We start from the raw sequence: 42,185 nt of genomic DNA, 5'->3' as shown, positions 1-42,185 counted from the left end.
CGCAACGCGTCCGAGACGTCGTCGGCGAAGTCGTGCAGGTTCTTGGACAGGTGCCGCACCCGGTCCGGGTCCCCCGGCGTCGGATCCTTGTCCAGGTCCAGGACATGCCAATCCGTCGGCCGGTTCCCCGCCATGCCGCAACCCCCGTGACAGCAACATCAATGGCAACGCCGACAGGAACAGTCGTACGCACGAGCGAAGTTACTGGATGGGCGCGAGGTGAGAAAGGGAGGCCACGGCCACTTCGTGACGGAGGGGGCTACTGGTCCGCGAAGCGGAACGTCGAGGTGACGGCGTCGAAGATGTCGAAGAAGGAGTCGGCGAGGTCGAGGACCTGGCTGCTGCCGGCGACCAGGGCGACCTTGCCCTCCTGGCCGGGCACGGGGATGAACGTCTGCATGAGTACCGCGCGGATCGTGCGCTGGAGGCTGTCGTCGGGTACGGCGATGTCCTCGATGCCGTACGTCCGCGCGGCGGGACCGACCCCGGGTATCTCGACGGTCGTCACCTTGCGCCAGGCGTCGCCCTCCTTCTTCGCCTCCCGCACGGCGAGTTGGCCCGCGATGGTCTGCGGGTCGGTGGAGAGGGGCTCGCCGGTCCGCGAACGGCCGCCGACGATCGAGACGGTGACCGAGCCGGTGATCGGGATGTCTCCGCCGAAGGACTCCGCCATGCAACCGCAGTACAGGGCACCGGACTTCCAGGCGTCGGCGGCGGCCTTGCGCAGGAAGGCGGTGTAGGTGTCGCGGTACTGGGCCAACTCCGGGTGCTGCTCGATCCGTTCGCTCACCATCCGCCGGATCGAGTCGTCCCGCGACTCCGGCCGCACGTCGAACTCCCACCACGACTCGGGCACCTTGATGCGAAATCCGCCGCGCTCGACGGTGAGCGTTTCGATGTAGCGGGCCATGGCGTTGTCCCCCGGGGGTCATCGTTCATCGTTCGTCATTCTGCTCGGCCGAGTCCGGTCCGCTCTGCCTGGTCGGCCTGTTCGGCTCGGGTCAGCCTACGAGGTGGGGGTGCGCCCGGGGGCGCGAGGAGCGAGGAGCGGGTGCGCCGGGGGCGTGAGGAGGGGCGCACGGGGAGCCGCGGGAACGGCTGTGACGTAGCTGGCGCGAAGGCGCACAGTCGGAGTCCGTACGGGGGGTTGCCCGCGGCCAGGGGCTGCCGCACGGCGAACAGAGGCGAGAGAGAAGCCGGTTGATGTGAGTGGCGGCACGCTCTGAGCAGTGAAGAGGCTGTCTTGATCTACTTTCCTCCCAGAACATCCACATTCTCGCGGAAGTCCCTCCTGGCGAAACCAAGAGCCCCACGGATACCGTCATTGCCCTTGACTGACTTCGCTCAACCGATGTCTCACGGGGAGTCCACTGTGAAGCGCCGATCTTTGCCCGTTGCTGCCGCGTTCGCCGCGACAACAGCCCTACTGCTCACGGCTTGCGGCGGCGGAGGTGACAGTTCGAAGGGGAACGACAAGATCGCGGGGGCGGACACCGGCGACAAGACGTCGGCTTCGCCCAGTGCGAGCGCGTCGGACAGCGTCACGCGTCCGGACATCACGCTTCCGGGTGACGCCATCGACGACTTCCAGAGCTGGAAGACGGGGGACGCCGCCAAGGACGCCGTCCTCGCCGACGCCGGTCGCGCTCAGACCGCCACCAACTACGCGATCATCAAGGGGAATCCGGACGAGCCCGCCCTTGCCTACTACCGGCAGGGTGATGCCCTGGTCAGCGGAGCTCGGTGGGTCAAGTCGTACGTGGACGCCGGAATCACCTACACCGGCACTGTGCGGTACTTCGATCCCAAGGTGACGCTCTACGGCAGCACCTCGGCCGGCGTCACGTTCTGCACCGACGAGACCAAAGCGTTCAACAAGAACCGCAAGACGAAGAAGGTCGACAGAACGCCCGCGGACAACGACGCGTACGTCTACTACAACACGCACTTGAAGAAGACCAAGGCCGGCGTCTGGCAGACCACAGAGCTCGTTTCCGACAGGGGGAACTCCAAGTGCACGCCGTGAGGCTCTTCGGGAGGACTCTGATCACCGGCACCCTTGTCACTGCCTGCGTGCTCGTCTCCGATCCGGCCTTCGCGACACGTGGTCCAGGAGGTTCCGACGGCGACGTGAAGGCGTCCGCGAAGCAGTCCGGACACACCCTCGAATCGCGGATCACCTACTCCGGTGACATCCATGGGCACGGCGGTACGTCGTCCGGGAACGTCACACCGGTGGGAAATTGGACACCCCCGGCCTGCTGGTACGAGCCCGTCTCAGCGGCGGAGTTCCAGAAGAAAGTCGAAGGCGAATACGACGAAGTCGTCAACGACCCCCAACAGCCCAACTACGCCAAATCGGCGACGGGCCAGTTCCGGGACATCTACAAGGACGGCAAGTACAAGGACTACAACCTCGACAAGGCGGACGAGGGCAACTGGTGGGTATCCGTCCAGAATCCGAACCGGCTGGACGATCCCGATGCCTTCACCTGCAGCGAACTGCCCTTCTGGGTCGAGAACGGCGAAACTCCCGCGGTGAGGAACGCAGTCACCCCACTGGTCCTGGCGGAACTCGCCTATAACAGGATCACGCTCCCCGACACCAAAGTCACCCTCGCCCCCAAGGACATCACCAAGGTCAACCTCCCGACCTGGGCCTGGCTCGACAAAGCGACGTTCAAGAAGGTGTCCGTCACCGCGGCGCTCAACGTCGCCGGGCTCAACATCTCGGCGACGACCACCGCGAAGCCGGTCTCCCTCAAGCTGGAGCCGGGTACGAGCGACGCCGAGACGTATCCGGCCTCGGGAGAATGCCAGTTGAACGACGACGACTCGATCGGTGCGCCGTACGCCAAGGGCAAGGCCGGCCAGACACCACCGTGCGGGATCAAGTACCTGCGCTCGTCGGGCGACGGAACGTACCAACTCCGGGCGACCATCACCTGGAACGTCAACTGGACCGGCACCGGCGGAACCGGCGGCGACCTCCCCGACGGCACCTTCGGAACGACCCAGGACATCACGGTCCAGGAGATCCAGGCCGTCAACCGATGACAGCATCCGTCTGAGGCGGGCCGGGCGCGCCTCAGACCGACCGCACTTCGCGATCCAGAATCGTGAAGCGACCACAGCATCACTAAGTCTTGGCGACCGCAGCCGGAGGCCCCGCCCTGACCACACCGCACCTCCCCTGTTTCCCACAGCGGCCGGAAAGTAGGATCGCGCCGATGATCGTCACAACCGAGGATGCCGGACCTTCTCGAACTCTCTGCCTCGAGATCCGCGCGGACCTCCTTCGGCGATCCCTTCACGCACGCAACGGGGGCGACAAATCGTGAGTGATCTACGACTCGACGGCACGATCTTCGAGGACCTGAGGAAGACCTTCTCCACCGTTACGGACCGCATGGACGCCGCGCGCCGCACCCTGCGCGGTACCGACGGATCGGCAGTAGGGGACAAGGGCCTCGTGGACGATGTACACGACTTCGCCGACGACTGGGGCTACGGGATCAAGCAGCTCGGCAAGCACACGCAGGGAGCGGTCAAGATGATCGACGAGATCGGGAAGTCCTTCGAGAAGCTCGATCTGGACCTGGCGGAGTCTCTCAAGGCCCCGAAGAAGAAGGGGCATTGAGAGACCCCATGGGACGCCGTTCGTTTCCCCACATAGGCTGGGACCCCACCCCCGGTGATGTCGAGCAGACCCGGGAGCTCGCCAAGAAACTCGGTGGGCTGGCAAGTGAGTTGGGGACGGCCCTACGGGAGCTGCAACAGATCGAGTGCGGCGCCTGGAAGGGCAGGACCGCGATCGCGTTCAGCGACCATATCTCCACCGACGTAACTCCCTTGATCAAGAAGAGCCACGACTCCTTCGACAAGGCGGCCCGCGCTCTGCACCGCTGGGCCGGAGAACTCTCCGACTTCCAGGACGAGGCCGACCGGCTGGAGAAGGACGCCGGGGAGAAGCTCGCAGCCAAGGACGAGGCCGAACAGAAGGCCGATGGCAAGGGCAGCGACGAACTCGGCAAGGCATCCGGCGCGGTCGACCAGGTCATCAGCAAGGTCCACGACCTAGAAGACCGCTACCACAACGCCGCAGGCCTGATCAGCAAAGACCTCGACAAGGCCGCCGACATCGCGCCGGACGAACCGGGGTTCTGGGACCGGCTGGGGGACGGAATCGCGGATGCCTGGCACGGAACCGCCGACTGGGTGACTGAGCACGCGGACCTGATCAAGGAGATCGGCGACGTCCTCAGCGACATCACCGCGGTCCTGGGGGTCCTCGCCATCATCACCCTGCCCTTCGAACCCCTCGGAGCCATCTTCGGCGCCGCCGCGCTCCTGACCAGTGGGCTGGCCCTGCTGGCGCACGGGGTGGCCATGGCGGGTGGCGCCGACGTCAGCTGGCTCACGATGGGGACCGACGCGATCGGCCTTCTGCCTGGGATCGGGATGTTCGGAAAGGGAGCGAAGGTGGCCAGCGAGACTGTGGCCGCGGAACGCGTCGCGGAATTCGGTAAGGGCTTCGCGGCGTCGCCCATCGCCTCCTCGTTCAATTTCCTGGCCACGGGAAAAATGGCAGGTGCTGTAGAGGGAGGCCTCGGCCTGTTGGGCAGGAAGATCGTCCTTGGAGGCACCGCCAAGGACATCGCCCTCCTCAGCAGTGAAAGCGGGACAATGAACCGCCTGGCAGGTCTCGCGGAGGCGGGCTACCACCAGGGCCAGTGGCTCGGCACCAAGGGAGCGGCGCTTCTCGGGGAGAAGTTCACCGTCGATCCTTTGAGCAAGCTCGGCAGGGGAATCGATGTCGCCGGGAAGGTACTTCCCAAGGGGATCAGCATCGGACTGCACAGTGGGGACTCCGCCAATCCGGGCGACCGCCTCCACCAATCCGCCACCGCACACTGAGGCTCGACACTGATGACTATCTGGCAACCCGACCCGAACGAGACACTGATCGCACGGTCCGCAGTGAGCTTCGCCACGGGCGCTGCGACTCCCGTGGAAGGCATGCGCTGGTTCCGGGACACTGCGCGGAACGACATCCAGGACGAGTTGCCAGGCTGGCCCGAAGGCCCCCGCTTCACCGTCCGCAGCAAGAGCGAACGCCGGCTGCGCAACGGGGCGAAGTTCGGAGCGGGCGCGCTGCTCGTGGCGACGCTGGGCGTCCTCGAATCCCTGGCCGGCTCGGGCAGCACGGGCAACGTCGCGACACTCGGGACCCCGGAGGAGCCGGAGAACGAGGTCGAGGACTTCCCGGTCATGTGGGCTGAACCCGGTGCCCTCGCCCGCACGCTCCCCTGGCAACTCGACCCGGAGCGTCGTCCCGAGACGGACCGTACACATCTGGTCGTCACGGACCGGCGGGTCCTCGTTCTGGGGCTGCTGAACGACAAGGACGATCCCTTCGACGAGGTCCTCTGGGAGACCGAACGGTCGGACGTCGCAGCCGCCGCCCGCAAGGAGTTCAGCCGATACGACACGGACTTCACCATCACCTTCACCGACGGATCCTGGTGCCGGCTGGCGGGATGGGGCAGGAACGGCCGTGACGACGTCACCCGTGCCCTGGAGAATCCGCTTCCCTTGATGAACCCGGACGACCTCACACCGGGCCAGCAACTAGCCGTACGGAAGCTCCTCGAAGGCAAGGAGTCCGGAGGAACCCTGCTGATCCACCGGCGCGCGAGCGGCAACGTCTACGTCACCTACCGTCTCAACGGCAGCGTCGATCCCACATACGGAATCGGCAGCGCTGCCTTCAAGTTGATGGACACAGACGGGGAGAACGCCCGATTTCAAAAAGGCGATATCTGACCGAAATGGAAACCGAACCCTCGTGACAAACTCTGCCATATCGGTCCTGTCGGTACTAGACGACGTACCCCCGCTGTCGTTCACCGCCCCCGAAGGCTTCTTCACCCTCCCCCTGGCAGCCACACCGGACGAACGCGCCGCTCTGTCCGAGACGTTCGTACGAGAGCTCTACTCGCGCGGCGACGAAACACTGTGGACCCCGGCCGCCCCCTACTACGAGGCACTCGCGGAACAGTTGGTGCGCACCGGGATTTCTTACTCGGCAATGGGCCTCTTCTCCACAGATGACGGGGGTGTCGCCCAGTGCGCCCTCACCGTGGCTGCCGTGGAGACGGAACAGACCGACCCTGAGATCGCTGCTCACGGCATCCTCACCGTCCTCAGCGGTGATCCGCGCCAGGACGCTCGATGGCTGGACCTGCCGTGCGGTCCTGCGGTGTCGTGCGTGACTCTCCGCGAAGTGACCCTCTCGCCGGAGATCACCGCCAGTGGAGCCGAGGAACAGCTCCTCACAGGGCAGATCCAGGTGCAGATCCCGTTCCCGACCGGCCCGTACAGCGCGGTCTTCACCCTGCACACGGCATCAACCGAGTACTGGGGCGAGTTCTGCGACATGACCATGGCCATGCTGCGCACGCTCTCCTTCGCCGATCCGGACGCCGATTCATAGCCCCAGAGAGTCGCCGCGCAGCGGCCGCGCCCACCGCCCCCGCCCCACGGCCACGGCACTCACCGGAGCCAGGATCAGAACGGCGGTCGCACCGAGGGCGGCGAGTCCGCCCGGCGCTCCCCCGATCTCGGCCTTCGTGCCAAGGAAGGGCTGGTAGCGCCCCATCGGATCGACCACGGCCGTGTCCTTCAAGCCGACCCGGTCGGCGCAGTTCTCCCTGTTGCCGAGTACCCGGCGGACGGAACCGTCCCGCAGCCGGACCCGGCAGTACGTCTCGCGGGTCCCGTGGGTCCACTGATGGAGCGGTTCGACGATCATCACCGGTTGCCCCACCCCGCGGAGCCTCAAGTACCACTGCTGGGTGCCGAAGGAGCCGGCGATCACCAGGACGATGTACGCCGCCACCGTGATACACCGCAGGACGAGCCCTCCGCGCGACTCACGGGTCCTGAAGGCCGCGAACAGGACGCCCAGTCCGCAGACCGCTCCCACCAGCAGCGCCGTCTCGTGCAGCGCGAGGGTGGAGAGCTCGGTCAGAACCACCCCGGCGAGGGCCGCCACGAACAGCAGTGCCCACGGCCGTACGGCGGCCCGCTCCGCCGGACCCTCGTCGTCGCCGGGACGCCGTGCCTGCGGCTCCGTGGTGAACTCGGAGAGGACGCCGCGCACTTGTCGCATGCCGCCTTCACGGGCGGCCATACGACGCAGTTCCGGCAGGCCCATGCCGATCTGTTCCAGGGTCCGCCGCCCATCCTCGGGCAGCCGCGCGAACAGGTCGTCGACGGTCTTCTCTTCCTCGTTCACCACTTCCTCCTCAGTTCCATGGAGCGGCCTGCATTGTCCCTGTCCCGGGAGTCGGAGGTTCGTTCCTGTGGCTTTCGGCTCCCCCCCTCGTCGGCCGGTGCCAGGTTGGACTCAGAGGTCCACGGTCAGGGTTTTCACGATGATGTCCGCCGCCTCCTCCATCGCGTCGGCAATGCCCGGCATGGTCCAGGACATGAGAAGAACCACCGCGCTCTCGGTGCCGGTCGGCATGATTCCGTACGTGAGGGTCTCCAACAGGACACCCGGTCCTCCGGGCGGAGCCCCGTCCACGGCGAAGTTCTGCCGGATGTGTACGGCGGGACCGGCAGGCACCTCGGTACGCGTGACCTGCGGCGGCCCGAAGTCATCGGTGCTGAAGGTCTCGGTCAGCCAGTCCAGGGTGATGCGGGGGACGGAATCGTCCGGGTGAATGAGATCGACTTCCAGGAGCCCCAGCGCCGCGTCGAAGCCGTCGGGATAGAACGCGAAGGCGTAGAAGGGGTCGCGGCTGCGGCTGTCCTCGGCTCGGGCATACAGGTCGGCCCGGACGGCCTCCGGGTGGATGTCGTACCCCGCCACCCCGCTTCGTTCGACGATGCTCTTGGCGGCCTGCTTTGCCCAGCTGCCCTTGAGGTCTTCATGCGGTGCGACGGGAAGGGGAATCCAGTCCCGGGGGCAGGAGATCCCGTAGGTAAGGGTGGGAATGGGGTTCACCTCACTCGTCCTTCCATCTGAGTGATCCGGCGACGGCGTCGAAGAGTTCGACCATGGCGTCGGCGATCTGGACCAGGGGCGTGGAGAACGTCAGGAGCAGGTTCATGTCGCTTCGGGGCACGCCCACTTGGTAGTCCACTGTCACCGATGGCAGGGCGTCGATGTCCTCATCGCCTGACGCGGTGAAGCCCGGTTGCTGAACAGCTGCGGCGTCCTGGTCGACGCGGACCTTCATCGCCGTACCCGCGGCAAGCTCGGTCATCGAGACTGTGCGCCCTTCGCGCCCTTCGGCTTCGAGGTCGTCGGCGAGTTCCCGCAGCGGCGGCAGCCGTTTCCCGGGACTCATAGGAGGGATCAGGGTGATCAGCAAGGAAGCAGGAATCGTGAGGGAGCCCGCCTGCTGGAGACTGATGTAGAGCTCGATGCCTCCCTGGTCGAACGCGTTACTGGCCCGCTCGACCAGTTCCTGTCGCAGGAGACGACGCAGGCGCGGTTCGTTGTCGACGCCGTTGAACTGCCGGTTCACCAAGGCCTCGACGGACTGCCGGCGCCCCTCAGGTTCGAGGGCGATCCGGAACCACCCTTCGGGCAGCAACAGTTGGTAGTCGGACGGTGGTGGTTGCGGTCGGTCCTTGCTGACTGCGGTGATCACAGTGACTCCGGTACGACGGGGCGGTCGAGCCAGAGCCTGCTGGTCAGTTGATGAGCGAGTACCTGTGCGAGTTCGATCACGACGATCAGCACTGCCAAGACACCCGCCACTCGTGCGGGCCACTGGCCCGAGCCGAGTTGAGGCAGCAGGAGCAGACCGGAGAGGGAAACGATCAGCGGCTCGGCGCCTCGACCGGCCGAGGCGTTCCACCTCGTTCGCGAGCGCGCCTCCTTCGGGTCCATCGGCGCCATCGTTCTGGCGTCTACAGCCAGTTCATGGTTCTGCCACCATGCATCAGGGTGCTTGGCTGCCCGCACCTTCTCGTCGGAGACAGGCACTGCGAGTGCGCTGACGAGCTGCGACCAGTTCTCCCGCCCCCGCGGGCCGGCGAACCACCATCGCCAGACGAGGAGAGCCCGCACCGCGTTCGTACCGTCCCTGAACTCGACACCGAGGGCGGAACCGGACTTCGGGTCCGTCAGACGCACGAGGCTGCTCACTCCAGCTGCACCGCCTCTCGCGATCCAGCGTTCTCCTCCGAGCGTGTCGGTCAGGACGACGTCCTGGGGCAGGACCCGTACGGCTGCCGTGTCACGGAAGCGGCGGGTGGCTCCCGAGACCTCCTCCGGAGCAGGTACGACGACGGTGGCGGCAGCGAGCGATGTGTCCTGACGGTCGCGTGATCGCTGCAGAAGACGTACGACCAGGTCCGAGCCCGGCATGAGGAACAGTCCGGCGGCTGCCACCAAGGCCGTCCACGCGTTCGCACCGCCCGTCGCGGCGATGACGAGGAAGAAGACGAACCAGACGAGCATGCCGATTCCTCTCGCCCAGTTGTGCCAGGCGGGAAGCTCACGGTGAACCGCACGGTTCGGCAGCGCTCCGGATGTCTTGCCCGCCAGGCGCTCGCGCGACTCCGAGCTCTCCTTCAAGGAAATCCCCAGGTCGCCCACGAGTCGGCGCAGTCCGGTCCGGTCGAGGCATTGCGTCGGCCCGATGTCGAGTACACCGACCAGGCCTGCCTCCGGAAGCCACTCTGCCAACGGGATCCGAAGGATCGTCCTCTCGTCGGCGCCCTCGAAGTCGACCACACCCCATCGGTCGGCCGAGGGGACCTTCGCCGTCGTCCCGGAGTCGGACGGCGGAACGAAGACGGCACGGGTGATTCCGCCCTCTCCGATCGCGTACCGGAGCTCTCGCAGCCGACGGTCCCGGAGGATCAGCTCGTTTCCACGCCGGTAGACACGTGCGTGGCGCACCACGTCCAGGGTGTGGGGACTCGCTCCCCTGGGGCGAAGGTGGGGGTCCGGAAGTACCGTTCCTGAATCGGGTCGATCAGCCATTGCTCGTTGTCCAAGCGTCCTTGATTCCCGTTGCCGACCACAGCCCGTCCTTCAGTGCGTCGGTGCCGAGGGCGTGTCCGATCGGGGTGGTCAGTTTTCCCTTGTCGGCAGCGTCGATGAGCGTTGCCACAGCAGTCGTACCCTGCCAGATGTGCGTCTGGGTTTTGAAGACGTTCATCGCGGCCTTGACCTCGTCGACATTGCGGATTTCCGGGGCGATGTCGTCGATCTCCCGGGTGAGGTCGCCGAGTCCGCTGTCACCGACCTTGAAAGCCGCACCCTCCCAGGTACTCCCCTGGCCCAGCAGCCTCAGGTTGCGGGGGCGAAGGTCCTTGACCCCCTTGAAGCCTTCCGCCATCTCCTTGGCGATGGCCTTGGGGCTGAAGGCTTCACCAACGCGGCCCGCTCCGGGAAACCAGCCCTTGGGAGCTCCGGCCACTGCTTCCGCACCCTTCTTTCCGCGCAGAGCGCCGCCGCTCAAACGGTTGGCCTGCTTCCAGGCCGCCTGCTCGGCCCGTTTGAAAGCAGCGCTTCCGCGCTTCGCCACGATGTTCTCCATGGCCCGTCGGAAGGCGGCCGAGCGGCCCATTCCCTTGGCACCCTGCATGGCGCCCTTGGCGCCGGCGATGGCGCCACGGCCGATACCCATCGTGGCGATTCCCACGACGTCCAGCGCGACATCGAACCAACTGCCCTCACCCGCGAGCGCCAACAAGATGTGCCCGGCCAGGGAGACGATCGTCACGAACAGAGCGATGGATCCAAGGACTCCGGCGAGCGCCTGCCCGATGACCGGGATCCACCCCACCATCAGGGAAAGGGTCCCGCAGATGGTGGCGATCCATCCGGCCCGTTCCAGTGCCTCGTTGATCCACCCAGCGTGGTCGTGCACCCAACCCTTGAATCTGTCCCAGGTGCCGTCCTTCAGTCCGTCGTGGTCGATGGCACCACGAATGGCGTTCCTCGCACGTCTGGCCGCGAGATCCCGGACGTCCTTGGCCCCTTCAAGGTTCTTTTTCGCCCGCTCCATAGCCGAAGCCGCCGCCGTCCGGCGCTTCTCCAACTTCTCGCGGTCAGGATCATCGTCAGCCGTGTCCTTGGGCAGCTTGTCGATCGCGCCGCTGCTCGACTCGTGCTCTTCGTGCGCGTCCCGGGCATCCCGTAGGGCCTTGTCGGCCATGGTCTGCGCGCGACGCAGCTCCGAGGCGTATTGCTTCGAGGGGCCACCCTCGGTGACTCTCTCTCCCAAAGCGTCCGCAGCCGCGTCATACCGTCTGAACGCCTTCCGGAGTTTCCCCTCGGCCTCCTCGGCCTCTTTCCGGAACTCCTCGGCGGCCTTGCTCTTCCAGGATTCGACGGACGAGAGCGCCTTGATCTCTTTCGCCTGCTTCTGGATGGTTTCCGCAGTCCTGCGGAGATCACGGCCGAGTCTGGCGACCTCTTCCGGGTCTCCGGGAATCGGGTCGGACGACTCACCGATCACGTGCCACTCGTCGGCGCGGGGGCGCGTCACTTCTTGGCCCCCTGAGCGCCTGTGCCCTTCTTGTCCGTGGCGCGAAGCGCCTCGGCGAGCTGATGGTCCATGTCCTCGTAGGCTTTGGCCGCCGTGGAGAGAATCTCCGAAAGCTTCTTCAGTTCGTCCGTCAGACGCCCTCGATGAATCTTCCAGTTGTCGCCGAAGTCGTCGAACACGTCGACCAGGCTCTGCTCGCCCAGCGTGCCGACCCCGAGACCTTCGGCCGGGTTCGCGTTCCGGCTGAACTCGCGGTGAATTCTGGAGAATGAACGGGCGCTCTCTTTGATGCGAGTGATGTCGGCGGTCTGGTCCGACATGAGTCTCCTCCGGCGGCTTTCAACGGAAGCAAAAGGGGCGCGAAGGCCACTTGGACCGTCACGCCTGGAGCAACGCCGTCCGCGGCGGAACAGACACGGGTGCGACCGGGCACACTGCACCCCGTCGCACCCGCCGCACTCCCCGATGCAGGGCTGTCAGCCCTTGACACCCTTGGCCAGCTGATCATCAAGGTCCTCGTACGCCTTAGCGGCGTCCTCGAGGAACTTGGCCATTCCCTTGAGGCCCTCAAGGGTGTCCTTCATGCCCTTGGTGAACTCCTTGAAGGAGTCGTCGAAGGCCTGGGAGCCCTTGGACGTCGTGTAGCCGTCGGCGACGAGGCCGTCGATGTAGGTGTCGAGGCCGTGGAGCTTGTCCTCCATCTTCTCCTTCTCGTGGCCGAGTCGCTTAGCAGCGTGCCGCATCTTCTCGTAAGTGATGTCCGCGTCTTTGCCGCCGGCCATGTGGCGTCCTCCATGCTTCAACTCGCCGCAGGGCCAACCCCCGTGGCTCCTGATGCGGATGGTGCGACCGTCCGCATTGAGCAAGCAGCTTACTTACGACGCTTGCAGGAGCACACCCCGGTTCTGTCACGAGCCCGCACCAAGGACGGTGTACGGCCCGGGCCTTCGTGGTTCCCTCACACGGGCCGTCGCCTGCGGGAAGCGGTGAGCGGCTATCGTCGAGAGCACTGTGGCCGGCGTTCCGGAAGCGGCCTCGGGTTGTCTGGGGGAGGACGAGCGTGCGGTTGACTCTGACCGTCGTCGACCCGCTCGGCGGGGCCACCGCCGACGTGGTTCTCGACGCGGATCCCGAGTCCTCGGTGGGGGACATCGCCAAGGAGCTGGCGGAGCACGTCGGTTACGGCGGTGGCGGCGCGCAGATCATTCCCCTCGGGCACCATCAGGGGGCCGCGGGCGGCGGTGCGCCCGTGGCGTACGTCGACGGGTATCCCGTCGATCCGGCCGCGACCATCGGCACCTCGCCGCTGCGCGAAGGCGCCGTCGTCAGCCTGCACGACCCCGCCGGATGCCTGGCCGGCGAGCCGACCGGGCTGGTCGAACTGCGGGTGGCCGGCGGTCCGGCGGCCGGTTCCGTGCACCGGCTCGGGATCGGCCGGTACGACATCGGCGCCGGGGCGGCGTCGTACGTCCGCGTCGACGATCCCGAACTTCCGCAAAGGGCGCTGACGTTGTCAGTTGCAACGGACGGAACATGCCGGGTCTCCGTGCAGGAGAAGAAGGATGGGGAGAAGGGCGAGAAAAAGTACCGCGTCACGCTCGACGGCGAGCCCTTCCAGGAGCGCGAGGACGACGAGTGGCCGCTCGGCAGTCAGGTCGCCGTCGGCAACACCCTTTTCCAGCTTGACCGTTACACCCCGCCCGACGCCGCGCTCAAGTGGTCGGACGACGGCGCCGGGCTCGACTACAACCGGCCGCCGCGACTGCATCCGCCGGAGCGCGAGACGAAGTTCCGGCTGCCGAATCCCGTACGGGACTACGAAGCCCGGCCGCTGCCCTGGCTGATGGCGCTGACGCCGCTGGTCAGTGCCGTCGTGATGGCGCTGGTCTTCGGCCGCTGGTACTACATGATCATGGCTCTGCTGAGCCCGCTCATCATGTTCGGCAACTTCTTCATGGACAAGAAGCAGGGACGCAAGTCCCATGCCAAGCAGGTGAAGGAGTACAACGAGCACAAGGCGCGGATCGAGAAGGACGCCCAGGAGGCGCTGCTCGCCGAGCGGCTCGACCGGCGCCGGGCGATCCTCGATCCGGCGACCGTGCTGTCGCTGGGCACCGGGCCGCGCACCCGGCTGTGGGAGCGGCGGCGCACCGACGCGGACCATCTGCTGCTGCGGGTCGGCACGGGGCGACTGCCCTCCGAGGTCGTGCTCGACGACCCGGAGCAGGACGACCACAAGCGCCAGGTCACCTGGACCATCGAGGACGCGCCGGTCGCCCTCCCGCTGGGCGAGCGCGGTGTCATCGGCATCGCGGGGCCCGGTGACTCGGCCCAGGCCCTTGGCCGTTGGGCCGTGGCACAGACCGCGGTGCTGCACAGCCCGCTGGACGTCCAGTTCTACGTCCTGACGGAGAACAGCGGGCAGGACAGCTGGGACTGGGTGCGCTGGCTCCCGCACAGCAGGCCCGCCGGCGCCCAGGACGCCAACGTTCTCATCGGCACGGACGCCGAGACCGTCGGCGCCCGCATCGGCGAGCTGACCCAACTCCTCGACGCCCGCCAGAAAGCCGCCAAGCAGAACGGCAACAAGGCCTCGTTCGGCGACCCGGACATCATCGTCGTCTGGGACGGTTCCCGGCGGCTGCGGTCCATGCCTGGGGTGGTGCGGCTGCTGCGCGAGGGCCCGGCCATGTCCATGTACGCGATCTGCCTGGACGCCGAGGAGCGGTTCCTGCCCGGCGAGTGCCAGGCCATCGTGATCGCGGAGCCGAAGCCAGAGGAACACCCGACCGAGCAGCGGACCGCCAGGACCGCGCCGGCCGCCCCGGGCGGCTTCCCCTCCTTCCACGCCTGGCACGCCACCGAGGCCGACGACTCCGCCACCGGTACGCGGAAGGCGCTCGAACTGCGGCTGCGCGTCCAGCAGACGGGCATCGCGCGGGTACGGGACGTACGGCCGGACTTCGTGTCGGCGGCCTGGTGCGCCCGGCTCGCCCGCGCCCTGTCCGCGCTGCGCGACATCAGCGGCGAGACCGAGGACTCGGCCCTCCCGGGCGCCAGCCGGCTGCTCGACGTACTGCAACTGGAGCCGCCGACCGGCGACGCGATCAGCGCGCGCTGGCGGATGGGCGGGCAGTCCACGACGGCGGTCATCGGTGAGTCGTACGACGGTCCGTTCGGCATCGACATGCGGCGCGACGGCCCGCACGGTCTGATCGCCGGTACGACGGGTTCCGGCAAGTCGGAGCTGCTCCAGACCATCGTGGCGTCGCTGGCCGTGGCCAACACCCCCGAGAACATGACGTTCGTCCTCGTCGACTACAAGGGCGGCTCGGCGTTCAAGGACTGCGTCGAACTCCCGCACACCGTCGGCATGGTGACCGACCTCGACGCCCATCTCGTCGAGCGCGCCCTGGAGTCGCTGGGCGCGGAGCTCAAGCGGCGCGAGCACATCCTCGCCGCCGCCGACGCCAAGGACATCGAGGACTACCAGGACCTCGTACGCCGTGATCCCTCGCACGCTCCCGTGCCCCGACTCCTCATCGTCATCGACGAGTTCGCCTCCATGGTGCGCGACCTGCCCGACTTCGTGACAGGTCTGGTCAACATCGCCCAGCGGGGCCGTTCGCTCGGCATCCACCTGCTGCTCGCCACCCAGCGCCCGAGCGGTGTCGTCTCGCCCGAGATCCGGGCCAACACCAACCTGCGCATAGCGCTGCGGGTGACCGACGGCGGCGAGTCGAGCGATGTCATCGACTCCCCCGAGGCCGGACACATCTCCAAGAACACACCGGGCCGCGCGTACGTCCGTCTCGGGCACGCCTCGCTCGTACCGTTCCAGTCGGGCCGCGTCGGCGGCCGGCGGCCCGGTGCCGCCGATCCGGCGGCGCTCGCGCCCTGGGCGGGACCGCTCGGCTGGACGGACCTCGGGCGGGCCGCGCTGGTCAAGCCGAAGGCCGAGCAGCGCGAGGAGGAGGAGATCACCGACCTCAAGGTGCTGGTCGACGCGGTGCGCGAGGCCAACCATTCCCTCGGCATCCCGGCCCAGCACAGCCCCTGGCTGCCCGCGCTCTCCGAGACGCTGCTGCTCGACGAGGTCCAGGTGCCCGCGTTCGCGGGCGGCCCGGGCAAGCTGCCGCCCGCCCCGTACGGCGTCGAGGACCTGCCCGCCGACCAGGCCCGCAAGCCTGTCGTGGTGGACTTCGCGTCCTTCGGCCATCTGCTCATCGGCGGCGCTCCGCGCAGCGGCCGCTCGCAGGTCCTGCGGACGATCGCGGGTTCGCTGGCCCGTACCCACTCGGCGGCCGACGTCCATCTGTACGGCATCGACTGCGGCAACGGCGCGCTCAACGCGCTGACCCGGCTGCCGCACTGCGGCGCCGTCGTCGGCCGCAACCAGACCGAGCGCGTGGTCCGCCTCATCGGCCGCCTCAAGGGTGAACTGAGCAGGCGCCAGGACCTGTTGGCAGACAAGGGCTTCGCGGACATCGGCGAGCAGCGGGCCGCGGAGCCGGAGGACGAACGGCTCCCGCACATCGTGGTGCTGCTCGACCGGTGGGAGGGCTGGCTGCCGACGCTCGGCGAGTACGACCACGGTGATCTGACCGACCAGCTCACCGCGATGATGCGGGAGGGCGCGAGCGTCGGCCTGCACCTGGTGATGACGGGTGACCGGCAGATCCTCTCCACCCGGATCGGCTCGCTCACCGAGGACAAGTACGCCCTGCGGCTCGCCGACCGCTCCGACTTCTCACTGATCGGCGTCAACGCCCGCAAGATCCCCGAGGAGATCCCGCCCGGCCGCGGCTACCGCAACGAACACGGCACCGAGACCCAGTTCGCCCTGCTCACCGAGGACTCCACCGGCCAGGGCCAGGCCGCCGCGCTGGCCGCGATCGGCGAGGCAGCCGCGCTCCGCGACGCCGGACTCCCGCGCGCCCGGCGCCCGTTCCGGGTCGACGTGCTGCCCACCCGGATCGGCTTCAGCGACGCCTGGGAGATGCGCGACCCGGACGCCTCCCGCTCCCGGCTGTGGAGCCTGGTGGGCATCGGCGGCGACGACATCATGGGCTTCGGCCCGGACCTCTCGAAGGGCGTGCCGACGTTCGTCGTCGCGGGCCCGGCCAAGTCCGGCCGCAGTACGACGCTGATGAACATGGCCCGTTCGTACCTGGCCCAGGGTGTACGCCTGGTCGTCGCCGCGCCGCGTCCGTCGCCGCTGCGTGAACTGGACGGCCAGGAAGGCGTGTTGAAGGTCTTCGACGAGGACGACATCGAGAGCGACGACCTGCGCGAGGCCATCGGCTCGGCGACGCCCGAGGAGCCGATCGTGGTGCTGGTCGACGACGGTGAGGTCCTGGAGGACTGCGACGCCGAGACGGTCTTCAAACGGATCGTGCAGCGCGGCGCCGAACGCGGTCTCGGACTGGTCATCGCCGGTGACGAGGAGGACGTGTGCAGCGGGTTCTCCGGCTGGCAGGTCGAGATGAAGAAGGGCCGCCGCGGCATCCTGCTCTCCCCGCAGGACTCCTCCGCGGGCGAGCTGATCGGCATCCGCACGAACCGGAGCATGGTCGGCGGACCGGTCGCCCCCGGCAAGGGCCTGCTGCACCTCGGCGACGGGGAGCCACTGACGGTGACGACACCGGTGTAGCCGGACGGACCGCAGAGAGACGGGTCAGGGAGAGACGGGTCAGGGAGAGACGGGTCAGGGAGAGACGGCTCGCAGAGAAAGGGGCGGGGGGCGGTGAGCGGATCGGCGAAGCCGAAGCGGCGGAGGGCCGCGGGGGCGGCGCTGCGCTACGAGCATGTGCGGCGGCGGCCGTCCGCGTGGGAGCGGGCGAAGGAGAAGACCTCCTGGCGGGACGCGGGCTCGGGCTGCCTGGTCATCCTGGCCGCCCTGGTGGCGGTCGCCGCGTTCGGCATGACCACCGCCGCCTGGGGACCCGGACTCTGGGGTCAGGTGGCTCCCGCCTGGCCCGGCGGCGGATACGGCTTCGCGGTCGTCGTGGGTGCCGTCCTGCCACTCGGACTCGGCGCTGTGATCGGGACGCTTTCACGGATGAAGTGGAAGGCGAGGCCGCTCCGTTCGCTCGGCTGGGTGGTCGCCTCGCTGCCCGGAGCCGCCGCCTGTCTCCTGTGGATGCTGGTCGTGTTCACGACCTGGCGCCCCCGGCACCACCGCGACTGGGACTCCGGGTGCCACCGACGGGGCAACCCCTGCTGGGTCCACGTCGAGTACCCCTGGGTCTGGGCCGTCGGCCTGCTCTCGACCGTGCTCGTCGCCGCCGCTCTGATCACCGTGCTCATCAGGATCGCGAACGCCCGCGAGAACGCGGCGACCGGCTGAACCCACGAGGACACCCCGGCCGGCCGATCCCACGGGAACGCGGCGGCCGGCCGGCCCCGCGCCCCGCCGGTCAGCCGACCTTCGCCATCCGGGCCACCGGATCCCCCGCCTCCGCGTTGTCCGTGTCGTAGGTGAGGTCGCCGCCGACGGGAGTCAGCCGGACCTCGTGCCGGCCCTTCGTGCAGACGTCGCGGTTGGACTCCGCGGCCACGCTCGTGGCGACCAGCTGCTTCTTCGTGACCTTCTTGAGGATGAGGACGTCGTCGCAGATGCCGCCGATCTGGTCGGTCTGCCGGAAGGTCCCCAACTCCTGCCCAACGGCGGCCTGGTGGACGGTGACGCGGAAGGTGCCCATGGGGAGGGTGCCGTTGAGGCCGAGTCCGTCGCCCTCCCAGGTGCCGAGATAGGAGGCCGGGATCGTGGACGGCTGCCCGCCCGGACCGGGGGTGCTCTCGGTCGGGCCCGGTTCGGGGGCGCTCGCCGTGGAACCCGGTCCCGGGGCGCTCGCGCTCTCCGACGGCCCCGTGGCGGGAGCGCTCTGGCTCCCTCTGGCCGACGGACGCCCGCCCGCCGCGCCGCTCTCGTCGTCCGAGCCGCCGCCCGGCAGCAGGTCGAAGAGGAACGCCGAGCCCACGGTCGCCACCGCCAGCGCTCCGGCGACCGCCAGCGCGACCGTGCAACTCATCCTGCGGCCACGCCCGTCGGCCCCGGGCGCGGAGGTCGCCGCCACGCTGACGGAGACCTTGCCGGGACGGTCGTACAGCGGCTGTCGCGGCGCCCCTTCGCGGTGTACGGCGTCCTGAGGCTCGGCGGCGGCCCTGCTCTCGCGCTGCCCGGGTACGTACGTGGGCATCGGGGGCGGCGGCCCGAAACCCGGCGGGGGCGGCCCGAAGCCCCCGCCCGACCCCGAAGTCCCAGCGACCCCGCCGGACGCCACCCCGCCCGACCCCGAAGTCCCGGCCACCCCACCGGACTCCACCCCGCCGGACGCCACCCCGCCCGAGGCCACTCCACCGGACGCCCCCTCGCCGGACCACATCCCGCCGGACCCGGCGCCGCTCCCGGCGGCCCGACCGGCCTCCACCGAGGGGCTGCTGAACCCCACCGGCCCGGAGGGCGTGGCCTCCGCGGCCCCCGTCGCCTCAAGGTTCAGCAGCTGTACGGCACTTCGGCTCACCCGTTCGACCAGGGAACCCGGCAGCCAGCCCGCCGACACCAGCCGGGCGGCGCCCTGCGGTGCGAGCCGGCCGGCCACCTCGCCCGGAGTGGGCCGCGCCGCGGGCGCCTTGGCCAGGCAGGCCGCCACCAGCTCGCGCAACTCGCCTTCCAGGGAGTCGAGTTGTGGCTCCTCGTGCACCACCTTGTAGAGAAGGGAGGCGGAGGAGTCGCCGGGGAAGGGAGGTTCGCCGGTGGCGGCGTACGCGAGGACCGCGCCGAGCGAGAAGACGTCCGCGGCTCCCGTGACGCCCTTGCCGAGGATCTGCTCGGGGGACATGTACCCGGGGGAGCCGACCGAGACCCCCGTCGAGGTCAGGGAGGCGGTGCCGTCCGTGGCCCGCGCGATCCCGAAGTCGATCAGGAGCGGGCCGTCGAGGGTGAGCAGCACGTTGGAGGGCTTGACGTCACGGTGGACGAGGCCCAGCGCGTGGACCGCCGTGAGCGCCTCGGCCAGACCGGCGCCGAGGACGCGCGCGGAGTGGACCGGAAGCGGGCCGCCGTCCGCGATGGCGGCCGTCAGCGAGGGACCGGCCGCGTAGCCGGTGGCGACCCAGGGGACCGGCGCCTCCGGGTCCGCGTCGAGGACGGGGGCCGTCCAGGCGCCGCCCACCCGCCGCGCGGCGTCGACCTCGCGGCGGAAGCGGGCGCGGAACTCCTCGTCGAGCGCGAAGTGCGGATGCACGATCTTGACCGCGACCGTACGCCCGCCCGCGCTGCGTCCCAGGTACACGCGCCCCATGCCGCCGGACCCCAGACGGCCGAGCAGCCGGTAGGGCCCCACGACCGTGGGTTCGTCGACTCCGAGCGGCTGCATGGCACTCACGGCTCACCCCTCCCCCGTACACACTGCCCAGCAGCGTAGTGCCGTGCGCGCCCGGAGCCGCGTGACTGTCGTCGCGTATCCGCCGGCTCGTACCGTCAGGTCTGCCGGTTGCTACCCGCCGGCCGGCCGGCTCGCACCCGCCGGCCGGTTTCACGCCGATCGGCGCCTCACGGCTGGAGGAGCCGTACGTTCACGTCCGCCGGGAACCCGGTGGTCGAGCCGACCCGGCGCGCGAACTCGCGTACGGCCTCCAGTTGCGGCCCGCCGAAGCGGAAGTCGAGCGTCGTGAAGTACCGCTCCAGGACGGACTCGTCGAAGGCCTCCCACCGGGCCGCCTGCTCGGCGACCTTGGAGACCTCGTCGAGGGAGAGGTCGCGGGAGGCGAGGAAGGCCTGGTGCACCTTGCGGGTGACGAGCGGCTCGCGCTCCAGGTAGTCACGCCGGGCCGCCCACACCGCGAAGACGAACGGGAGGCCCGTCCACTCCTTCCACAGCGCGCCGAGGTCGTGCACCTCGAGGCCGAACTTCGGTCCGTCGAGCAGGTTGGCGCGCAGCGCCGCGTCGCCGATGAGGACGGCGGCGTCGGCCTCCTGCATCATCAGGCTCAGATCGGGCGGGCACGTGTAGTACGAGGGCTGGACCCCGACCTTCTCGGCCAGCAGCAGCTGCGCGAGCCGCACCGAGGTGCGCGAGGTCGAGCCGAGGGCGACGCGGGCGCCGTCCAGCTGGTCGAGGGGGACCTGCGAGACGATCACGCAGGACATCACGGGTCCGTCGCAGCCGACCGCGATGTCCGGGAAGGCGACGAGGTCGTCGGCGTGCTTGAGGAACTCGACGAGCGTGATGGGCCCGATGTCGAGATCCCCCCGCACCAGCTGCTCGCTGAGCTTCTCCGGGGTGTCCTTGGTGAGCTCGAAGTCGAGGAGCGTACCCGTTCTCGCGAGCCCCCAGTACAGGGGCAGGCAGTTCAGGAACTGAATGTGGCCGACGCGCGGCCGGGTGCGAGAATTGTCCACATCGCGAGGCTAGACCCCAGGCGTCGCGGTGCCCGCTCCAGGGTCGGCGTGTACTGGTGGAAACCATCCCGACCCCTCGTGTCAACAGGTGTGACACCTCGGAGTCAACGCACGTCAGACCCCTCGCCCACGCGGGCCACCCTTCCGGATGACGTGATCTTCGCCTCTATTGCTTTCGGCCGCCTGCGTGCTAGGCTCGCCGCAAGTTGCAGTTTGGTTTCCCTTGCAGTACAGAGCCTGCGGAGCATGTGACCGCGGGCTCTCGTCGTTTTCAGACGTATGCAGTTGTTTACACAATCGCAGGTTCTGGAGCAGGGCAACCCTTTGGGCCCAAGGAGGGCTTATGGCTACCGGAACCGTGAAGTGGTTCAACGCCGAAAAGGGCTTTGGTTTCATTGCCCAGGAAGGCGGCGGCCCGGACGTCTTCGTCCACTACTCCGCGATCAACGCGAACGGTTTCCGTTCGCTCGAAGAGAACCAGTCGGTTTCCTTCGACGTCACGCAGGGTCCGAAGGGCCCGCAGGCGGAGAACGTCACTCCGCTCTAAGCCTTCGGCTCCATGAGCCCAAAGCTTTGATCCGGAACGGATAGCAGTACCCAAGGAGCCCCGCACCAGCCGGTCGCGGGGCTCCTGCCTTTTCTCCGCGCCCCGCCCGGCTTCGCGCCACCGTCGCCGCCCGCTTCGCCTACGTCGCGTACAGGGCCTCTATCTCCCTGCTGAAGTCCTTCTCGATCGCCGCGCGCCTCAGCTTCATGGAGGGCGTGAGATGGCCCGCCTCCTCGGTGAAGTCGACGGGCAGGACGGTGAAGCGGCGGATGGACTCGGGGCGCGAGACGAAGCTGTTGGCCTCGTCGACGGCGCGCTGCAGGATGGCCAGCAACTCGGGGTCTTCCATGACGAGTTCGGCGGGGACCGGGTGCTTGCCGTTCATCCGGCGCCAGTGGGTGACGCCCTCCAGGTCGAGGGTGAAGAGGGCGGAGACGAACGGGCGGCCGTCGCCCAGGACCATGCACTGGGCGATCAGCGGATGGGAGCGGAGCCAGTCCTGAAGGGGCGCCGGGGCGACGTTCTTGCCGCCCGCGGTGATCAGGATCTCCTTCTTGCGGCCGGTGATGGCGAGGTAGCCGCCGGAGTCCAGCTCGCCGATGTCGCCGGTCGCGAACCAGCCGTCCGGCGCGGCGTCGACGACACCGCCCGCGTGCGGGTCCCAGTAGCCGCGGAAGACCTGACCGCCGCACAGCAGCACCTCCCCGTCGGCGGCGATCCGCACCCGGGTGCCGGGCAGCGGCCGGCCCACCGTGCCGAGGCGCGGCTTCTGCGGGGGCGTGACGGTCGCGGCGGCCGTGGTCTCCGTCAGCCCGTACCCCTCGAAGATGTCGATTCCGGCTCCCGCGTAGAAGGCGGCGAGCCGGCGGCCGAGCGGGGAGCCGCCGCAGATGGCGTGCCGGACCCTGCCGCCGAGGGCGTTGCGGATACGGCGGTAGACCAGGGGGTCGTAAAGGGCGCGGGCCGCGCGCAGGCTCCTGCTCGGACCGGGACCGGTGCCGTGCTGCTTGGCCTCGACCGCCTCGCCGTACTTCTGGGCGATCCGGGCCGCCCGGTCGAAGGACGAGCCGCGGCCCATCCGTTCGGCGGTGGCGCGGCCGGTGTTGAAGACCTTCTCCAGGACGTACGGGATGGCGAGCAGGAAGGTCGGCTTGAACGAGGCCAGGTCCGCGAGGAGGTCCTCGGTCTGGAGGCTCGGGGCGTGGCCGAGTCTGACCCGCGCGCGCAGACAGGCCACGGCCACCATGCGGCCGAAGACGTGCGAGAGGGGGAGGAAGAGAAGGGTGGAGGCGGGCTCCTTGGTGCGGGCCTTGAAGATCGGGTAGAGCAGTTCCACGGCGTTGTCGACCTCGGTGAAGAAGTTGCCGTGGGTCAGGACGCAGCCCTTGGGGCGGCCGGTGGTGCCGGAGGTGTAGATGAGGGTGGCGAGCGTGTCCGGGCCCAGCACCCCGCGCCGTACGGCCACCTCCTGGTCCGGGACATCACGGCCGAGTTCCGCGAGGCGCTCCACATGGCCCTTCTCGAAGACCCACATGTGCCGCAGATCGGGGATGTGCCCGCGCTCGGGGCCGAGCGTCGCGGCCTGCGCGACGGATTCCACGGCGAGCGCGACGGCTCCCGAGTCCTGGAGGATCCAGCGGGTCTGGAAGACGGAGGAGGTCGGGTAGACGGGCACGGTGACCAGGCCCGCGGCCCAGGCGGCGAAGTCGAGGAGCGTCCACTCGTACGTCGTCCGGGCCATGATGGCGATCCGGTCGCCCGGCACGAGCCCCTCCGCGATCAGCCCCTTGGCCACCGCCAGGACCTGGTCGGCGAACTCGGCGGCGGTCACGTCCGTCCAGCCGTCACCGTCCGGCGTCCTGCGGCTGAGGACCGGCTCCAGCGGGGCGGCGGCCGCGTTGTCGAACGGGATGTCCGCGAGGGAGCCGTGCGTCACCCGGCCGGCGATCGGCGGCACCGAGACCTCGCGCACGACACCGTCCAGCCGCCTGATCTCGGGCTCCGGGAGCGGAGGGGCGGAGTCGGGGGAGTACGGGCTGGACACGGGGCGGCTCCTTGTCGGCCGGAGGCCGGGGCGGGTGCAAGGCGTGTACGGGCTCGGAGGAGCGCGGGGCGCGAATCCTCATACGGCCCTGGGGAGTAGGCGGTTCAGGGTTCTCGGTAACCCGGTGAGACGGGGATCCTACGGCGCCGAAGTGTGGGGTTTGTGGCGCTTTGCGGCAGGCCCGGTGCGGGTTACCCGGGGTAGCTGCGACTTCTCCCGCCCCGGCCGACCCGGCGCCGACGACCCCGGCGACTCCTGTTCGGCCCCGACGATTCCGGCGCCGAACACCCGACACCGTGACGTCCTCGCCCACGCGACCTCGCACCCCGTCACCCACTCTCACCCCCTCACGCCCCGTCACCCCTCGCCGCCTCGCCCCTCACTCCTCGCCCCCTCACCGCGACCTATCGCCGGGCCCCGCCTTCGGGAGATTGGCGTGACCCATCTCGACCCGCCCCTCACCCTGACGTACCCTTACCCCGGGTAACTTACTCCGGAGTAAATTCACGTCCGGGCTGCGGGCCGGACAGTCCTTCGCCGCGCGCCGCACCGTCCCCGCCCGCCGAGAGCCGCACCTCCCCACCCGCTGGAGACCTCGATGCGCACTCAGCCTCCCGTCCGCCCCGAGCCCCGGGCACGCACCCTCGCCGCTCCCCCCTCGCTCGTTCCGCTGCTGGCCCGCGGCGCCCTCCTCTCCCCCCTCAAGCGGCCCCACCCGGACGCGCCCGTCCCCGCCACCCGGCTCGTCCTCTCCGGCGTGCGGGTCGACCTCGGCCATCTCGCCGCCTACGAGCGGGTCTGCGGGTTCGCGACCGGCGCGGACGCCCTGCCGGTCACGTATCCGCACGTGCTCGCCTTTCCGCTGGCGATGCGGATCATGGCGGGGCGGGCGTTCCCACTGCCGCTGCTCGGGCTGGTGCACACGTCGATCGAGATCACCCAGCACCAGGAGTCCGCCGCGACCACGGAGTACGAACTCGCGGTGCTGGTGGAGAAGTTGGCGCCGCACCGACGGGGCACGGAGGCGACCGTGCTGACCGAGGCACGGGTCCACGGCAGGCTCGTATGGGAGTCGAGAAGCACCTACCTCGCCCGGCACCGACCCCGCGACCGGAACCCCCGCCGGGACCAGGGCCAGGACCGACCCCGCGACCGGAACCAGGACCGGGACCGGGACCGGACCCCACAGCACGCCCCGCCGACCGCCGCCCCGGCGACCACGCCACCAATCGCCCCGCCGGCCCCTTCACCCGAGGGACCGGAGCCGCTGCCCGTCGTCGCCGAATGGTGCCTCGCTCAGGACGTCGGCCGCCGCTACGGTGCCGTCTCCGGGGATCGCAACCCCATCCATCTGCACCCCCTCACAGCCCGGCTCTTCGGCTTCCCGCGTGCCATCGCGCACGGCATGTGGACCGTCGCCCGCTGCCTCGCCGAGTACGGGCCGCAGCAAGCGGTGGCGGTGCGGGCCGAGTTCAGGGCGCCGGTACTGCTGCCCGGGACGGTGACGTACGCCGCGAAGGGCCCGGCGTTCGAGCTCCGCACCGGCGACCGGGTCCATCTGGCAGGCGACGTACGGCCACTTCGCGCGGGAAGCGAGTGAACTTCGGGCGAACACCGCATGGCGGGAGACCCCGCCGCGGACACCTGCCGTCATCAACTCCCTGGTGAAAACGCCACGTTGAGAAAGCTCTCACCGTGCGCGCCCGGTGACCCAAGGTGCTTTCGAGTTCGCCGCGGCCGACGTGGTCGTCCTGGCCACCGCGGGCGGTACGACACTCGCGCTCACCCACAGCCTGGGGATCGCGTGGGAGGGGCGGGAGCGGCGCCCGGTCACGGTCACGGGGTGTCGGGGTGTCGGGGTCGTGTACGAGAAGACGGCCGAGCCGGTCCCGGCCAACCTGCGGCTGGTCTACGGCGACATGGGCGAAGTCCTGGACCACACAGACCTGTTGGTGACCGTCAGCTCGACGGACGCCCTGGAGTCGATGCACCACGGCGTCCCGACCGCGATCCTCACCGACTTCGGGGTCCGCGGTTGGGGTCTCCCCCGCTCGAACGGAGCCGAGAGGTCGGGGAAGCACGGCAACCACTACTTCGTGCACTCCGGCTGCCTCGCTACTGCGCCGCTGGGGCCAGAACCGACCCGGCACGGAGAGAATCCCGCGCATCTCGCAGATCCGGCGGATCCCGCACATCCCGTACCGGCCGGGTGGGTCAGACCTCCGCGGCGGACGGGGACGGGATCCCCGTGGCCGGCGGGGACCACGGGCGGCCCTGCATCATGGTGCCGAGTCCCGCCCAGGCGAAGTTCATCAGGGTGGCGGCGGCCTGCCGGGCCGAGACACCGGGGGTGACGTTGGCCCACGCGGCCAGCGACTCGGCGGCGCCGACCAGCGCCTCCGCGAGCCCGGCGACCTCCCGCGCGGGCAGCGACGGGTCACGGTGCGCCTCCCGCGCGGCGACGACGATCAACTGCGTGACGAACTGGACCAGTTCCTCGCGCATCGCGAAGACCTCGGCAGCGAAGGGCTCACCGTGTGTACGGGCCTGGAGGTGCAGCACCGCCCAGCCGTCCGGGTTCTCGGCGGTGTGGGTGAAGAACGCCCGCAGCCCTTCCCACAGTTGGCGGTCGGCGGGCAGCCCGTGGCGGACACCGGCGCGGACGGCCGCGGTGAGCGCCTTGGCCTCACGCCGGATGCACGCGGTGAACAGGTCTTCCTTCGAGTTCAAGTACAGGTACACCAACGGCTTGGACACGCCCGCCAGTTCGGCGATCTCGTCCATCGACGCGGCCCGGTACCCGCGCTGCCCGAAGGTCCGTACGGCCGCGTCCAGCATCTGCTGTTCGCGTACCGCGCGCGGCATCCGCTTGTTCTTCACAGCACCCATGCGCCAAGCCTACGAGGGGCCGAAGCCCGGCCGGGCGCACAGCGGTGTCAGGAAGCCTGGTTCGGGGCGCCTTGGGCGGTCTCGTCCAGGACGTCGTCCTCCTGGCTGCGGTTGCGCTCCAGGTTGGCCCTGGCACGGTCCACGCGGGCGACGACCTGGGCCGAGGCGCGGTCGCGCTCCCCGCGCAGGACGACGAAGCTGATCGGCGCGGAGATCACCAGGGCCAGCAGGACGACCCACATGTAGTTGGAGTCGCCGAGGCCGCGCGGGGCGATGCCCGAGTAGACGAGGCCCCAGACGACCACGAGGCAGCCCACGAGGATACCGAGGCGCATCAGTGTGTAGCGGAACATCTCAATCCACTCTTCCGTTCCGAATGTTCCCAAAGAACTCCGTCCAGTGAAGCACGCCGGGACGGCGATCTTGCAGGGGGTCCTCAGTCGCGGAGTGCGAGGGGCAGCAGCATCGTGATGTCGTCCCGTTCGTCGCCGGGCGCGACGCGGATCGCGCCGGGCACCCGGCCGACCTCCTTGTAGCCGCAGGAGGCGTAGAAGCGCTCAAGACCCTCGCCGCCCCGGCAGGTCAGCCGGATCGCCTCGATGCCGCCGAGCGAGCCCGCGGCCTCCTCGGCCGCCGCGAGCAGGTCCCGGCCGTATCCCCTGCCCTGGTGCCGGGGGTGCACCATCACGGTGTACAGCCAGACCCAGTGCCTCATCAGCCGGTGGGTGTTGTACGTGAGGAAGGCGGTCGCGGCGACGCCGCCCTCCTCGTCCCGGCCGACCAGCAGCCGGGTGCGGCCCTCCGCCATGGCGACGAAGTGCTTCACGAGTTCGGGGCGCACGTCCCCGGCGGCCACCGGCGGCACGAAGCCGACGGAGCCGCCCGCGTTCGAGACGTCCACCCAGAGGGCGACCACCCCGTCCCGCAGGGCAGGGGTGACCGCCGGGTCCAGTTCGAAGTGCAGCGGCACGTCAGACCCGCATCGGCTGCGGCGACTCGCGTCGCGCCGGGTCCGGTCCGTCGTACTCGCGGATGATCTCGTACCGCGTGTTGCGCTCGACGGGGCGGAAACCGGCGTCCCGGATCAGGTCGAGGAGGTCGTCGCGGGTCAGCTTGTTCGGGGTGCCGTAGTTGTCGGCGTCGTGCGTGATCTTGTACTCGACGACCGAGCCGTCCATGTCGTCGGCGCCGTGCTGGAGCGCGAGCTGGGCGGTCTGGACGCCGTGCATGACCCAGAAGACCTTGACGTGCGGGACGTTGTCGAAGAGCAGCCGGGAGACCGCGAAGGTCTTCAGGGCCTCGGCGCCGGTCGCCATCTGGGTACGCGCCTGGAGGCGGTTCCTGACCTTGCCGTCCTTCATGTCCACGAAGTCGTGCTGGTAGCGCAGCGGGATGAAGACCTGGAAGCCGCCGGTCTCGTCCTGGAGCTCACGCAGCCGCAGCACGTGGTCGACGCGGTGGCGGGGCTCCTCGATGTGTCCGTACAGCATCGTGCACGGGGTCTTGAGACCCTTCTCGTGCGCGAGGCGGTGGATGCGCGACCAGTCCTCCCAGTGGGTGCGGTGGTCGACGATGTGCTGCCGGACCTCCCAGTCGAAGATCTCCGCGCCGCCGCCGGTCAGCGACTCCAGGCCGGCCTCGATCAGCTCGTCGAGGATCTCCGAGGCCGACAGCCCCGAGATGGTCTCGAAGTGATGGATCTCGGTGGCCGTGAACGCCTTGAGCGAGACCTCCGGGAGGGCCTTCTTCAGCTCGCTGAGGGAGCGCGGGTAGTAGCGCCACGGCAGGTTCGGGTGCAGGCCGTTGACGATGTGCAGCTCGGTGAGGTTCTCGCCCTCCATCGTCTTGGCGAGGCGGACGGCCTCCTCGATGCGCATCGTGTACGCGTCCTTCTCGCCCGGCTTGCGCTGGAACGAGCAGTACGCGCAGGACGCGGTGCACACGTTCGTCATGTTGAGGTGACGGTTGACGTTGAAGTGGACGACGTCGCCGTTCTTCCGCGTGCGCACCTCGTGCGCGAGCCCGCCGAGCCACGCCAGGTCGTCCGACTCGTACAGCGCGATGCCGTCCTCGCGGCTGAGCCGCTCACCGGCCCGGACCTTGTCCTCCAGCTCGCGCTTGAGCCCGACATCCATGCGATTACCTCTCCCTGTGACGAATCCAGCCAACCGTACTCCCCCGCCTTCCGGCAGAAGGCCCCCAGCAGGGCCTTCGCGCCGGGGGCGATCCCTACTCCTCCTCGGGCAGCTCTCCGACCCGGTTCTCCCACTTCGTGGAGAGCACGATCGTCGTACGGGTACGGGAGAGGCCCTTGGTCCCGGACAGCCGCCGGATGGTCCTCTCCAGTCCGTCGACGTCGCTCGACCGCACCTTGAGCATGAACGAGTCGTCGCCCGCGATGAACCAGCAGTCCTCGATCTCGCTGAGGTCGCGCAGCCGCCTGGCCACGTCCTCGTGGTCGGCCGCGTCGGAGAGCGAGATGCCGATCAGGGCGGTGACACCGAGACCGAGCGAGGCCGAGTCGACCGTCGCGCGGTACCCGGTGATGACACCGGCCGCCTCCAGCCGGTTGATGCGGTCGGTGACACTGGGTCCCGACAGACCGACGAGGCGCCCCAGCTCCGCGTAGGAGGCCCGGCCGTTCTCCCTCAGGGCCTGGATGAGCTGCCTGTCCACCGCGTCCATGCGATCGAAGCCTTCCACTGAAAAGGTCTGAGAGGTCTTGAGGTGCTGAGATGAGAGGCCTTGAGGTGCTGAGAGGCCCCTCAGGTGGTGTCGGCCCGGGAACCGCTCCCGAGTTCGCCCTTCCACCGGCGGTACAGGTCGTGTTCGACACCCGCCGCGTCGAGGACCCGACCGGCGACGAAGTCCACCAGGTCCTGGATGTGCGTGGCTCCCGCGTAGAACGCCGGCGAGGCGGGCAGTACGGTCGCGCCCGCGTCGTCCAGGGAGACCAGGTGGCGCAGCGTCTGCCCGTTCAGCGGGGTCTCCCGTACGGCGACGACCAGCCTCCGCCCCTCCTTGAGGGTGACGCTCGCGGCCCGCTGCAACAGATCCTTGGAGAGGCCGAGGGCGACTCCGGCGACGCAGGCGGTGGACGCGGGCACGATGAGCATGCCCTTGGCCGGATACGAGCCCGACGACGGCCCCGCCGCCAGGTCGCCCGCGCTCCAGTGCCGTACACCGTCGAGATGCTCCTCGAAGGCGTCGAAGGTGCCGGGCTTGCCGTCGGCGCCCCGCGCCAGCCATTCGCGCAGGTCGCCCTGCCAGTGGGCGTCGCGGAACGGGAGGCCGGTCTCGTCGAGCAGCGTGAGCCGTGAGGCCCTGCTGACGACCAGGTCGACGCTCTCCCCCGCTTCCAGCAACGAACGCAGCACCGCGGCCGCGTACGGCGTACCGGACGCGCCGGACACCCCCACGATCCAAGGCCGGCGCTGCGTCTGTCCTGGCTTCATGATGTCGAGCCTATCCGGCCACCGCCCATGGTCAGACCGTGAGCCCGCGCACCAGCAGATCGAGCAGGGCGCACACGAACAGCGCGATGCCGATGAAGCCGTTGACTTGGAAGAACGCCCGGTTCAGGCGGGTCAGGTCGTGCGGCTTCACGATGGAGTGCTCGTACAGGAACGCGCCCGTGACGATCACCAGGCCGAACCAGAAGAAGACACCCGCGCCGGTGGCCACCCCGTACCAGACGAAGAGCGCCGTCGTCACGGCGTGGCAGGCCCGCGCGCCCCAGATCGCGGCCGGGATGCCGAACCGGGCCGGCACCGACATCACGCCGATCTCCCGGTCGGTCTCGACGTCCTGGCAGGCGTAGATCAGGTCGAAGCCGCCGATCCAGACGCCGACCGCGAGGCCGAGGACGACGGCGTCCCAGGACCAGGTGCCGGTGACGGCGATCCAGGCGCCGATCGGGCCCATCGCCTGGGCGAGACCCAGGATGGCCTGCGGGAAGTTCGTGAACCGCTTGCCGTACGGGTAGACGACCATCGGGATGACGGCGATGGGCGCCAGCGCCAGGCACAGCGGGTTGAGCAGGGCGGCGGCGGCGAGGAAGACGACCAGGGCGACCAGCGCGCCCGTCCAGGCGTGCTTCACGCTCATCGCGCCGGTGACCAGTTCACGATGGGCCGTACGGGGGTTGCGGGCGTCGATCTCGCGGTCGATGATCCGGTTCGCCGCCATGGCGAAGGTGCGCAGGCCCACCATCGCGACGGTGACCAGGAGCAGCTTTCCCCAGTGGATGTTCTTGTCCAGCGCGAACATCGCGGTGAGTGCCGCGATGTAGGCGAAGGGCAGCGCGAACACCGAGTGCTCGATCATGACGAGGCGCAGGAACGCCTTGGTGCGGCCCGGCTGCGGAAGCGCCGCGGAAGCTGAACTCACAGCCCGTACTCCTTCCAACGGCGGTCGACCTTCGCCGCCGTCTCCGGGTCGGACAGCACCATCTCGGGCCAGCCGCCGTCCCGGGTGTAGCCCTCCTCGGGCCACTTCCTCGTCGCGTCGATGCCCGCCTTGCCGCCCCAGAACTGCTGGTAGGAGGCGTGGTCGAGGTGATCGACCGGGCCTTCGACGACGGTGAGGTCACGTCCGTAGTCCGTGTTGCCGAGCGCGCGCCAGGCCACCTCGTGCAGATCGTGGACGTCGCAGTCCGCGTCGACGACGATGATGAGCTTCGTGAGGGACATCATGTGCGCGCCCCAGACGGCGTGCATCACCTTCTGGGCGTGCTTCGGGTACTTCTTGTCGATCGCGACGATCGCACAGTTGTGGAAACCGCCCGCTTCGGGCAGGTGGTAGTCCACGATGTCCGGCACGATGATCTTCAGCAGGGGCAGGAAGAACCGCTCGGTCGCCCGGCCGAGGGGCCCGTCCTCCGTCGGAGGCCGCCCCACCACGATGGACTGGAGCAGCGGCCGCTTGCGCATCGTCACACAGTCGATGGTCAGCGCCGGGAACGGCTCCTGCGGCGTGTAGAACCCGGTGTGGTCGCCGAACGGCCCCTCGGGCAGCGTCTCGCCCGGCTCCAGCCAGCCCTCGATGACGACCTCGGCGTTCGCGGGCACCTGGAGCGGCACGGTCTTGCAGTCGACCATCTCGATCCGCTTGCCCTGGAGGAACCCGGCGAAGAGGTACTCGTCGATGTCACCGGGCAGCGGGGCGGTGGAGGCGTACGTCACGGCGGGCGGACACCCGAAGGCGATCGCGACGGGCAGCCGCTCGCCCCTGCGGGCCGCGACCTGGTAGTGGTTCCGGCTGTCCTTGTGGATCTGCCAGTGCATGCCGATGGTGCGCTTGTCGTGGCGCTGGAGCCGGTAGAGGCCGAGATTGCGGATGCCGGACTCGGGGTCCTTGGTGTGGGTGAGCCCGAGGTTGAAGAAGGAGCCGCCGTCCTCGGGCCAGGTGAACAGGGCGGGCAGGGCGTCGAGGTCGACGTCGTCGCCCCGCAGCACCACCTCCTGCACCGGTGCGTCCTTCACCTTCTTCGGCGGCACGTGCGCCATCGCGCCGAGCTTCCCGAAGGCCTCGCGCACCCCGACGAAGCCGTGCGGCAGCTCCGGCCGGAGCAGTCCGCCGATCTTCTCGGAGATCTCGGCGTACGACTTCAGGCCGAGCGCCTTCAGCAGTCGCCGGTCGGTGCCGAAGACGTTCATCGCGAGCGGCATCGCCGACCCGCGCACGTTCTCGAAGAGCAGCGCGGGCCCGCCCGCCTTCTGCACCCGGTCGACGATCTCTCCGACCTCCAGGTACGGATCCACCTCGGCCTTGATGCGCTTGAGGTCACCCTCGCGCTCCAGCGCCCGCAGCAGGGAGCGAAGATCGTCGTAAGCCATGGGTCCAAGTATCGGCCACCCGCTACCCTGTGCCCGTCACCGGGGGGCCCGTGCCGCCTGCCACCGTTCACTGGGGGAACGTTCAGCCATGCTCAGGTATCTGCCGGTTCTGCTGGTCCTGGCGCTGATGATCTACGCCTTCATCGACTGCCTGAACACGCCGGAGGAGGAGGTCCGAGGCCTGCCCAAGGTGGTCTGGATCATCATCATCCTGCTCTTCGGCGAGATACTGGTCGGTCCCGTCGTCTGGCTCGTCGCGGGCCGGAACCGCCGGGGTCCGGCGGGCGGCGCCACCCCCTCCGAGTGGCACCGCAGCCACCGGACGGCGTTCGTCGCTCCTGACGACAACCCCGAGTTCCTCGCCTCCCTCAAGGCCGAGAACCGCAAGGACGAGGCCGTTCTGAAAGACTGGGAGGCCGACCTGCGGCGCCGCGAGGACGAGCTGAAGCGGCGCGAGGAGCAGAGCAGGTCCGACGAGGAGTCCTGAGAGCCGCGTCATGGAACTGCGCCTGCTGGTCACCTTCGAGAAGGTCGCGACCGTCCTGAGCTTCACCCGGGCCGCGACCGAGCTGGCGTACGCGCAGTCCAGCGTCACCAGTCAGATCCGCGCCCTGGAGACCTCGCTCGGCACGGAACTCTTCGACCGCCTGGGCAGCAGGATCCGGCTGACCGAGGCGGGCGAACGGCTGCTGCCCTACGCCCGGCAGATCATCGAACTGACCGACGAGGCGCGGGCCGCCGTCGTCGGCGCCGAGGAGCCCTCCGGCACGCTCACCGTCGGCACGATGGAGTCCCTCACCTCGTACCGGCTGCTGCCGCTCCTGGAGTTCTTCCACCACCGTCATCCCCGGGTGCGGCTGTCGCTGCGCACTACCATCGGCGACGAGACCCGCCGGGCGCTGCTCCAGGGCACGTACGACGTCGGCTTCCTGATGGAGGAGGGGACCGAGCACGCGGGTCTTGAGGTCGCGGTGCTGGCGGTGGAGCCGCTGGCGCTGGTCGCCGCGCCCGGCGATCCGCTCGCCGGCACGGCACCGGACACCGCCGACCTCATGGGCCGCTCCTTGCTCGCCACCGAACCCGGCTGCGCCTACCGGGACTTGTTCGAGCGAGAGCTCAACTCCCTCGTACCCGAAGGCCCCTCCGTCGACTTCACGGAGTTCGGCACGATCGAGGCGACCAAACGGGCCGCGGCGGCCGGACTCGGCATCGCGCTGCTGCCGGAGGTGGCGGTCGCCGCGGAACTGACGCGGGGCGAGCTCGTACGACTGCGCTGGGAAACGCCGTTCACGCTTCGGACGCAACTGGCGTGGCGGGCCGGGAAGCGGCTTCCGGCTCATGCGCGGCTGTTCGTGGAGCGGGCACGGCAACTGGTGTCCGAGGAGTCCGGCCGGTCCGAGTGATCCGGGCGGCCCGGGGAAGCGTGACCTTCAGGCTGGCCGTCACGATCAGCGGGACGCCGAGGGCCTGCACGAGACCGATGTGGTGGCCGTACACCGCCCAGTCCATGAGCATCGCGACGGCCGGGTAGGTGAAGGCGAGCACGGCGATCTTCGCGGTCGGGAGCTTGGCGTACGCGGCGTACATCAGGACGTACATCAGCCCTGTGTGGACGACTCCGAGGCCGATCAGCCAGCCCCAGTCCGCGCCGGTCCCGCGCATCGCGCCGAAGTCGGCGAAGGGGAGCAGCAGCGGGATGCCGACGAGGACCTGGACGAGCGCGATGAGGTGCGGCCGTACGCCGGTGATGCGCTTGGTGACCAGGGTGGACAGCCCGTAGAGGAGCGCGGCGAGGAGGGCCTGTCCGACGCCGGTGAGATACGGGCCGCCGTGCGCGAAGTCGGCCGGGGAGACGCCCGAGACGAGGACCAGACCGGCGAAGGCCAGCGCGATCCAGCCGGCCTTGGCGGCGGTGAGCCGCTCGCGGAAGAACAGGGCGCCCAGCAACACCACGTAGAACGGCTGGGTGTGGTAGACGACGGTCGCCACGGAGATCGAGGTGTTCTGGTACGCCTGGAAGAGCAGGACCCAGTTGAAGACGATGAACACCCCGCCGAGCGCGGCGAGTCCGAGCGTGCGCGGGGTGAAACCGTGGCCCCGGAAGTATCCCCGAGCCAGCGCGTAGCCGCCGAGGGCGAGCGCGCCGAACAGGACGCGGAAGAAGACGACGTTGAACGGCGAGGCGCCGGACTCGACGACGAAGACGCCGAGGGTGCCGGAGAGCATCATCGCGGCGGTCAGCTGGACGGCGCCCTTGTTCTCGACTGCGGTGGTTGAGGTCATGCCCCGAAGGTAGGAGCGGGGACCGGGGGCGGGCCACGGGCCAGTGGGGCGTCCTGCCGATGCCCCCATCGGCACCGCCGATGTGTGTACCGGCCGACGGGCGGGGCGGACCCTAGCGGGGCGGCTCCTCGCGCAGGACGAGGGCCAGGAGGCCCGGGAAGCGGGCGTCGAACTCCGGTCGGCGCAGCCGGTTGACCCGCTTGGGGCCCTCGTCGCGCTGTTCGACGAGACCGGCGCCGCGGAGCACGGCGAAGTGATGGCTGAGAGCCGCCTTGCCGACGGGCACGTCGAAACTGCCGCAGCTGCGACTCCACTCCGCGGACCCCGCCAGCTCCCTGACGAGCTGGATCCGCACGGGATCGGCGAGGGCGGCGAGGGCCGCCGGTACGGGGACCTCGTCGGGGTGGGTGTGCTCGGGCGCGGCCCGATGACTGGTGCGCTCCGCCACGCCGGCCTCCCTGGTGTTTTCCCGACCCACTTGCCGAGTGTTCGATGAAAACCATACACTCCTGAGTGTTCGCTTTTCATTGAACAGTCTGCGCGGCGCCCCGTCCGCGCGGGCCGTCGGCTGTCCAGCCGAGTACCAGTCGAGTACCAGTCAGGAGTGAGCCATGCGTTCGGTCGAATTCCAGGAGTACGGCGGTCCCGAGGTCCTGCGCGTCGTGGAGGCGAAGGTCCCCGACCCGGGCCCCGGACAGGTGAGCATCGACGTGGCCTACGCGGGCGTGAACTTCGCCGATCTGCTGGCGAGGTCGAAGGGCTACCGCGTACCGCGCCTCCCCTTCGTGCCGGGGCTTGAGGTCTCGGGCCGGATCCGGGCCGTCGGTCCGGAGGTCACGGGACTGCGGGCCGGCCAGGAGGTCGCGGCACTGACGGAGGGCGGGGCGTACGCGGAGGTCACCGTGGCCGACGCCGTGACGGTCTTCCCGCTGCCCGACGGGGTCGGCCTGCGCACCGGCGCCACCCTCCCCACCGTCCTGCCCACGGCGTACGGGCTCCTGCACACGGTGGGGAGGGTCCAGCCCGGCGAGACGGTGCTCGTCCAGAGCGCGGCCGGCGGCGTGGGCACGGTCCTCGGCCAGTTGGCGAAGGCGGCCGGGGCCGGCGCGGTGTACGGCGTCGTGTCCAGCGAGGCGAAGGCCGCGTACGCCCTCGGCAACGGCTACGACGAGGTGTTCGTGGGGTCCTTCCAGGACGAGGTCCGCGCGGCGACCGGCGGCCGCGGAGTGGACCTGGCGCTGGACCCGGTGGGCGGCGAGACCTTCCGGGGGAGCCTCGCCTCCCTCGCCCTCTTCGGCCGTCTGGTCGCCTTCGGCAACGCGAGCTCGGCGGAGCCCTGGACGGTGGGTCAGCCCGAGCTCAACCCCATCGGCCTGTCGGTCGGCGGGTTCTCGATCCTCGGCCTGGCCAGGACGGCCCCGACCGCCCTCCGTACCATCGCCGCCCGCGCGTTCGAGGCCGTGGCCGACGGCACCGTGACCCTGCCGGTGACGGCGGAGTTCGGCCTGGAGGCGGCCGGGGAGGCGCACGCGCTGATGGGGTCGCGGACGAGCACGGGGAAGCTGCTGCTGAGGGTGGCGGATTCGGATCGGTCACGGCCGTGAGTGTCAGACCCCCGGCCTACCCTTCCCCGCCATGACCACTCGCCTCCACGCCACCCGCGCCTCCTACGACACCGTCGCCGCGAGCTACGCCGAGCTGCTCAAGGACCAGTTGGGCGGATCGCTGGACCTCGCGATGCTGGCGGCGTTCGCCGAGCGGGTGCGGGCCGGCGGGGGCGGGGCCGTGGCGGATCTGGGATGCGGGCCGGGGCGGGTGACGATCCATCTGGAGCAGCTCGGGCTGGACGCGTTCGGGATCGATCTGTCGCCGGAGATGGTGGCCGTGGCCCGCAGGGCCCATCCTCATCTGCGGTTCGAGGTGGGCACGATGACCGGCCTCGACCTCAAGGACGGCACGCTCGCCGGAGCCCTCGTCTGGTACTCCACCGTGCACACCCCGATCGACGAACTCCCCGTGATGTTCGCCGAGTTCCGCCGGGTCCTCGCCCCCGGCGGCCATCTGCTCATCGCCTTCAAGGTCGGCGACGAACGCGTCCGCCTGGAGCACGCGTACGGCCATGACGTGGACCTCGACGTCCACCGCTTCCCGCCCGATCGGGTCGCCGAACTCCTGCGGAACGCGGGCCTGTCGGAGGTCGCCCGCCTCGTCCGCGAAGCCGACGAACAGGAGAAGACCCCGCAGGCGTTCCTGCTGGCCCGCAGGCCGGAGAACGACTGACCCACGCCGCCCCGGGGCGAACCCCGCGCGGCAGGAGGGTGCTTCCCCGCGTTGCCCTCGTGTTCCCGCCGCACCAGACTGGAGTCCCGCGGGAGAGTGGGACCCATGGAGCGCATCGATCAAGCACAGGCCCGCGCGTGGCTCGCCACCGCACTGGCGGAGGCCCGCGCGGGGCTCACCGAGGGCGGTATCCCCGTCGGGGCGGCGCTGTACGGCGCGGACGGCACCCTTCTCGGCCGCGGCCACAACCGCCGCGTCCAGGACGGCGATCCCTCGGCGCACGGCGAGACGGCCGCCTTCCGCGCCGCGGGACGGCAGCGGACGTATCGCGGTACGACCATGGTGACCACCCTGTCGCCGTGCTGGTACTGCAGCGGGCTGGTCCGGCAGTTCGGCATCTCCCGGGTGGTCATCGGCGAGGCGGCCACCTTCCACGGCGGCCACGACTGGCTCGCCGAGCACGGCGTACAGATCGTGCTGCTCGACGATCCCGAGTGCACGGAACTGATGCGCGAGTTCATCAAGAACGACCCGGCTCTGTGGAACGAGGACATCGGTGGATGACCCGAGGGCGGGGGCGGTTCCCGAGGAACCAGCCGGTCGCACGAAACCAGTCGGTCCCGAGGATCCGGCCGGTCCCGAGGCATCGACCGTCCCTGCGGATTCGGCGAATCCGGTGGATTCGGCCCTTCCCCGGGAATCCGCCGGGGCCCGCGTCGGCCCGGCGCCCGGTCCCGGCGCCCCGGCGCCGACCCGCATCCCCACCGTCGACCTCCGCCCCTGGCTCTCCGGGGACCCCGGCGCCCGCGCCGCCGTCGCCCGTAGCGTCGACGACGCCCTGCGGACGGCCGGTTTCCTGCTCGTCACCGGCCACGGCGTGGACCCGGAGCTGCGCCGCCGGCTGAGGGACGCCGCCCGCGCCTTCTTCGTACTGCCCGCCGGGACGAAACGGCCGTACGCCGCCCGGGTCGGCGGGCGCGGCTGGCTCGGGCCGGGCGCCGAGGCCAACGGCTACGCGGAGGGCACCGAGACCCCGCCGGACCTCAAGGAGTCACTGACGTTCGCGACGAGCGAGCCGTTCGAGGACCCGGAGACCGACGCGGAGTGGTACGCGCCGAACGTCTGGCCCGCCGAGGCCCCGGAGCTGCGCGAGCTCTGCGAGGAGTACTTGGCGGACATGGCCGAGCTGGAGAACCGGCTGCTGGAGCTGCTCGGCGAGGCTCTCGGCCTCGAACCGGACTTCTTCACACGGCACATGGACCACCCGACGTACGGCTTCAACATCAACTGGTATCCGGGTACGGAGGTCGTCGGCGGGCCGCTGCCGGGCCAGTTCCGCATCGGCCCGCACACCGACTTCGGCACGGTCACCATCCTCGACCGGCAGGCAGGCAAGGGCGGGCTCCAGGTGTTCACGGACGAGGACGGCTGGCAGGACGCGCCCTTCGACCCGGCCGCTTTCACGATCAACATCGGTGATCTCATGGCCCGTTGGACCGGCGACCGGTGGCGTTCGGGACGCCACCGGGTGCTGCCGCCGCCGGCCGACGCGCCCGCCGAGGAGCTGATCTCGCTCGTCTACTTCGGCGAGTGCACACCGGGAACACGGGTCGAGTCGGTGCCCGCCCCCGTGGGCCGCGTCGCGTACGAGCCCGTCGACTCCCATGTCTATCTGCGCCAGAAGCTCGATTCGATCACTGTCGACTGAACGGCGGAACATTTTCGTAAGCGGACCGATGTCGAGCAGACACCGAGCGGCCTATCCCGAACCAACTGCCCCTTCCGCATCTGTTGTTGATACACCTCACAGCAGCACTTCGGACCGGACCGCGGACCAGGGGGAGATGCGGTGCACACAGAACTGCACAGCCGGGAGGCGTTGTTCGACGACGATCCGCCCGGACTCGCGTCACGACTGGTCGGCCTGCGTCCGTACCAGCTCGGCGCCACACCGTACGAACACCCCGCGGAACCACCCTTCGTGGTCTTCGCGGGCGGCCGGGGGCAGGGCAAGACCACCGTGCTCCGCGCCCTGCGCGACGCCTATCGCGGGCACACTCCCATCGCCCTGATCGACGGCGAGGAACGGCAGTTCGCCGCGCCTCCCCCCGAACGTCCGGCGGAGTCCTGGTCGCCGGTCGGGCAGGCGCTCACCACGGCCGCGGAACAGCTCGCCGAACCGGTGAAGGGCGCCGGACGGATCGGCTTCCCACGGCTGTCCGCCGGGCTGCTGGCGGTGGCGGCGGGCGGCTGGAGCGACCGCGAGGTGCCGCGCCTCCGGCGGGAGGCGGAGCGGATCCTGCTGCTCAACGAGACCGACTCCTGGCTGTCGGGGTTCGCGGGGCGCTGGATGAGCAAGGTGATCTCCAGGCTCGTCGCGTCGATGAGCGGTACGGGTCCGGTGGTGGAGCCGGTCATCGAGGCGACCCTGGAGGCGTTCACGGAGGGCGTCTCACCCGCCCACCGACGGCTGCGCAGGGCCGCCACCTGGTACCGGGACTACCCGGGCGCGGGAGGCAGCCCCAAACTGGCGCTGATCCTGCTCTCCCGGCACTTCCGGGCGGGCGGCGACTCCCGCAGGCACGCGGAACGCCATCTCGTGCGGGCGCTGCTGGCCGACCTCGACGACGCCTACGCGGGGGTCGTACAGCGCTCGCACCGGCGCGGACGCCCGGTCCTGCTGATCGACAACGTCCAGGAGCCCGCGGGCCTCGGACTTCTGGAGCCGGTCCTGCGCGACCGCGCCGACGGCATCAGGGACCAGGCCGTGTTCTTCGCCGCGCTCCGGGGATACGCGCATCCGGCGCTGCGCCACGCGGGCCGGCTCGCCCTGCCCGAGGCGGCCCGGGAGACCGGCTGGCGGCCCGGCATCTCGCCGTCCTCGCGGGCGCTGCTCCTCTCGCTGCCGCCGCTGCCCCCCGGCGGCACCCCGCGCGTCGACGAAGGCCGGCCCCGGTGACAAAGGTCACCGGGGCCGGCCTCGGCACTTCCGGGCGGGTCAGACTCCCGCGTAGGAGTGCTTGCCGCCGACGAAGATGTTGACGCCGTAGTAGTTGAACAGCCAGCAGCTGAAGGCGATCAGGGCGATGTAGGCGGCCTTGCGGCCCTTCCAGCCGGCCGTGGCGCGCGCGTGCAGGTGGCAGGCGTAGGCGACCCAGGTGATGAACGCCCAGGTCTCCTTGGGGTCCCAGCCCCAGTAGCGGCCCCAGGCGTCGCCCGCCCAGATCGCGCCCGCGATGATCGTGAACGTCCACAGCGGGAAGACGGCGGCGTTCACGCGGTAGGAGAACTTGTCGAGCGAGGCCGAGGCGGGCAGTCGCTCCATGACGGAGGTGGCGAACCGGCCGGGCTGCCCGCCGTTCACCAGCTTGTTCTCGTACGAGTCCTTGAAGAGGTACATCACCGTGCCGACGGCGCCCACGTAGAAGACGGCGCCGCACAGGATCGCGGTCGAGACGTGGATGTACAGCCAGTACGAGTGCAGCGCGGGAACGAGCTGGTCGCTCGCGGTGTACAGGACCGTGACGGCGAGACCGAGATCGAGGAGGACCGTGGTGATCAGCGGGAGGCCGAGCCAGCGGACGTTCTTCTTCAGCGCGAGCATGACCAGGAACACCGCGACGGCGACCGTGGAGAAGGTGATGTTGAACTCGTACATGTTGCCCCACGGGGCACGCCCCACCGACATGGCGCGGGCGAGCACACCGGCCGCCTCGACGGCCCATGCCAGCACGGTGAGCGACACGGCGATACGTCCGTAGAGGTCACCCTGCTCGTCCCCGCCGTGCGCGCCGGGCCCGTCGGGCACGTCCCGCGCGCCCGCCGCGGACCGGGTGACGACCTTCGGCCGCTCCAGCACGGCGGTGCCGCCGGCCTTCTGCACGGTGACCTCGGGGGCCGCCGTGGCCGCCTTCCCGCCGTTCGCGGTGAGCGCGTTGGCGGTGCGGGCGACCTTGCTGCGGCTGCCGAAGAGCCACTCGGCGATGTAGGCGAAGAAGGCCAGGGTGTAGACGGCCATCGCGGAGTAGATCAGCGTGTTGCTGATGTTGGCGAGGTGTTCGTTGGTCGCGGTGGCCAGATCGGTCACGGCGCCCAGGTCGTGTGCGGTGGCGAGCGTCACTGCTTCTTGGACCCTTCAGCGGCGGGTACGGGGGGTTCGGCGTCGGCGTCGGTGGGTGCCGCGTCTTCGTCGGGCTTGGTGGGTGCCTGTTCGTGCACGAGCGCGGCCAGGTCGCCGAGCTCCTCGGGAAGCTTCGCGGACTCGCTGCGGCCGAGCCCGGCCATCTCGACGACGGTGACGCCGTCAGGGCCGGTGGTCGCCCGCACCCAGACACGGCGGCGCTGGATGAACAGCGAGCCGGCGAGTCCGAAGATCGCGGTGAACGCCCCGGCCAGCGCCCAGTCACTGCCGGGCTGCTGGGTGACCTGGAAGTTCGCCCACTCCTTGATGTCCTTGTCGAAGGTGATCGAACCGGCGCCGCCGGGCAGCGTCATCGTCTCGCCGGGCCGCAGCCGCGCCTTGACGATCTTGCCCTTCGCGTCCTTGAACTGCTTCATGTGGGCGGGGTCGAGCTGGTACACGTTCTGCGGGAGGCCCGCGTCGACCCCGAGACTGCCGTGGAAGCCGCTCAGCGCGAGGACGGGGTAGTCGAGCGCGGGGAACTGGGAGAACATGTCGCCCTTGCCGGCCCCGGCGAAGGTCGGCACGAAGAAGGCGGAGAAGCCGAGCTGTTCGCTCTTCCCCCGCGCGTCCCTGTAGCCGTCCATGACCTTGACGGCGCCCTGCGAGGTGACGTTGGAGTCGAGCGGCAGCAGCGGCACGGCGTCGTGGAAGACGACCTTGCCCTTGCCGTCCCGGACCGTCACGGTGGGCGCGTAGCCGTGGGCGGTGAGATAGACCTTCGTGTCGCCGATCACCAGTGGCTCGTTGACCTTGATGAGCGTCTTCTTGTCCTTGCCGTAGGCGCCCACGCTGTAGGTGACGGCCGCCTGGTACGTGCGGGGCGTGCCCTTGTTGGGGCCGGTCCGCTCGTAGGTGCCGGTGAAGTTCTTCAGGTCGAAGCTGAACGGCGTCAGGTCGTCGGTGCTGAAGAGGTTGCCGGACTTGAAGTCGTCGTAGGACAGCAGCGTGTTGGAGAAGCCGTCGCCCTCGACGATCAGCTTGTCGCCCTCGGACTTGAAGAGCTGGCCCCAGGCGAAGGCGACGAGCATCACGATCAGCGCGATGTGGAAGAGCAGGTTGCCGGTCTCGCGCAGATAGCCCTTCTCCGCGGCGACGGCGTCCTTCTCGACGTGCGCCCGGAACCGCTTCCGCTTGAGCACGTCGAGCGCGATCTCGCGGACCTGCTCGGGCTCGGCCGCGGTGCGCCAGGTCGTG

The 42,185-nt window shown here is 69.6% G+C and carries 40 protein-coding genes and 1 pseudogene (1 of these 41 only partly in view); 18 read left to right on the top strand and 23 right to left on the bottom strand.

The features are described from left to right. Positions 1-259 precede the first annotated feature (259 nt). On the bottom strand, positions 260-910 hold the full coding sequence (locus tag ACZ6KY_RS32405; RefSeq protein ID WP_469313823.1) for a hypothetical protein: 651 nt from the start codon (positions 908-910) through the stop codon (positions 260-262). Between the two features lie 462 nt (positions 911-1,372). On the opposite strand from ACZ6KY_RS32405, the gene ACZ6KY_RS32400 reads away from it, so the two are divergent. The 6 genes from ACZ6KY_RS32400 (at position 1,373) to ACZ6KY_RS32375 (ending at position 6,496) form a co-directional block, all read left to right on the top strand. Then, complete coding sequence (locus ACZ6KY_RS32400; protein WP_469313822.1) at positions 1,373-2,026, top strand: hypothetical protein; 654 nt, start codon at positions 1,373-1,375, stop codon at positions 2,024-2,026. Beyond that, the gene (locus ACZ6KY_RS32395; protein ID WP_469313832.1) at positions 2,023-3,057 is read left to right on the top strand and encodes a hypothetical protein; all 1,035 of its coding nucleotides are present in this window, start codon (positions 2,023-2,025) and stop codon (positions 3,055-3,057) included. Before ACZ6KY_RS32400 ends, ACZ6KY_RS32395 begins: the two co-directional genes overlap by 4 nt. Before the next feature lie 280 nt (positions 3,058-3,337). After that, positions 3,338-3,640, top strand: a complete 303-nt coding sequence (locus ACZ6KY_RS32390) for a hypothetical protein (RefSeq protein ID WP_469313821.1) — start codon at positions 3,338-3,340, stop codon at positions 3,638-3,640. Positions 3,641-3,648: 8 nt separating this feature from the next. After that, on the top strand, positions 3,649-4,917 hold the full coding sequence (locus ACZ6KY_RS32385) for an enoyl-CoA hydratase/isomerase family protein (RefSeq protein ID WP_469313820.1): 1,269 nt from the start codon (positions 3,649-3,651) through the stop codon (positions 4,915-4,917). Between the two features lie 12 nt (positions 4,918-4,929). Continuing rightward, positions 4,930-5,826: a hypothetical protein gene (locus tag ACZ6KY_RS32380; RefSeq protein WP_469313819.1), complete on the top strand. Its 897-nt coding sequence runs from the start codon at positions 4,930-4,932 to the stop codon at positions 5,824-5,826. 22 nt (positions 5,827-5,848) lie between these two features. Continuing rightward, the gene (locus tag ACZ6KY_RS32375; RefSeq protein WP_469313818.1) at positions 5,849-6,496 is read left to right on the top strand and encodes a hypothetical protein; all 648 of its coding nucleotides are present in this window, start codon (positions 5,849-5,851) and stop codon (positions 6,494-6,496) included. On the opposite strand, the gene ACZ6KY_RS32370 is transcribed toward ACZ6KY_RS32375, so the two are convergent. The 7 genes from ACZ6KY_RS32370 to ACZ6KY_RS32340 form a co-directional block, all read right to left on the bottom strand. Beyond that, positions 6,491-7,300 carry a hypothetical protein gene (locus tag ACZ6KY_RS32370; RefSeq protein ID WP_469313817.1) on the bottom strand — a complete coding sequence of 270 codons (810 nt, stop codon included), beginning with the start codon at positions 7,298-7,300 and terminating at the stop codon, positions 6,491-6,493. The genes ACZ6KY_RS32375 and ACZ6KY_RS32370 overlap by 6 nt on opposite strands. A 111-nt stretch (positions 7,301-7,411) precedes the next feature. After that, a complete protein-coding gene (locus ACZ6KY_RS32365) occupies positions 7,412-8,014 on the bottom strand; it encodes a hypothetical protein (protein WP_469313816.1) in 603 nt (200 codons plus the stop codon). Between the two features lies 1 nt (position 8,015). Beyond that, entirely contained in the window at positions 8,016-8,666 is a 651-nt protein-coding gene (locus ACZ6KY_RS32360) for a hypothetical protein (RefSeq protein ID WP_469313815.1), read from the bottom strand. Continuing rightward, the gene (locus ACZ6KY_RS32355) at positions 8,663-9,925 is read right to left on the bottom strand and encodes a hypothetical protein (protein ID WP_469313814.1); all 1,263 of its coding nucleotides are present in this window, start codon (positions 9,923-9,925) and stop codon (positions 8,663-8,665) included. The genes ACZ6KY_RS32360 and ACZ6KY_RS32355 overlap by 4 nt, the downstream gene beginning before the upstream one ends. A 76-nt stretch (positions 9,926-10,001) precedes the next feature. Beyond that, the gene (locus tag ACZ6KY_RS32350; protein ID WP_469313813.1) at positions 10,002-11,522 is read right to left on the bottom strand and encodes a putative T7SS-secreted protein; all 1,521 of its coding nucleotides are present in this window, start codon (positions 11,520-11,522) and stop codon (positions 10,002-10,004) included. Beyond that, entirely contained in the window at positions 11,519-11,842 is a 324-nt protein-coding gene (locus ACZ6KY_RS32345; protein WP_469313812.1) for a hypothetical protein, read from the bottom strand. Before ACZ6KY_RS32345 ends, ACZ6KY_RS32350 begins: the two co-directional genes overlap by 4 nt. 156 nt (positions 11,843-11,998) lie before the next feature. Next, positions 11,999-12,304: a WXG100 family type VII secretion target gene (locus ACZ6KY_RS32340; protein ID WP_328554102.1), complete on the bottom strand. Its 306-nt coding sequence runs from the start codon at positions 12,302-12,304 to the stop codon at positions 11,999-12,001. 278 nt (positions 12,305-12,582) lie between these two features. Between ACZ6KY_RS32340 and ACZ6KY_RS32335 the strand changes: the two genes are divergently transcribed. Both ACZ6KY_RS32335 and ACZ6KY_RS32330 read left to right on the top strand, forming a co-directional pair. Then, on the top strand, positions 12,583-17,175 hold the full coding sequence (locus ACZ6KY_RS32335; protein WP_469313811.1) for an FtsK/SpoIIIE domain-containing protein: 4,593 nt from the start codon (positions 12,583-12,585) through the stop codon (positions 17,173-17,175). 93 nt (positions 17,176-17,268) lie between these two features. Next, positions 17,269-17,871, top strand: a complete 603-nt coding sequence (locus ACZ6KY_RS32330) for a hypothetical protein (RefSeq protein WP_469313810.1) — start codon at positions 17,269-17,271, stop codon at positions 17,869-17,871. Between the two features lie 70 nt (positions 17,872-17,941). Here ACZ6KY_RS32330 and ACZ6KY_RS32325 read toward each other — a convergent pair whose 3' ends face one another. After that, the gene (locus tag ACZ6KY_RS32325; protein ID WP_469313831.1) at positions 17,942-19,903 is read right to left on the bottom strand and encodes a protein kinase domain-containing protein; all 1,962 of its coding nucleotides are present in this window, start codon (positions 19,901-19,903) and stop codon (positions 17,942-17,944) included. Positions 19,904-20,079: 176 nt separating this feature from the next. Beyond that, positions 20,080-20,928 carry a menaquinone biosynthetic enzyme MqnA/MqnD family protein gene (locus ACZ6KY_RS32320; RefSeq protein WP_469313809.1) on the bottom strand — a complete coding sequence of 283 codons (849 nt, stop codon included), beginning with the start codon at positions 20,926-20,928 and terminating at the stop codon, positions 20,080-20,082. A 343-nt stretch (positions 20,929-21,271) separates the two neighbouring features. Here ACZ6KY_RS32320 and ACZ6KY_RS32315 point away from each other — a divergent pair, with 343 nt between their 5' ends. Then, the gene (locus tag ACZ6KY_RS32315; RefSeq protein WP_037627265.1) at positions 21,272-21,475 is read left to right on the top strand and encodes a cold-shock protein; all 204 of its coding nucleotides are present in this window, start codon (positions 21,272-21,274) and stop codon (positions 21,473-21,475) included. Between the two features lie 139 nt (positions 21,476-21,614). On the opposite strand, the gene ACZ6KY_RS32310 is transcribed toward ACZ6KY_RS32315, so the two are convergent. Then, positions 21,615-23,519 carry an AMP-dependent synthetase/ligase gene (locus ACZ6KY_RS32310; protein WP_469313808.1) on the bottom strand — a complete coding sequence of 635 codons (1,905 nt, stop codon included), beginning with the start codon at positions 23,517-23,519 and terminating at the stop codon, positions 21,615-21,617. 598 nt (positions 23,520-24,117) lie between these two features. Here ACZ6KY_RS32310 and ACZ6KY_RS32305 point away from each other — a divergent pair. After that, positions 24,118-25,119 carry a MaoC family dehydratase gene (locus ACZ6KY_RS32305; RefSeq protein ID WP_469313807.1) on the top strand — a complete coding sequence of 334 codons (1,002 nt, stop codon included), beginning with the start codon at positions 24,118-24,120 and terminating at the stop codon, positions 25,117-25,119. A 268-nt stretch (positions 25,120-25,387) separates the two neighbouring features. Further along, a pseudogene (locus ACZ6KY_RS32300) lies at positions 25,388-25,639 on the top strand (DUF6716 putative glycosyltransferase); the annotation flags it as partial. Between the two features lie 94 nt (positions 25,640-25,733). On the opposite strand, the gene ACZ6KY_RS32295 reads toward ACZ6KY_RS32300, so the two are convergent. The 8 genes from ACZ6KY_RS32295 to ACZ6KY_RS32260 form a co-directional block, all read right to left on the bottom strand. Further along, positions 25,734-26,408: a TetR/AcrR family transcriptional regulator gene (locus tag ACZ6KY_RS32295; RefSeq protein WP_469313806.1), complete on the bottom strand. Its 675-nt coding sequence runs from the start codon at positions 26,406-26,408 to the stop codon at positions 25,734-25,736. Between the two features lie 47 nt (positions 26,409-26,455). Further along, entirely contained in the window at positions 26,456-26,761 is a 306-nt protein-coding gene (locus tag ACZ6KY_RS32290) for a DUF4229 domain-containing protein (protein ID WP_469313805.1), read from the bottom strand. A gap of 83 nt (positions 26,762-26,844) precedes the next feature. After that, a complete protein-coding gene (locus tag ACZ6KY_RS32285; RefSeq protein ID WP_469313804.1) occupies positions 26,845-27,378 on the bottom strand; it encodes a GNAT family N-acetyltransferase in 534 nt (177 codons plus the stop codon). 1 nt (position 27,379) lies between these two features. After that, positions 27,380-28,543, bottom strand: a complete 1,164-nt coding sequence (mqnE, locus tag ACZ6KY_RS32280) for an aminofutalosine synthase MqnE (protein WP_261704864.1) — start codon at positions 28,541-28,543, stop codon at positions 27,380-27,382. A gap of 94 nt (positions 28,544-28,637) precedes the next feature. Beyond that, positions 28,638-29,093: an Lrp/AsnC family transcriptional regulator gene (locus ACZ6KY_RS32275; RefSeq protein ID WP_469313830.1), complete on the bottom strand. Its 456-nt coding sequence runs from the start codon at positions 29,091-29,093 to the stop codon at positions 28,638-28,640. Between the two features lie 80 nt (positions 29,094-29,173). Continuing rightward, entirely contained in the window at positions 29,174-29,863 is a 690-nt protein-coding gene (locus ACZ6KY_RS32270; protein ID WP_469313803.1) for a UbiX family flavin prenyltransferase, read from the bottom strand. Positions 29,864-29,894: 31 nt separating this feature from the next. Then, positions 29,895-30,797, bottom strand: a complete 903-nt coding sequence (mqnP, locus tag ACZ6KY_RS32265; protein ID WP_469313802.1) for a menaquinone biosynthesis prenyltransferase MqnP — start codon at positions 30,795-30,797, stop codon at positions 29,895-29,897. Continuing rightward, complete coding sequence (locus ACZ6KY_RS32260; RefSeq protein ID WP_469313801.1) at positions 30,794-32,245, bottom strand: menaquinone biosynthesis decarboxylase; 1,452 nt, start codon at positions 32,243-32,245, stop codon at positions 30,794-30,796. Before ACZ6KY_RS32260 ends, mqnP begins: the two co-directional genes overlap by 4 nt. Positions 32,246-32,333: 88 nt before the next feature. Between ACZ6KY_RS32260 and ACZ6KY_RS32255 the strand changes: the two genes are divergently transcribed. Then, positions 32,334-32,732, top strand: coding sequence for a PLDc N-terminal domain-containing protein (locus tag ACZ6KY_RS32255; protein ID WP_469313800.1), 399 nt, complete (start codon positions 32,334-32,336; stop codon positions 32,730-32,732). 10 nt (positions 32,733-32,742) lie between these two features. Next, positions 32,743-33,648 (top strand): LysR family transcriptional regulator, encoded by a 906-nt coding sequence (locus ACZ6KY_RS32250; RefSeq protein ID WP_469313799.1) that lies wholly within the window; start codon positions 32,743-32,745, stop codon positions 33,646-33,648. Here ACZ6KY_RS32250 and ACZ6KY_RS32245 read toward each other — a convergent pair. Both ACZ6KY_RS32245 and ACZ6KY_RS32240 read right to left on the bottom strand, forming a co-directional pair. After that, the gene (locus ACZ6KY_RS32245) at positions 33,533-34,528 is read right to left on the bottom strand and encodes a DMT family transporter (RefSeq protein WP_469313798.1); all 996 of its coding nucleotides are present in this window, start codon (positions 34,526-34,528) and stop codon (positions 33,533-33,535) included. The genes ACZ6KY_RS32250 and ACZ6KY_RS32245 overlap by 116 nt on opposite strands. A 112-nt stretch (positions 34,529-34,640) precedes the next feature. Then, a complete protein-coding gene (locus ACZ6KY_RS32240) occupies positions 34,641-34,976 on the bottom strand; it encodes an ArsR/SmtB family transcription factor (RefSeq protein ID WP_469313797.1) in 336 nt (111 codons plus the stop codon). Between the two features lie 163 nt (positions 34,977-35,139). Here ACZ6KY_RS32240 and ACZ6KY_RS32235 point away from each other — a divergent pair, with 163 nt between their 5' ends. From ACZ6KY_RS32235 to ACZ6KY_RS32215, 5 genes are all read left to right on the top strand, one after another. Next, positions 35,140-36,132: a quinone oxidoreductase family protein gene (locus ACZ6KY_RS32235; RefSeq protein WP_469313796.1), complete on the top strand. Its 993-nt coding sequence runs from the start codon at positions 35,140-35,142 to the stop codon at positions 36,130-36,132. Between the two features lie 31 nt (positions 36,133-36,163). Further along, a complete protein-coding gene (locus ACZ6KY_RS32230; protein ID WP_469313795.1) occupies positions 36,164-36,808 on the top strand; it encodes a class I SAM-dependent DNA methyltransferase in 645 nt (214 codons plus the stop codon). A gap of 105 nt (positions 36,809-36,913) precedes the next feature. Next, positions 36,914-37,372: a nucleoside deaminase gene (locus ACZ6KY_RS32225; protein WP_469313794.1), complete on the top strand. Its 459-nt coding sequence runs from the start codon at positions 36,914-36,916 to the stop codon at positions 37,370-37,372. Between the two features lie 193 nt (positions 37,373-37,565). After that, positions 37,566-38,516 carry an isopenicillin N synthase family dioxygenase gene (locus ACZ6KY_RS32220; protein WP_469313829.1) on the top strand — a complete coding sequence of 317 codons (951 nt, stop codon included), beginning with the start codon at positions 37,566-37,568 and terminating at the stop codon, positions 38,514-38,516. Positions 38,517-38,657: 141 nt separating this feature from the next. After that, positions 38,658-39,767, top strand: coding sequence for a hypothetical protein (locus ACZ6KY_RS32215; RefSeq protein ID WP_469313793.1), 1,110 nt, complete (start codon positions 38,658-38,660; stop codon positions 39,765-39,767). Positions 39,768-39,806: 39 nt separating this feature from the next. On the opposite strand, the gene ccsB is transcribed toward ACZ6KY_RS32215, so the two are convergent. Beyond that, positions 39,807-40,928: a c-type cytochrome biogenesis protein CcsB gene (gene ccsB / locus ACZ6KY_RS32210; protein WP_469313792.1), complete on the bottom strand. Its 1,122-nt coding sequence runs from the start codon at positions 40,926-40,928 to the stop codon at positions 39,807-39,809. Then, positions 40,925-42,185, bottom strand: partial view of a cytochrome c biogenesis protein ResB gene (gene resB, locus ACZ6KY_RS32205; RefSeq protein WP_469313791.1) — the 3' portion only. Its footprint extends 578 nt past the window's final position; only the last 1,261 of its 1,839 coding nucleotides appear in the window; the start codon falls outside the window, past its right edge; it ends in the stop codon at positions 40,925-40,927. Before resB ends, ccsB begins: the two co-directional genes overlap by 4 nt.

The organism is Streptomyces sp. NPDC042002, assembly GCF_055588305.1.
Note: the sequence above shows the minus strand (reverse complement) of the source record. Positions and strands in the feature narration are given on the sequence as shown.

Bases quoted from the DNA above. Each gene is read 5' to 3' on its own strand.
- ACZ6KY_RS32235 (WP_469313796.1), top strand. From the start codon at position 35,140: ATGCGTTCGGTCGAATTCCAGGAGTACGGCGGTCCCGAGGTCCTGCGC.
- ACZ6KY_RS32325 (WP_469313831.1), bottom strand. From the start codon at position 19,903: ATGCAGCCGCTCGGAGTCGACGAACCCACGGTCGTGGGGCCCTACCGG.
- ACZ6KY_RS32405 (WP_469313823.1), bottom strand. From the start codon at position 910: ATGGCCCGCTACATCGAAACGCTCACCGTCGAGCGCGGCGGATTTCGC.
- ACZ6KY_RS32225 (WP_469313794.1), top strand. From the start codon at position 36,914: ATGGAGCGCATCGATCAAGCACAGGCCCGCGCGTGGCTCGCCACCGCA.
- ACZ6KY_RS32260 (WP_469313801.1), bottom strand. From the start codon at position 32,245: ATGGCTTACGACGATCTTCGCTCCCTGCTGCGGGCGCTGGAGCGCGAG.
- ACZ6KY_RS32305 (WP_469313807.1), top strand. From the start codon at position 24,118: ATGCGCACTCAGCCTCCCGTCCGCCCCGAGCCCCGGGCACGCACCCTC.
- ACZ6KY_RS32275 (WP_469313830.1), bottom strand. From the start codon at position 29,093: ATGGACGCGGTGGACAGGCAGCTCATCCAGGCCCTGAGGGAGAACGGC.
- ACZ6KY_RS32250 (WP_469313799.1), top strand. From the start codon at position 32,743: ATGGAACTGCGCCTGCTGGTCACCTTCGAGAAGGTCGCGACCGTCCTG.
- ACZ6KY_RS32340 (WP_328554102.1), bottom strand. From the start codon at position 12,304: ATGGCCGGCGGCAAAGACGCGGACATCACTTACGAGAAGATGCGGCAC.
- ACZ6KY_RS32255 (WP_469313800.1), top strand. From the start codon at position 32,334: ATGCTCAGGTATCTGCCGGTTCTGCTGGTCCTGGCGCTGATGATCTAC.
- ACZ6KY_RS32345 (WP_469313812.1), bottom strand. From the start codon at position 11,842: ATGTCGGACCAGACCGCCGACATCACTCGCATCAAAGAGAGCGCCCGT.
- ACZ6KY_RS32290 (WP_469313805.1), bottom strand. From the start codon at position 26,761: ATGTTCCGCTACACACTGATGCGCCTCGGTATCCTCGTGGGCTGCCTC.
- ACZ6KY_RS32315 (WP_037627265.1), top strand. From the start codon at position 21,272: ATGGCTACCGGAACCGTGAAGTGGTTCAACGCCGAAAAGGGCTTTGGT.
- ACZ6KY_RS32380 (WP_469313819.1), top strand. From the start codon at position 4,930: ATGACTATCTGGCAACCCGACCCGAACGAGACACTGATCGCACGGTCC.
- ACZ6KY_RS32295 (WP_469313806.1), bottom strand. From the start codon at position 26,408: ATGGGTGCTGTGAAGAACAAGCGGATGCCGCGCGCGGTACGCGAACAG.
- ACZ6KY_RS32230 (WP_469313795.1), top strand. From the start codon at position 36,164: ATGACCACTCGCCTCCACGCCACCCGCGCCTCCTACGACACCGTCGCC.
- ACZ6KY_RS32245 (WP_469313798.1), bottom strand. From the start codon at position 34,528: ATGACCTCAACCACCGCAGTCGAGAACAAGGGCGCCGTCCAGCTGACC.
- mqnE (WP_261704864.1), bottom strand. From the start codon at position 28,543: ATGGATGTCGGGCTCAAGCGCGAGCTGGAGGACAAGGTCCGGGCCGGT.
- ACZ6KY_RS32385 (WP_469313820.1), top strand. From the start codon at position 3,649: ATGGGACGCCGTTCGTTTCCCCACATAGGCTGGGACCCCACCCCCGGT.
- ACZ6KY_RS32270 (WP_469313803.1), bottom strand. From the start codon at position 29,863: ATGAAGCCAGGACAGACGCAGCGCCGGCCTTGGATCGTGGGGGTGTCC.